The sequence below is a fragment of the Ruegeria sp. HKCCA4633 genome (genome assembly GCF_013034605.1).
In the GTDB taxonomy this organism is placed as follows: Bacteria; Pseudomonadota; Alphaproteobacteria; order Rhodobacterales; family Rhodobacteraceae; genus Ruegeria.
The window spans coordinates 461373-519043 of record NZ_WQGJ01000002.1 but is presented as its reverse complement, the minus strand read 5'-3'; the positions used below and the strand labels follow the sequence as shown (position 1 = coordinate 519043).

The 57671-nt window shown below is 55.7% G+C and carries 44 protein-coding genes and 1 tRNA gene (2 of these 45 cut by a window edge); 30 read left to right on the top strand and 15 right to left on the bottom strand.

The genetic code is table 11. From position 1 onward, the window contains the following. From GOV85_RS08900 to GOV85_RS08880, 5 genes are all read left to right on the top strand, one after another. Positions 1-23, top strand: partial view of a sarcosine oxidase subunit beta family protein gene (locus tag GOV85_RS08900; RefSeq protein WP_171177099.1) — the 3' portion only. The gene continues 1228 nt to the left of window position 1, outside the view; only the last 23 of its 1251 coding nucleotides appear in the window; the start codon falls outside the window, past its left edge; it ends in the stop codon at positions 21-23. A 12-nt stretch (positions 24-35) separates the two neighbouring features. Then, entirely contained in the window at positions 36-323 is a 288-nt protein-coding gene (locus GOV85_RS08895; RefSeq protein ID WP_171177097.1) for a sarcosine oxidase subunit delta, read from the top strand. Then, positions 320-3274: a sarcosine oxidase subunit alpha family protein gene (locus tag GOV85_RS08890; RefSeq protein ID WP_171177095.1), complete on the top strand. Its 2955-nt coding sequence runs from the start codon at positions 320-322 to the stop codon at positions 3272-3274. Before GOV85_RS08895 ends, GOV85_RS08890 begins: the two co-directional genes overlap by 4 nt. Beyond that, a complete protein-coding gene (locus tag GOV85_RS08885) occupies positions 3267-3830 on the top strand; it encodes a sarcosine oxidase subunit gamma (protein ID WP_171177093.1) in 564 nt (187 codons plus the stop codon). Before GOV85_RS08890 ends, GOV85_RS08885 begins: the two co-directional genes overlap by 8 nt. A gap of 696 nt (positions 3831-4526) precedes the next feature. Continuing rightward, positions 4527-6353 (top strand): BCCT family transporter, encoded by a 1827-nt coding sequence (locus GOV85_RS08880; protein WP_171177091.1) that lies wholly within the window; start codon positions 4527-4529, stop codon positions 6351-6353. A 144-nt stretch (positions 6354-6497) separates the two neighbouring features. Here GOV85_RS08880 and GOV85_RS08875 read toward each other — a convergent pair whose 3' ends face one another. The 4 genes from GOV85_RS08875 to GOV85_RS08860 all read right to left on the bottom strand — a co-directional run bounded on the left by GOV85_RS08875 (position 6498) and on the right by GOV85_RS08860 (position 10831). Beyond that, positions 6498-7289 (bottom strand): xanthine dehydrogenase family protein subunit M, encoded by a 792-nt coding sequence (locus GOV85_RS08875; RefSeq protein ID WP_171177089.1) that lies wholly within the window; start codon positions 7287-7289, stop codon positions 6498-6500. Positions 7290-7383: 94 nt separating this feature from the next. Then, positions 7384-9744, bottom strand: a complete 2361-nt coding sequence (locus GOV85_RS08870) for a xanthine dehydrogenase family protein molybdopterin-binding subunit (RefSeq protein ID WP_171177087.1) — start codon at positions 9742-9744, stop codon at positions 7384-7386. Positions 9745-9795: 51 nt separating this feature from the next. Next, entirely contained in the window at positions 9796-10278 is a 483-nt protein-coding gene (locus tag GOV85_RS08865; RefSeq protein WP_171177085.1) for a (2Fe-2S)-binding protein, read from the bottom strand. A gap of 28 nt (positions 10279-10306) precedes the next feature. After that, a complete protein-coding gene (locus GOV85_RS08860) occupies positions 10307-10831 on the bottom strand; it encodes a CoxG family protein (RefSeq protein WP_171177084.1) in 525 nt (174 codons plus the stop codon). A gap of 230 nt (positions 10832-11061) precedes the next feature. Between GOV85_RS08860 and GOV85_RS08855 the strand changes: the two genes are divergently transcribed. The 6 genes from GOV85_RS08855 (at position 11062) to GOV85_RS08830 (ending at position 20216) form a co-directional block, all read left to right on the top strand. Beyond that, positions 11062-11745, top strand: coding sequence for a response regulator transcription factor (locus GOV85_RS08855; RefSeq protein ID WP_171177081.1), 684 nt, complete (start codon positions 11062-11064; stop codon positions 11743-11745). 46 nt (positions 11746-11791) lie between these two features. Continuing rightward, positions 11792-12961 carry an FIST N-terminal domain-containing protein gene (locus tag GOV85_RS08850; protein WP_171177079.1) on the top strand — a complete coding sequence of 390 codons (1170 nt, stop codon included), beginning with the start codon at positions 11792-11794 and terminating at the stop codon, positions 12959-12961. 3 nt (positions 12962-12964) lie between these two features. Then, positions 12965-15178 carry a PAS-domain containing protein gene (locus GOV85_RS08845; RefSeq protein ID WP_171177077.1) on the top strand — a complete coding sequence of 738 codons (2214 nt, stop codon included), beginning with the start codon at positions 12965-12967 and terminating at the stop codon, positions 15176-15178. A 97-nt stretch (positions 15179-15275) separates the two neighbouring features. After that, positions 15276-17453 (top strand): Tex family protein, encoded by a 2178-nt coding sequence (locus GOV85_RS08840; protein WP_171177075.1) that lies wholly within the window; start codon positions 15276-15278, stop codon positions 17451-17453. A gap of 172 nt (positions 17454-17625) precedes the next feature. Next, complete coding sequence (locus GOV85_RS08835; protein ID WP_171177073.1) at positions 17626-19023, top strand: bifunctional enoyl-CoA hydratase/phosphate acetyltransferase; 1398 nt, start codon at positions 17626-17628, stop codon at positions 19021-19023. After that, the gene (locus GOV85_RS08830) at positions 19020-20216 is read left to right on the top strand and encodes an acetate/propionate family kinase (protein ID WP_171177070.1); all 1197 of its coding nucleotides are present in this window, start codon (positions 19020-19022) and stop codon (positions 20214-20216) included. The genes GOV85_RS08835 and GOV85_RS08830 overlap by 4 nt, the downstream gene beginning before the upstream one ends. Before the next feature lie 7 nt (positions 20217-20223). Here the strand turns inward: GOV85_RS08830 and GOV85_RS08825 are convergent, their stop codons facing one another. The 5 genes from GOV85_RS08825 to GOV85_RS08805 form a co-directional block, all read right to left on the bottom strand. After that, positions 20224-20991, bottom strand: coding sequence for a citryl-CoA lyase (locus GOV85_RS08825; protein ID WP_171177068.1), 768 nt, complete (start codon positions 20989-20991; stop codon positions 20224-20226). Beyond that, entirely contained in the window at positions 20988-22172 is a 1185-nt protein-coding gene (locus GOV85_RS08820) for a CaiB/BaiF CoA-transferase family protein (protein ID WP_171177066.1), read from the bottom strand. The genes GOV85_RS08825 and GOV85_RS08820 overlap by 4 nt, the downstream gene beginning before the upstream one ends. After that, positions 22165-23676 carry a tripartite tricarboxylate transporter permease gene (locus tag GOV85_RS08815; protein ID WP_171177064.1) on the bottom strand — a complete coding sequence of 504 codons (1512 nt, stop codon included), beginning with the start codon at positions 23674-23676 and terminating at the stop codon, positions 22165-22167. Before GOV85_RS08815 ends, GOV85_RS08820 begins: the two co-directional genes overlap by 8 nt. A gap of 1 nt (position 23677) precedes the next feature. Then, complete coding sequence (locus tag GOV85_RS08810; RefSeq protein WP_171177062.1) at positions 23678-24160, bottom strand: tripartite tricarboxylate transporter TctB family protein; 483 nt, start codon at positions 24158-24160, stop codon at positions 23678-23680. A 64-nt stretch (positions 24161-24224) separates the two neighbouring features. Further along, complete coding sequence (locus tag GOV85_RS08805) at positions 24225-25208, bottom strand: tripartite tricarboxylate transporter substrate binding protein (protein ID WP_171177060.1); 984 nt, start codon at positions 25206-25208, stop codon at positions 24225-24227. 108 nt (positions 25209-25316) lie between these two features. Here GOV85_RS08805 and GOV85_RS08800 point away from each other — a divergent pair, with 108 nt between their 5' ends. Genes GOV85_RS08800 through GOV85_RS08790 form a run of 3 tightly spaced genes read left to right on the top strand, consistent with a single transcriptional unit; the run spans position 25317 to position 28328 of the window. Next, a complete protein-coding gene (locus GOV85_RS08800) occupies positions 25317-25985 on the top strand; it encodes a response regulator transcription factor (protein ID WP_171177058.1) in 669 nt (222 codons plus the stop codon). Beyond that, positions 25975-27342 (top strand): sensor histidine kinase, encoded by a 1368-nt coding sequence (locus GOV85_RS08795; RefSeq protein WP_171177057.1) that lies wholly within the window; start codon positions 25975-25977, stop codon positions 27340-27342. The genes GOV85_RS08800 and GOV85_RS08795 overlap by 11 nt, the downstream gene beginning before the upstream one ends. After that, positions 27321-28328 carry an ABC transporter substrate-binding protein gene (locus tag GOV85_RS08790; RefSeq protein WP_171177053.1) on the top strand — a complete coding sequence of 336 codons (1008 nt, stop codon included), beginning with the start codon at positions 27321-27323 and terminating at the stop codon, positions 28326-28328. The genes GOV85_RS08795 and GOV85_RS08790 overlap by 22 nt, the downstream gene beginning before the upstream one ends. 11 nt (positions 28329-28339) lie before the next feature. Here the strand turns inward: GOV85_RS08790 and GOV85_RS08785 are convergent, their stop codons facing one another. From GOV85_RS08785 to GOV85_RS08775, 3 genes are all read right to left on the bottom strand, one after another. Beyond that, on the bottom strand, positions 28340-29614 hold the full coding sequence (locus tag GOV85_RS08785) for an HlyD family type I secretion periplasmic adaptor subunit (RefSeq protein WP_254442977.1): 1275 nt from the start codon (positions 29612-29614) through the stop codon (positions 28340-28342). 41 nt (positions 29615-29655) lie between these two features. Further along, positions 29656-31395, bottom strand: coding sequence for a type I secretion system permease/ATPase (locus GOV85_RS08780; protein WP_171177050.1), 1740 nt, complete (start codon positions 31393-31395; stop codon positions 29656-29658). A 233-nt stretch (positions 31396-31628) separates the two neighbouring features. Then, a complete protein-coding gene (locus GOV85_RS08775) occupies positions 31629-32663 on the bottom strand; it encodes an AbrB family transcriptional regulator (RefSeq protein WP_171177047.1) in 1035 nt (344 codons plus the stop codon). A 108-nt stretch (positions 32664-32771) separates the two neighbouring features. Here GOV85_RS08775 and GOV85_RS08770 point away from each other — a divergent pair, with 108 nt between their 5' ends. From GOV85_RS08770 to tcuB, 3 genes are read left to right on the top strand one after another with little or no spacing between them, the layout of a single operon-like run. Next, positions 32772-33452, top strand: a complete 681-nt coding sequence (locus GOV85_RS08770; RefSeq protein ID WP_171177045.1) for a GntR family transcriptional regulator — start codon at positions 32772-32774, stop codon at positions 33450-33452. A gap of 11 nt (positions 33453-33463) precedes the next feature. Beyond that, on the top strand, positions 33464-34858 hold the full coding sequence (tcuA, locus tag GOV85_RS08765; RefSeq protein WP_171177043.1) for an FAD-dependent tricarballylate dehydrogenase TcuA: 1395 nt from the start codon (positions 33464-33466) through the stop codon (positions 34856-34858). Beyond that, positions 34848-35921 (top strand): tricarballylate utilization 4Fe-4S protein TcuB, encoded by a 1074-nt coding sequence (gene tcuB, locus GOV85_RS08760; RefSeq protein ID WP_171177041.1) that lies wholly within the window; start codon positions 34848-34850, stop codon positions 35919-35921. Before tcuA ends, tcuB begins: the two co-directional genes overlap by 11 nt. 200 nt (positions 35922-36121) lie before the next feature. Here tcuB and GOV85_RS08755 read toward each other — a convergent pair. After that, a tRNA-Leu gene (locus GOV85_RS08755) sits at positions 36122-36206 on the bottom strand. A gap of 714 nt (positions 36207-36920) precedes the next feature. On the opposite strand from GOV85_RS08755, the gene GOV85_RS08750 reads away from it, so the two are divergent. From GOV85_RS08750 to GOV85_RS08690, 13 genes are all read left to right on the top strand, one after another. Beyond that, complete coding sequence (locus GOV85_RS08750; protein WP_171177033.1) at positions 36921-37343, top strand: hypothetical protein; 423 nt, start codon at positions 36921-36923, stop codon at positions 37341-37343. A gap of 2 nt (positions 37344-37345) precedes the next feature. Continuing rightward, positions 37346-39358 (top strand): dynamin family protein, encoded by a 2013-nt coding sequence (locus GOV85_RS08745; RefSeq protein WP_171177031.1) that lies wholly within the window; start codon positions 37346-37348, stop codon positions 39356-39358. A gap of 8 nt (positions 39359-39366) precedes the next feature. Beyond that, positions 39367-41115, top strand: coding sequence for a dynamin family protein (locus GOV85_RS08740; RefSeq protein WP_171177029.1), 1749 nt, complete (start codon positions 39367-39369; stop codon positions 41113-41115). A gap of 52 nt (positions 41116-41167) precedes the next feature. Then, the gene (locus GOV85_RS08735; protein WP_171177021.1) at positions 41168-41572 is read left to right on the top strand and encodes a hypothetical protein; all 405 of its coding nucleotides are present in this window, start codon (positions 41168-41170) and stop codon (positions 41570-41572) included. 23 nt (positions 41573-41595) lie between these two features. Next, positions 41596-42468 carry a hypothetical protein gene (locus tag GOV85_RS08730; RefSeq protein WP_171177019.1) on the top strand — a complete coding sequence of 291 codons (873 nt, stop codon included), beginning with the start codon at positions 41596-41598 and terminating at the stop codon, positions 42466-42468. Positions 42469-42534: 66 nt separating this feature from the next. Next, positions 42535-44577 (top strand): dynamin family protein, encoded by a 2043-nt coding sequence (locus GOV85_RS08725; RefSeq protein WP_171177017.1) that lies wholly within the window; start codon positions 42535-42537, stop codon positions 44575-44577. Further along, a complete protein-coding gene (locus GOV85_RS08720; protein WP_171177015.1) occupies positions 44574-45860 on the top strand; it encodes a dynamin family protein in 1287 nt (428 codons plus the stop codon). Before GOV85_RS08725 ends, GOV85_RS08720 begins: the two co-directional genes overlap by 4 nt. A 341-nt stretch (positions 45861-46201) precedes the next feature. Then, on the top strand, positions 46202-48388 hold the full coding sequence (locus GOV85_RS08715) for a serine/threonine-protein kinase (RefSeq protein ID WP_171177013.1): 2187 nt from the start codon (positions 46202-46204) through the stop codon (positions 48386-48388). A gap of 201 nt (positions 48389-48589) precedes the next feature. Continuing rightward, positions 48590-49669: an FHA domain-containing protein gene (locus GOV85_RS08710; RefSeq protein ID WP_171177011.1), complete on the top strand. Its 1080-nt coding sequence runs from the start codon at positions 48590-48592 to the stop codon at positions 49667-49669. Between the two features lie 3 nt (positions 49670-49672). Continuing rightward, positions 49673-50455, top strand: coding sequence for a PP2C family serine/threonine-protein phosphatase (locus tag GOV85_RS08705; RefSeq protein WP_171177009.1), 783 nt, complete (start codon positions 49673-49675; stop codon positions 50453-50455). Positions 50456-50476: 21 nt separating this feature from the next. Then, positions 50477-51739, top strand: a complete 1263-nt coding sequence (locus GOV85_RS08700; RefSeq protein ID WP_171177007.1) for a transporter substrate-binding domain-containing protein — start codon at positions 50477-50479, stop codon at positions 51737-51739. A 43-nt stretch (positions 51740-51782) separates the two neighbouring features. Next, positions 51783-52889 (top strand): transporter substrate-binding domain-containing protein, encoded by a 1107-nt coding sequence (locus GOV85_RS08695; protein ID WP_171177005.1) that lies wholly within the window; start codon positions 51783-51785, stop codon positions 52887-52889. 236 nt (positions 52890-53125) lie between these two features. Continuing rightward, complete coding sequence (locus GOV85_RS08690; protein WP_348540078.1) at positions 53126-54115, top strand: glycosyltransferase family 2 protein; 990 nt, start codon at positions 53126-53128, stop codon at positions 54113-54115. Positions 54116-54604: 489 nt separating this feature from the next. On the opposite strand, the gene GOV85_RS08685 is transcribed toward GOV85_RS08690, so the two are convergent. Together GOV85_RS08685 and GOV85_RS08680 are read right to left on the bottom strand one after the other, a co-directional pair. Further along, positions 54605-56818, bottom strand: coding sequence for an NADP-dependent isocitrate dehydrogenase (locus GOV85_RS08685; protein WP_171177000.1), 2214 nt, complete (start codon positions 56816-56818; stop codon positions 54605-54607). A gap of 319 nt (positions 56819-57137) precedes the next feature. After that, positions 57138-57671, bottom strand: partial view of an ABC transporter ATP-binding protein gene (locus GOV85_RS08680; RefSeq protein ID WP_171176998.1) — the 3' portion only. The gene runs 525 nt beyond the window's last position; only the last 534 of its 1059 coding nucleotides appear in the window; its start codon lies beyond the right edge, outside the window; its stop codon occupies positions 57138-57140.

Genomic DNA, 57671 nt, shown 5'->3' with positions numbered 1-57671 from the left:
GCGCGCAACCGAATCTGCACTGAGGAAGCCAGGACATGATCATTAATCACCCACTGCTTGGCCCGCGTGATGCATCCGAGTTCACCTATCTGGGCGATGCCGCGTTGATCGAACGGCCAGATTGGCAGTCAGAAACGGCGCAAGACGAATTTCACGACTATGTCTACTTGCGAGACAACCCTGCGGGGACGCATCGCGAGCTTTGGTTTCATGAGCAGGGGGACCGGTCCTGGCTGGTGGTTACCCGCAATACAATGACGCATGAAATTCTAGCAACGGAACTGGCGCGGGATGTTGCCCGCAAGATGGGGCGCGGGAAATGACTCAGAAAAATCGCTTGCAAGGGGGCTTGGTCGACCGCTCGAAAAAGCTGTGTTTTACCTTCGATGGGAAGTCATACGAAGGGTATCAGGGCGACACGCTTGCCTCGGCCCTTTTGGCCAATGATGTGCGGTTGGTTGGCCGATCTTTCAAATATCACCGACCGCGGGGTGTTCTGGCGTCGGGTTCTGAAGAACCCAACGCGCTGGTCGAATTGCGCACGGGCGACCGACAGGAACCCAATACGCGGGCAACGACCGTTGAGTTGTTTGACGGGCTTGAGGCGCGCTCGCAAAACCGTTGGCCCTCTTTGGCGTTTGACGTACTCTCTATCAATGACCGGTTGTCTCCTTTTCTGACGGCGGGGTTCTACTACAAAACGTTCATGTGGCCCAAAGCGTTCTGGGAAAAGCTCTACGAACCGATGATCCGCCGGGCCGCTGGTCTGGGCAGCCTGTCGCAAAAGGATGACCCGGATATTTACGATAAAGGGTATCTGCATTGTGACGTGCTGGTGATCGGGGCGGGACCTTCGGGCTTGATCGCCGCTTTGACGGCGGCTCGTGCTGGAGCAAGGGTCATTCTGGCTGATGAAGACAGTCAGATGGGCGGTCGCTTGCTAGCCGATAGCGACAGGTTCGAGGATGTTTCGAATTCCGATTGGGTCGCGCAGGTTCTGGGCGAGCTGGCGTCGATGGACAATGTCCGCCTGCTGACGCGTACCACCGTGTTTGGTGTGTATGACCATGGCATCTTTGGCGCGCTCGAGCGCGTGTCGGATCACCTTGCTACGCCCGAGGTGGGCAAGCCGCGTCAGATCCTGTGGCGGATCTACTCAAAAAGGTCGGTGCTGTGCGCCGGTGCGACCGAGCGGCCCATCGCGTTTGCGAATAACGATCGTCCGGGCATTATGCTGGCAGGCGCGATGCGTGAATACGCAAACCGCTGGGCAGTGACGCCGGGTCAGCGCGTTGCAATCTTCACAAATAACGACGAAGGCCACTTTGTTGCGCAAGACCTGATCCGCGCCGGTGTTAAGGTTGTCGCCGTGATTGATCCCCGTCGCGATGTCACGCGCATTGCAGAATGCGAGTTGCTGGCGGGTGCACAGGTCACGGATACGCAGGGCCGACTGGGCCTGAAAATGATCACCGTGCAGCTGTCTGATGGTAAAACCCGGCCGATTGAAGTAAGTGGATTGGGCGTCTCGGGCGGGTGGAACCCAAATGTACAGCTGACATGCCACCAGCGCGGTCGTCCCCAATGGTCCGAGGAACTTGCGGCTTTCGTGCCTTCTGCTGATCTGCCACAGGGCATGAACGTGGCAGGGGCAGCAGCCGGTGATCTTACCACAGCTGGCGCGTTAGTTTCGGGCTGCAACGCAGCGCTTACGGCGCTGGAGGGGCTGGGGCTTAAAGCCAGCGCAATCGATCTGCCAAAGAGCAATGACGAGGCGGTTCGGATCACGCCGCTATGGCATGTGCCTGGCAAAGGCCGCGCCTGGCTGGATTTCCAGAACGACGTGACTGTTAAGGACGTTAGACTTGCCGAACAGGAAGGGTTTCGCAGCGTTGAACACCTGAAACGGTACACCACGCTTGGAATGGCGACCGATCAGGGCAAGACGGCTAATGTGGGTGCTTTGGCCGTGATGGCCGAGATCACCGGCAAGAGTATTCCAGAAACCGGTACTACCATATTCCGCCCGCCGTATTCTCCGGTGTCGCTGGGAGCTTGGGCCGGGCGCTCGGTCGGCAAGGAATTCAGGCCCGCCCGTCTGACGCCCAGCCACCAATGGGCTGAAGAACAGGGCGCGGTGTTTGTCGAAGTTGGCCCCTGGCTGCGCGCACAATGGTTCCCGCAGTCCGGTGAAACCCATTGGCGTCAATCGGTAGACCGCGAGGTTCTGGCCGTGCGCAGCGGCGTCGGTGTTTGTGACGTGACCACGCTGGGTAAAATCGACGTACAGGGCACCGATGCAGCGGCGTTTCTGAACAAGGTCTATTGCAACGGGTTTGCCAAGCTGCCCGTGGGCAAGACCCGATATGGGCTGATGTTACGCGAAGATGGTCTTGTTATGGATGACGGTACCGCCGCGCGTTTGGCCGAGGACCATTTTGTGGTGACTACGACGACGGCCAATGCCGTTGGTGTTTATCGCCATATGGAATTTGTGCATCAATGCCTGTTCCCGGACATGGACGTGCAGCTGATCTCGACCACAGACGCCTGGGCTCAGTTTGCCGTGGCGGGCCCGAAATCTCGAGAGCTGTTGCAGCAAGTTGTTGATGACACATTTGACATCAGCAATGAGGCATTCCCATTTATGGGTTGTGCAGAAATCACCATTGCAGGCGGTGTCCCCGCCCGACTGTTCCGCATCTCGTTTTCCGGCGAGTTGGCGTTTGAGCTGGCGGTTCCCACCCGGTACGGCGACGCATTGATCCGGCATCTGATGGAACTTGGCAAACCCTTGGGTGTAACCCCATACGGGATGGAAGCCTTGGGCGTATTGCGGATCGAAAAAGGCCATGTCACGGGGAATGAACTGAACGGAACCATCAGCGCCCATAATCTGGGTATGGGGCGCATGGTTTCGACCAAAAAAGACAGTATCGGCGCGCCGCTCAGCGCGCGCGCGGCTTTGGTTGATCCCGAGGGTCTGGCGCTGGTTGGCATTCAACCCGTTGAGAACTCTGACACTGTGTTGGCAGGGGCGCATGTCTTTGCCGAGGGTGCACCGCATTTGCGGCAGAACGATCAGGGCTATGTCACTTCAGCAGGATACTCTCCACACTTGTCCAGCAGTATCGGTCTTGCCTTTGTGGAACGCGGATCGCAACGTCTGGGTGAAGTTGTTCAGGTTGTGAGCCCGGTAGACAATTCGAACATCAAAGCAACCCTTGTCAGTGCCCATTTCGTTGACCCTGAAGGAGACAGGCTCCGTGCGTGATTTTGTTGCCAAGACTGCCTTAGGCGGCATTGAGCCCCGCAAAGATGTGATTGGATCGCTTACCCTTCAGGAACGAGATGATATCGCCCTGGCTTCAATCTCTGCCCGTTTGGGTCAGGAAGAAGCGCTAAAAGCCAGGCTAGAGACCGTGTGTTCCGTTGTCGCTCCAAAGCCGGGGCGCAGCGAACAAGGCGAAAACAGAAGCTTGCATTGGTTGGGTGCTGATCAATACCTGTGTGAAGAAGCGCTTTCCGGCCCGTTGGTCTTGGCCCGTCGGCTCGTGGATGAATTGGCAGGTGTCGCCTCGGTCACTGATCAGACGGATGCCTTTGTGCGGATGGACGTATCGGGTCAAGGCGTAGTCGATCTGTTACAACGCCTGACCGTCCTGGATGTTGAACAGATGCTCGCCGGGGCTTTCAGTCGTACCGCCATTCACCACGTGGGATGCTTGCTGCGTTGCAATGAGGCTGGGATGGCCTTTTCGGTGTACGCGCCGCGCAGCTATGCGATCTCAGTTCACCACGCGTTGGTTGAAGTATCCAAGGCTTTGTAGGCGGCGTGCTGGGATGCTTGCTCGCAAGGGCGTGAAACGGATTTGGGTCGCGCCTAAACGCGCCTGCGCCCGATCAGACTGAACCAGGCGTTTCCATGCCAGCGCTGTACTCGCCTCATTGCGCGCGGCCTGTAATACCAATTCATAACTGTGCATGCGGGGTTAAACAGGAATTTCACCCTGAAAACCTATGTCGCGAAAACAAGAAGGCCCGGTGTCCAAGTGTTCTCATGCTCTTCAAGGAATACCAGGCGCCACTGAGAGCCCAACAACAACTGTCTAAAACCTCAGTGACGCGTTGCAGCGCTTGATGGTGTCGCTAACACTAAAATGAGCGAATGTGTTAGTCGTATACTGAGGTGTAAGTGTCGCCTTTTTGACTGAGCTACCCTCACCTAGCATATATTTATTCCAAGTTGAAAAACGCAAAAATATTTGTGCTTGCGCGCTTTGGTCAAGCGGCTTCAACGTATGCCGGAAAATCCAGAGGCGTATGCAAGTGGTTAAAAAACCGGGAGAAGATAAACGGTAAGCCATGCAGCCAAGCGTGGTCAATTGACCGTAGCTCAAATCTGAACTGTGCAAGGTTCTCAGTTGATCTGGCCTGTGGAGCAGAGCGTTTCGCTTAGTGACCCGGGAAATCAACCTGCTCAGTTACATAATCCAAAACGGCATACGCAAGGAGGAGCACCCAACATGTCGATACCTGAACCTTTTACGGACGTTGAAATAGAAACGGCGGATGCCGGTTTCTATGAAAACTACAGCGTCCCGATTGCCCTTATCAGTAAGGCGATCATGGTTGGCTTGGTTTTGTGGGCTCTGGTTTTCCCCGCAAATGCGAATAGCACGCTGGGCAGCCTGAACGGACAGTTGCTCGAAGTTTTCAACAGTTTCTATGTCGTAATTGTAGGCCTGTTTTTCTTCTTCCTTGCCATCGTGGCCATCATTCCGGCAACGGGTCGCCGGGTCATGGGTACTCCTGGAGAAAAACCTGAATTCTCGAATTTCTCATGGTTTTCCATGATGTTTGGAGCCGGTCTGGGTGTAGGCCTGATGGTGTTCGCCACAGCAGAACCGCTGGGCCTTTGGGGATCAAACCCCGTGGTCGTGTCTGGAGCGGTTGAAGGCAACACGCCTGAAGCCCTGCAATCGGCTTACCGCTTCACCTACTTGCACTATGGCTTCCATGCGTGGGCGATCTACGTCGTGACTGGTCTGTCGCTGGCCTACTACGCATACACGCGCGACATGCCGCTCACGATCCGCTCGGCGTTGACACCGCTGTTTGGTCGTTTCGTCAACGGCTTTTTCGGCCATGTGGTCGATGTTTTGGGCGTTGTTGCAACGATCCTAGGTGTGTCCGTTACTATCGGTTACGGGGTCAGCCAGTTTATTGACGGCGTCTACGCCATCACCGGTATGGGCTGGGTCATGGATCTGGGCGGAGAAGTTCCGACTCCCAGCAAAGTTGGCCTGATCACCGGTCTGATCGTCATCATGACGTTGTCGATCATCTCGGCTGTATCGGGTGTTGGCCGGGGTGTGAAATACCTGTCGAACCTGAACCTCGTCCTGTCGATAATCCTGCTGGGCACATTTATCGTATTCGGTTCGTTTGTCTTTGCCATGACCACATATGGCTCAGCGATGATCGACTACATCCTTCACTTCCTGTCGCTTAGCTTTAATGCCTACGGCCCCCTGTCGGCCGAAGCATTTGCTGCGGCTCTACCCGCCGAGGCGCAAGCTCACGCAGCAGACCTGATGGGTGGTGCAACCAACGCCTGGGGTAGCTTTGACGGCTTCAAGGGCGGGCTGGAAGGCGCAGCAGCCGAGTTGGACGAAGCGACCTTGGCCGCAGCTTATGCAGCCGGTGAGCAAGGCCGTCAGTTCGGTTGGCAGGCTGGTTGGACTACCTTCTACTGGGCCTGGTGGATCGCGTTCTCGCCCTTTGTGGGCCTGTTCCTGGCGCGTATCTCCAAAGGTCGCACTGTCCGTGAGTTCATCCTGGGCTGCGTGTTCGCACCGGCACTGGTCTGCTTTGCATGGATGACCGTATTGGGCGGTACTGCGATTGATTTGGAACTGGCAGGCGCCGCTGAAGGTGCGATCATCGGGGCATCGAACACCAACAAGCTGTTCGTGACGCTGTCCTACATGATCGACGGTGGTTTGCTGTCTATGCTGAACGTCATGTGCGTGATCCTGATCATGACCTTTCTGGTCACGTCTGCTGACTCGGGTATTTTGGTGATGAACACCATTATGTCCGGTGGCAGCCAGGAAACGGGTGTCAAGCACCGCATTATCTGGGGCGTGATCCTGACGGCAGTGATCGGTGCGCTGATCCTGGCAGCGGGTGAAAACAACCCGATGGATGCATTGCGCAATGCCATGATCATTGGCGCGCTGCCGTTCACAATGGTGATGGGTCTGATGTGCGTTTCGCTGGGCAAGGCATTGTTCCGCGACAGCCAGCGCGACAAACACGGCACTGTAAGCACACAGGCTGCTGAGTAAGCCCACGATTTGTAGATCGTTTGGTCAGGCCGCTCTGTCACGGGCGGCCTGACTTTTTACGTAAGTTCCCGCGCCAGCTTTGAGTTTCCGCAAAAAAAGCCCCGGGGCGAACCGGGGCTTAGCGGACTCTCGTTTCAACAATGCTTACATGCAGGCTTCAATTGCGCGCTTTGTCATGACCGATACAAGGTGCGCGCGGTATTCTTTGCTGCCATGCAAATCGGCGATCATGTTCGCCGGATTGATCCGAAGGCCCATCAAAGCATCTGGGCGGAATTCCTTGTCCAGGGCTTCTTCGGCCTCGGACCAACGGAAGACACCATCTTCGCTTGCACCCGTCACAGCAACGCGCACGCCATCCGCAAAACGAGCCAGGTAGACGCCGACCAACGCAAACCGTGACGCGGGCTGCAGGAACTTTTGATAGCTCGCTGCCTGCGGTACGGGGAAACGGATCGAGGTGATGATTTCACCTTCGTCAAGCGCAGTTGTAAACATGCCCTCAAAGAACGCATCCGCAGCGATCTGACGCGCATTTGTCACGATGGTTGCCCCGGACCCCAGAACCCCCGCTGGATAGCAAGCTGCCGGATCATTGTTGGCCACAGAGCCACCAATGGTGCCCCGATTGCGCACTGCAGGATCACCGATCTGACCGGCAAGCGCCGCCAGGGCTGGATACGTAGCGGCAGCGTCACGCTCCACAGTGGCATGCGTTGTCGCGCCACCGATCGAGACGGACCCGTCATCCTCAGCGCAAACGCCCTGCATCTCGGCTATCCCACTCATCGACACCAGCTTGGATGGCGCGGCAAGTCTCTGCTTCAGTGTCGGGATCAGTGTCTGCCCGCCTCCCAAAGCCTGCGCATCCTCAGCCCCCAACGCGGCAACCGCATCGGCGATGGTCGAGGGTTTTTCAAAATCGAAACTGTACATTTCGTCTTCCTTTCCGAAAGGCGCGGATCCGCCCTTCATCTGGCTATAAATATCTCGGGGAGCGCGAGGGGCTGGCCCCTCGCACCCCAACACCTCAGCTGTTCATCGCCGACCAGACGCGAGCCGGGCTCATCGGCATGTCGATGTGATCCACCGCCTTCCCGCCCGAGTTCAACGCATCCAGCACCGCATTGACCACTGCAGGTGGCGAGCCAATTGCACCAGCTTCACCACAACCCTTCACTCCAAGCGGATTGTGCGTACAGGGCGTCTGGCTGGAATGGTCAACACCATAAAACGGCACATCATCCGCGCGCGGCATGGCGTAGTCCATGTACGAGGCGCTGAGCAGTTGGCCGTTCTCATCATAGGCACAGTTCTCAAGCAGAGCCTGGCCGATGCCCTGGCCAATACCGCCATGCACCTGACCGTCGACGATCATCGGGTTGATGATGTTGCCAAAGTCGTCCGCCGCCGTGAACTTTTCGATGCTCACCTGGCCGGTATCCGGATCGACCTCAACCTCACAGGCGTAGGCACCAGCCGGGAAGGTAAAATTGGCCGGGTCATAGAACGCAGTCTCTTCCAGCCCTGGCTCCACTTCTAGCGGGAAGTTGTGTGGAACATAGGCCGTCAGGGTTACATCGCCCCAGGCCACCGATTTGTCGGTTCCTGCTACACTAAACTGACCGTCTTTCAACTCGATATCGGCCTCGGACGCTTCCAACAGGTGCGCGGCGATCTTTTTGGCTTTTTCGATCACCTTCTCAGTTGCCTTGACCATAGCCGAGCCGCAGACAGCCAACGAACGAGAGCCGTATGTGCCCATTCCAAACGGAATCTTCGAAGTATCGCCATGTACGATTTCGACCAACGACTCATCAATGCCGATCATGTCGGCCACAACCTGTGGGAAGGCGGTCTCGTGCCCTTGTCCGTGGCTGTGTGCGCCGACCATGACGCTGATTGAACCGGTGGCGTTCACGCGAACAGTGGCTGCATCATAAAGACCCGCGCGGGCCCCAAGCATCCCAACAATGTTGGATGGCGCAATGCCACACGCTTCGATGTAGCAGTTGATGCCCAAGCCCCGCAGCTTGCCTTTGGCTTCGCTTTGCGTACGACGCGCGGCAAAGCCTGCCAGATCAGCAGCGGCCTCAAGCTTGTCCATCGTTCCGTTGTAATCCCCGGTGTCATAGGTCAGCGCTACTGGTGTGTCATAGGGGAACTGAGTGACAAAGTTCTGACGGCGCAGCGCTATCGGGTCGACGCCCAACTCGCGCGCTGCCTTATCCACTACGCGCTCCAACTGGAACGTCGCTTCGGGACGACCCGCACCGCGATAGGCATCCACCGGAACCGTGTTGGTGAACATCGCTTTCACATTCACCTGAATGACCGGCGTCTTGTAGTTGCCTGCCATCAGAGTCCCATGCAGCCAGGTTGGAACCGAGCTTGAGAAGGTCGACAGATACGCACCCAGATTGGCAAAGGTGTTGGTACGCAGACCGATGAAATTGTTATCTGCATCCAGCGCCAGTTCGATCTTGCTGACATGGTCACGGCCATGGGCATCTGACATGAACGCCTCGGACCGGCTTGAAGTCCACTTGACCGGACGGCCACAAGCTTTGGCAGCGAAGGTACAGAATGCCTCTTCCGCATAGTGGAAGATTTTGGTGCCGAAGCCACCGCCAACGTCTGGGGCCACAACGCGCACCTTGTGTTCGGGTAAGCCCAGAACAAAAGCGCACATCAACAGGCGGATCACGTGCGGGTTTTGCGACGTGGTATAAAGCGTATACTCGTCCGTTCCACGCTTGTATTCGCCAACGGCGACACGCGGTTCCATTGGGTTCGCGACCAGACGGTTGTTGACCAGATCAAGCGTCGTCACATGCGCGGCATTGGCAAAGACTTCATCGACCTTGGCGTCGTCAGTTTCACCCAACTGCCAATCGTAACAGATGTTGTTCTTTAGATCGTCATGAACCAGCGTTGCGCCATCCTGCGCTGCAGCCTTCATGTCGATTACAGCGGGCAGCTCTTCGATGTCCAGATCGATGGCTTCGGCAGCGTCACGCGCCTGCTCAAGGCTGTCGGCCACAACTGCGGCAATCGGATCGCCCACATGGCGCACTTTGCCCTGCGCCAGAATAGGATGCGGAGGTTCCTGCATCGGAGCGCCATGCTTGTCGGTCACTTCCCATCCGCAAGGCATCCCGCCGACGCCTTCAAAATCCTTGCCGGTGAACACCTTGACCACGCCGGGCATGGCTTCGGCGGTAGAGGTGTCTATTGATTTGATCCGACCATGCGCAATGTCAGATCTCAGAAAATGCACATAAGCTTGGCCATGTACGTTTATGTCGTCGGTGTAATTACCTGCTCCGGTCAGAAAGCGCACGTCCTCGCGCCGCTTGGAACTGGCTCCGATGCCACTGTCTTTGGGCATTGCTTGTTCTCCTCCCTGGAAAAGAATTTTCGGCGAAAATTCTTGTGCGCCTCACTCGGCGGCGATGCTGGAAACGTCTTGGCCAGATGCGGCCATGATCGCTTTGACGATGTTGTGATACCCGGTGCATCGGCACAGGTTGCCTTCCAGATATTTCCGGATTTCAGCCTCGGTTGGGCGCGGGTTCTCTTTCAGCAGTGCTGCCGCACTCATCACCATGCCTGGCGTGCAAAAGCCGCACTGAAGGCCATGGTGGTCCTGAAACGCCTGTTGGATCACGTTCAGCGATCCATCCGCATTGGCCTGGCCTTCGATTGTACCAACGTCGGCCCCGTCAGCCTCAGCCGCCAGCATGTTGCACGACTTCACCGCCTCACCGTTCACATGCACGACGCAGGCGCCACACTGCGCAGTGTCACAACCGACATGGGTGCCCGTCAAAGACAGATGCTCACGCAGAAAACCGGACAGCAATGTCCGGCCCTCAACGTCTCCGCTTACGGCCTTGCCGTTCACGGTCATTGAAATCTTCATGAATTTCTCCTCCCTGAATTCCCTTGGTTCAATCGCCCAATACGCGTTTGAACCAGCCTTTCTTTTCTTCCTTTTCCTCACCGTCATCCGAAGTTTCCGCCTCGGGCGCTGGTTGCGGTTCGACCGCGTTCTGAAAATTCTCAAAGAACTGATCAGCCAGTTTTCTGGCAACGCCGTCGATGATCCGTCCTCCCAACTGGGCCAGCTTGCCGCCAACACGAGCGTCGACGCTGTATGTCAGCAAAGTACCTTCGGGGGCGTCTGCCAGACTCACATCTGCAGACCCTTTGGCGAACCCTGCTGCTCCGCCCTTACCTTCACCCGAGAGCTTCACGCTTTCAAGCGCCACGAGATCGGAAAGAGTGACGGCCCCTTTGAAGGTCGCTTTGACAGGCCCCACTTTTTGCACAACCGTTGCTTCGAACCCGTATTCAACCGAGCCTGTCATCTCCTGACACCCCGGAACGCAGTCTTTCAGAACCTCCGCCGACAAGAGCGCATCCCAGACCTTGGATCGTGGCGCAGCTATGACGCGGCTGTCACTCAGTTCCATTCAATGTCTCCAACCATTTTTTGTTACGCTACGCGGTGTTGGCTGCCCTGCCTATAAGACCTTGGGTGTAGTCGCCGCCCTGCGCGCAGCCAATATAGACCACTGTGACGCTGCATTTCCCTGTAAGCAAACCATTTGTCGTCTACGACCATCGGCCAGTAGGGACGGTTTTCATTGAGTGTTAGGATTGGTTAGGCTGGGACCAAATGGATTACAAAAGGCGATACCAAATGCTTGCCGATTCCGCCCGACGGACAGATTTCAAGAATGTGCTGATTGTTGATGACCATCCTTTGTTTTGCGACGCTCTGTCGATGACCTTACAGACGGTGGCGAAGATTGGCGACATCCACACTGTGGACAGGCTGGAAGGTGCCATGGATCTACTGGCGCAAGGATTAAAACCGGATGCGGTCATGCTGGATCTGAACCTGCCGGATGTGGACGGGTTGGACGGGCTTGTGCGTCTTAAAGCTGCTGCCAATGTGCCGGTCATTGTGGTGTCTTCCCTGACGGACAGCCGTGTTGTCAATCAAGTTATTCAAGCCGGAGCGTCTGGTTATGTGCCCAAGCACAGTCAGCGGGATGTGTTTCGAACAGCAATAGAAGCGGTGCAAGCAGGTGACATCTTTGTGCCCGAAGGCTGCGTGTTGATCGAGGCGGAAGAAGACGACGAACACAGCGATGCAGTAAACCGGCTGGCGACGCTGACAAATCAGCAATCGCGAATACTGCAACTGATCTGCGAAGGCAAATTGAATAAGCAAATCGCCTATGACCTTTCAATTGCCGAGACCACGGTAAAGGCGCATGTTACTGCAATCATGCGGAAATTGGGTGTGCAAAGCCGCACGCAGGCGGTTTTGATCGCCAAGAAAGCGTCGTTTGCCAGCGTCTTGCAAGAGCAGGGCTAAGCGGCATAGTCTCATTCAACCGTCGCGCTTTGAGGGAGGACGCACGATGGACCAAGCAGTCGGGTGTGCGACAGCTCAGGCCCGTGCGCCAGGCATCGTTAAAACGGCATTTGTACATTATGACAGCACCCAGGCGGTCAAATCACTTGAACGCGATTTGGGTGATGGGCCTTTTGCGCTTGTCATTCTTTTCGTAAGCTCCAAGTCAAATGCGTCTGCCGTCATTTCCGAAGCTCAGCGTATTTTTGCGCCAACACCTGTTGTCGGCTGCACCACCGCCGGAGAGTTGGCGAATGATGGCTATTGTGAAGGCAAAATCGTCGCGATTGCCATGCCGCAAAGCCACTTTGAAGCCCGCACTGTCCTTATTTCCGATCTGAACAACATTGATGCGCAGAGCATTATTAACGAGATGATTAATAATCGTCATGCCATGATGGAGTCATCGCCTGACTGGGCGCATGAATTCACATTCCTGATGATCGACGGGTTGTCGACCAAAGAAGATGCACTGACCTCTGAACTTGCAGTTGGCTTGGGGCCGGTGCCTTTGTTTGGCGGCTCGGCCGGGGATGGAACGCGATTTGGGCAAACTTTTGTGTTGCATGAAGGTCGTGCGCTCAGCAATGCGGCCATTCTGGCTCAGGTTCGTACCCGCTGTCCGATCAAAGTGTTCAAAACCGATCACCTAGTGCCGGCCCAACGGCGCATGGTTGTCACCAAGGCTGATCCGGCAAAGCGGATTGTACAGGAGATCAACGCAGAACCAGCCGCGCGCGAATATGCGCGCATTCTTGGAAAAGACCCCGAGCAACTGACAACATTCACCTTTGCCGCCCATCCAGTGGTCGTGCAAATTGGCGGGCAGCATCACGTCCGCGCGATCCAACAGGTGGCTGGCAATGGGGATCTGGTTTTTTTCTCGGCCATTGATGAAGGTTTGGTTCTGACGCTGGCTGAACCTCGTGACATGGTCGAACATCTGCAAACAGAAATTAGTGCGCTGAACGAAAAGCACCAACCGGATACCATTTTGGGCTGTGACTGCATCCTGCGCCGGTTAGAGGCGCAGGAAAAGCAGAAGACGCGCGACATCTCGGATATTCTGGCGCGCAATCATGTGTATGGGTTTTCGACCTATGGCGAACAATACAATTCAATCCATGTGAACCAGACGCTCACCGGTGTTGCGATTTATCAGCCGGAGGATGAGTAACTCATGATCGAGCACCTGACGGACCCCTCCGACACGATAGAGCGTCAAAACGAGAAGCTACGCAAAATTGTCGAAGCTCTTATGCGGCGGGTCGAAGAGTCGACAGATGCTTCAGGAGCTGCATATGCGCAGTTCCAGCGTGCAGCTGTTTTGGAGCAAGAGGTTCGAGCCAGAACAGACGATTTGGAACGCGCACTTGAGCTGCTGAACGAGTCAAACGCAAGGCTGGCGCAGGCCAATCAGGAAACCGAGGCGGCGCGGGCCGACCTCGCCAACGCAATCGAAACGGTTCAGGAAGGCTTTGCTCTGTTCAATCGGGATGATCAACTTGTGCTGTGCAACAGCCGTTTCGGTTCACATATGCCCGACATTCAAGACCGGATGAACCCCGGGCTCGGGTTTTCGGATTATGTCGAATTACTTAGCCAGTCCAAGTTCCTGTCACTACCCGAAGGGATGACCCCGCATGATTGGGGCCAAACTCGCCTGGACCGGCACAGCGAAGATCGCGTGGTCTTTAATGTCCGGCTTGTTGGAAATCGTTGGATGCAGGTGTCCGAGCACCGCACACCAGATGGCGGCACTGTGATCCTACAGACGGATGTAACCGACATTATGCGTATCGAGCGGCAGGAGAGAGACCGCATTCTCGATGACAAAGCCCGCTTGATCCGCGCAACTTTGGAACATATCGAACAGGGTGTCTGCATATTTGACAACAAACACCGCCTGATTGGCTGGAACAATCGTGCCAGCGAATTGTTGGCTGTGCCAATCACCCAATTTCAGATGGGTACACGTTTCGACACTCTGTCCAACCGCCTCAGCGCAAACATTTCTTTCCAAAAGGGGATCACCGAACAGGACTTGTTAAATTGGGTGCGTCGCAGGACCTCGCGACGACCGCTGCAATTTCAAATGCATCGCGGGCGCTCAAAGATTCTGTCTGTTTTTGCTCAGGAAATGCCGGATCGGGGTTTTGTGATCTCTTTTACGGATGTGACGGCGGAACGCAAATCAGCCGAGGCCTTATATGAAGCAAAAGAACTGCTGGAACAGCGCGTGGCGTCACGCACGGTGGAACTTGCCGACGCGCTGAATGAGGCCGAGCGTGCCAACGCGTCGAAGTCGCGTTTTGTGGCCGCCGCCAGTCACGATCTTCTTCAGCCATTGTCAGCCGCAAAGCTGTATGTGGCGTCGCTGGGCAGCGGGTTACAAGGCGAAGATGCCCAGGCTGTTGCTGCAAAAGCGGAAAGTGCGTTGAACAGTGTTGAACACATTCTCGAGGCTTTACTGGACATATCAAAACTGGATTCAGGGCGCGCTCGTGTACACTTGTCCCCAGTTCCTCTTGGACAGCTGTTTTCTCAGATTGAGGACGCATTTCGCCCGGTTGCACAGGCTAAGGGATTGGATTTGCGCTTTGTGGGCACGAGCTCGGTTGTCACCAGTGATGCAAGTTATCTGCGGCGCATTCTACAAAACCTGTTGTCGAATGCGATCCGATACACCGAGGCAGGCAAGGTGCTGGTGGGCGTCAGGCGGCGCAAGAAAACCGTGTCGCTAGAGGTTTGGGATACTGGCATCGGCATCGCACCACATCACAGAGATACTGTTTTTCAGGAGTTTCAGCGTTTGCACTCAGACGCTAGCGCCGCAGAAGGTATGGGGTTGGGGCTTGCGATTGTTGAACGGGCCTGCGGGTTGTTGAGACACCCGATCCATTTGCGGTCCGAGGTTGGCAAAGGTTCGGGGTTCTCGGTTGAAATTCCTCTGGCAAAGACAAGACTGCCGGTGGTGCGCGATCCCTCGGCGCGTCAAAAATCAAACTCTGTATTGCCGTGCAACACTGTCACTTTGCTGATCGAAAACGATGAGAACCTGCGCAATGCGTTGCGCATGACCATCGAGTCTTGGGGTGTTGAGGTTCTGGAAGCGGAAGGCGGAGAAGACGCAACCCGTCTACTACGAGAAATAGGTATACTGCCAGATGTCATTGTTGCCGATTACCAGCTAAATAACGATGAAACCGGGATTGATGCAATAAACGCACTGTTCCACGCGTTTGGCCCTTTGCCTGGGTGTATTATTTCGGCCAATCGGTCCGCTGACCTTGCTGACTACTGTGCGCGTGCTGATCTTCCGTTGCTCTATAAACCTATTGACGCCCAAGTGTTGCGGGCAACTTTGGAAACATCTGTCGCTGGGCGTGATTAACCGCCCCGATTTTTTGCGACCGCTTCAGGGCTGGGGTCTTTTACTTGTTGAAACGGCTGGGTAAGACACCCTTCCACAGTTGTTTCAGGAGGCTCCTTTGGACCGTATCGCCCGCACCATTGCCACCGAGATTAATGCAGGCTCCAATCAGGTCGGAGCCGCGATCAAATTGCTGGATGATGGGGCAACCGTGCCATTTGTCGCCCGCTACCGGAAAGAAGCAACAGGCGGTTTGGACGATGGCCAGTTGCGTTTGTTGTCCGAGCGGCTGACCTATCTACGAGAGCTTGAAGCGCGACGTGAAACCATCCTGAACTCGATCCGGGACCAGGGGAAGCTAACCGAAGACCTGAGCAAATCAATTGCCCGAGCCGAGACCAAGGCGCAACTGGAAGATATTTACCTGCCGTACAAGCCCAAACGGCGCACCAAGGCGATGATTGCGCGGGAAAATGGGCTTGAGTCGTTGGCCGATGCCATTTTGGCCGACCGTGATGCGGAACCGGAAACACTGGCCAAGGCTTATCTTTCCGAGGCGGTACCGACCCAGCGCGACGCGCTAAACGGGGCGCGGGATATTTTGACCGAACGGTTGACGGAAAACGCTGAACTTTTGGGCGAACTGCGGACCTTCATGCAGCGCGAGGCAATACTGACTGCAAAGGTCATCGATGGAAAGGAAAAGGAAGGCGCGAAATTTAGTGATTACTTTGACCATTCCGAGCTTTGGGCCGATGTGCCGTCGCATCGTGCGCTGGCGATGCTGCGCGCCTCGAAAGAAGGCATTGTTACGTTGGATATCGCGCCCGAACCCGAATTTGGCGCGGCGCGGGCCGAGACGATTGTCGCCGCACATCTACAAACGCGCGGGAAGGGGCGAGGAGATGCATGGCTGCGCAAGGTTGCGGGCTGGACGTGGCGTGTAAAACTGTCGTTATCGATGATGGTTGATCTCATGGCGGATCTGCGCAGCCGAGCGCAGGACGAAGCCATTCAGGTCTTTTCGCGCAATTTGAAGGATTTGCTCTTTGCAGCGCCAGCAGGGGCCAAGGCCACTTTGGGTCTTGACCCGGGCATCCGCACCGGTGTGAAGGCGGCCGTTGTTGATGCAACCGGCAAGGTGGTGGCGACCGACACGCTTTATCCATTTCAGCCTAAGAAGGACGTGCGCGGGGCGCAGGCGACCATCCTCGATCTGATCTCGGCCCACCAGATCGAACTGATCGCCATCGGTAACGGGACCGCCAGCCGCGAAACTGAACGGTTGGTTGCAGACACACTTTCCCTGCTGCCGAAGACGGTGAAAGCGCCGACAAAGGTGGTGGTGTCCGAGGCGGGGGCTTCGGTCTACTCCGCCTCTGAACTGGCTGCGCGCGAGTTTCCTGATCTGGATGTTTCGCTGCGCGGGGCAGTGTCCATTGCCCGGCGGTTGCAGGACCCGTTGGCGGAGCTGGTTAAAATCGAGCCCAAATCCATTGGCGTCGGTCAGTATCAGCATGACGTGGATCAACACCGGCTTTCCCAGTCTCTGGATTCCGCGATTGAAGATGTGGTGAATGCAGTTGGCGTCGATCTGAATACCGCTTCTGCCCCGTTGCTGTCGCGTGTGTCGGGTCTGGGTCCGGCACAGGCAGAGGCCATCGTTACCCATCGTGATCTGAATGGGCCGTTTCAATCGCGTAAAGATCTGTTGTCCGTTGCTCGGCTGGGCCCGCGTGCATTTGAACAATGCGCCGGCTTCCTGCGCATCCGGGATGGCGCAGAGCCGCTGGACGCCTCTTCGGTTCACCCCGAAGCATATGACATCGCCCGACGTGTTGTGGCCGCTTGCGGACGCGATATTCGACGCATCATGGGCCATGACGGAGCTTTGAAAGGAATGAGGGCCGAACAGTTCGTGACAGAAGATTTCGGTCTGCCGACGGTTCGGGACATCTTTGCCGAGTTGGAAAAGCCTGGACGCGATCCTCGCCCAAGTTTCGTCACGGCCTCCTTTGCGGATGGCATCGAAGAGATCACTGACCTGAAGCCCGGGATGGTTCTGGAAGGCACCGTGACAAACGTGGCCGCCTTCGGGGCATTTGTGGATGTTGGTGTTCATCAAGATGGGCTGGTCCATGTCAGCCAGTTCGCAGATCGATTCGTCAAAGACCCGCATGAGGTTGTCAAAACCGGGCAGGTTGTGAAAGTCCGCGTTGTCGAGGTGGATGTGCCCCGAAAACGGATCGGCCTGACGATGCGAAAACAGGGCGGCGGTGGAATGAGGCGCTCTTAGTCTTCGATGTGCCTAGTTTCAGGACGCACAGACATCAAGTCGTTGCATTCTGAAGGTAGAGTGGCGTCCAAACCGGGCGGCGTTGTTGCATCGTTTTCATTGAACGCCAAACTGAGTATCAGCAAGAGAGTTCACAGCGCCGCGACACGGACCGAAACGGAATCGAAAGTTCATGCAGTATCACAACAAGCCTTATGACAAGCTTCAGGTCGGCGATACTGCCGAGCTGGTTCGTACCTGCTCTGTCGACGACTTCTATGTATTCGCGAACAATTCCGGCAATCACAATCCGCTCCATCTGGCAAGTGAAGATGGCGACGGTGATCATACCAACGAAGCGGTTGCGCCTGCCATGTTTGTGGGGGCTCTGATCTCTGCCGTCCTGGGAAACGTTCTGCCGGGCGCAGGGACGCTCTACAAGTCGCAGAACTTTAACTTTATTGAACGGGCACATGCGGGTGATGAGCTTGTGTCCAGGGTCACGGTTGCAGAAAAGCGACCGAACCGAGAAGTTGTTTTCGATACAGCTGTGACACGCCCATCCGACAGCGCAGTGATCGTTACTGGGCAAGCTGTTGTCGTTGCACCGGACAAAGAGCTGGCGTTTGCCGAACTGGAATTGCCCGGGCTTGTGGTCAAACGGCATCGGCACTTTGACGCCATGTTGGATAAGGTGCGCCCTCTGCCGCCCATGCCGACGGCGGTCGTGGCCCCTGAGGACCCGAATTCTTTGGGTGGTGCCCTGCTGGCCGCGCACGAGACGATCATTGCCCCTATTTTGATCGGTGATCCCAAGAAAATCGCCAGCGCGGCCGCCGAAATAGGCGCTACGCTCGATAAGTTTGAGATCATACCGCAGAGCGACCATTTCAGCGCAGCCAATACGGCGGTTGATCTTGTTGCTGCAGGTCGGGCCAAGGCGTTGATGAAAGGGCATCTGCACACGGATGAACTGTTGAAGGCCGCGCTGCGACGCGAGAATGGCCTGCGCGCGGGACGCCGGTTTACCCATGTGTTTGTTATGGACGTGCCAGGGCAACCCAGACCGCTATTGGTGACAGACGCGGCGATAAATATCGAACCGGACCTGGAAACCAAGATAGACATTGTCCAAAACGCGATCGATCTGGCCTTGTCTCTGGGGATCGAACAACCCAGGGCGGGCATCCTTTCCGCTATCGAGACTGTCAATCCGGCTATTCGATCTTCGGTGGATGCGGCCTTGCTGTCGAAAATGGCGGAACGCGGTCAGATCACAGGAGGGTTGGTTGATGGCCCCCTTGCCATGGACAATGCCGTCAGCCTCGCTGCTGCGCGATCTAAAGGAATAGTCTCGGACGTTGCGGGCAAAACAGATATTCTGGTGGTGCCCAATCTGGATGCCGGAAACATGATGGCCAAGCAACTGACCTATATCGCGAATGCAGAAGGGGCAGGGGTGGTGATGGGGGCCAAAGCGCCCATCATTCTGACCAGCCGAGCTGATGACGACAAGGCGCGGCTGGCGTCCTGCGCTGTAGCCGCGCTGCACGATGCATTTACTATGTCGCAAACCGGAGCACACGCATGACACATGTCGTGACATTGAACGCTGGATCGTCTTCGATGAAATTTGGTCTGTTCGAGTTGACCAATGACGATCCGATAATGGTTTGCACCGGGGCGGTTGAGCGGATTGGCGAGGGGGAGCCTTTGGTCAAAGCCAAGTCATCTGATGGCAGTGTTTTGGCCAGTGGCACGGCGGGCGAAATCCATGACCATGCCGCGGCCCTGGATTGGGTGTTGAATCTGCTGGCGCGTTCATTTCCAAACAGCGAGGTGACCGCATTTGGACATCGTGTTGTCCACGGTGGTCCGAATATCGATGCACCGCTGCCGCTGACCGAAGCCTCCATTGAAGCGCTGGACAAGCTTTCGCCCTTCGCGCCATTGCACCAACCGCACAATCTGGCCGGGGCAAAGGCGGCGATGAAACGGTTTCCGAACGCTGCCCAGATCGCCTGTTTCGACACGGCCTTTCACCGTAACCACCCGTGGGAGAACGACGTTTTTGCCCTGCCACGCGAGTATTATGAGAAGGGCGTTCGTCGATACGGTTTTCATGGCCTGAGCTATGAATACATCTCGGACCACATGGCCAAGACGGCCCCGTTGTTGCACGAAGGTCGCGTGGTTGTTGCCCATCTGGGCAACGGTGCATCAATGTGTGCAATGATCGGAGGGCGATCTGTTGGCTCGACCATGGGTTTTTCGGCTTTGGATGGGCTGCCAATGGGGTCGCGTTGCGGACAGCTTGATCCCGGTGTGGTGCTGTACTTGATGGATCAGGAGGGGTTAAGCGCCGACGAAATCTCGGACCTTCTGTTCCGCAAGTCAGGCTTGCTGGGCCTTTCGGGGTTATCGAACGACATGCGTACCTTGGAAAAGGCGGACACGCCCGAAAGCCGTCAGGCGATCAGTTACTTCACATTCCGTATTCGGCGGGAGCTCGGGGCGATGGCGGCTATTCTGGGCGGTATAGACGCCTTGGTATTCACCGGCGGGATCGGAGAAAACTCGCGACTGGTGCGCGACCGGGTGTGTTCCGGAATGGGATGGTTGGGGATCGAGCTGAACCCGGATGCGAATGCGGACAATGATCGGATCATCTCAACGGATCTGTCCCGCGTTGTGGTCATGGCGATCCCGACGAATGAAGAACTGATGATTGCCCGCGCCGCAGCGGACCTGTTGGCCGGTCGCCCACATCTGAAAACCGCGTAGCGGCGGTTCATTTCGGCTTATAGGTCCAGCGATAGGTGGGTGGTGTCGGTCCCTTGTTCCTGCCCCCTTGTTGCATCTGTTCCCATGCATGGGCCAATATACCGACGGATCGGGATAGGCAGAACAGACCGCGCGCAAGCGGGGGCGCAAAACCAAGTTCGGCGTAGATAACCGCGGTTGCGCCATCTATGTTCATTGGAACGGGCTTGCCTTTGCGCCGTGCCAATTCTGCCTCGATCGCTTGGCCAATCCGCATAAACCGTCCATCACACGCTTGATCCTTTACGGCTTGAGAAGCCATTGTCATCAGACGCGGAGCGCGCGGATCCGTTGGGGTGTGAAACCGGTGGCCAAAACCAGGCAGTATCGTTCCTTCGCTTTCAATCCAGTCGTCCAATGCCTGTTCCAAGCGACCGGGATGTTCCGCAACGAAATGGTAGAGAGTTACGGCTTGCTCACCAGCCCCGCCGTGAATGTCGCCCAACATATTTACGGCGCTTGCAATCGCGTTGTTGAGAGGTAAGCCACAAGTCACGGCCATGCGTGCAGTTGCAATCGATGGTGCCTGAGGGCCGTGGTCCACCGCCGCGACCAAAGCTGCTTCGAACAATCGGGCCTGCGCGTCCGAGGGGCGATCCCCGCGCACCATGAACCAGATCATCTCCGAGAAACTGACATTTCCGATCAGGTCCTGGATCGGCTCACCGCGCATATCGATCCGGCCGGGCTCCATGTCGATGATGGATGTCGTCCACCAATCGGAAACATCGCTCATATGACCCCCTCCTTGTTCAACGCATCAATTTCTGCGTCGGACAATCCGATTTCAGACCAGATCGCATTGTTGTCAGCTCCAAGTTCAGGTGGTGCGTTTTGTGGCAAGCGCCGCGCGCCGTCCATGACAACGGGACTGCCCGCAAGCTTCATATCTTCGCGTTGAACCCGCACAGACCCGATCAGGCCACGCCCAGAAAGTTGTTCGTCTGCAAGAGCTTCGGCCACTGTCAGAACCTGCCCGGTTGGTACGCCGATGGCATTAAGTTCTCGAACCCAGTCGGTTGCGGCTCTGGTCCGCAGAGTTTGTTCCAGCGCGTCGCGCAAGGCGTGACGGTTTTGTTTGCGGTCTTCGCGGGTTGCGTAGTCGGGGTTGTTTAGCAGATCGTCCCGCCCCAGATGTCTTGTAAGGGCCTGCCACTGTTCATCTCGGTTTGCAGCGATGTTTATTGGGCTGTCGAGCGTCGCAAACGTCCCCGATGGGGCAGACGTTGTGTTTTCATTTCCATGCGCTGCGGGTGTGACGCCGCCGACTAAAAAATTCGACACGACCCAACCCATTGTGGAAACAACGGCTTCGGACATCGCAACATCCAGAAAGGTTCCACGCGGTTTCGCGTTCAACGCCGCAGACACGGCAAAGGCGGCCGTCATCCCGCCGACCGTATCTGCCAAAGGGTAGCCAACGCGGTAGGGTGCAGTGTCCGGTGCCCCGGTGATGGACATCACGCCACTGATGCCCTGAACGATCTGATCATAGGCCGGATCGTCCCGTCGCGGGCCGTCCTGACCGAACCCGGTGATGGCGCAGTAGATCAGGTTTGGATTGACCTTACGCAAGACGTCGTAGCCCAGACCAAGCCGATCCATCACACCGGGCCGGAAGTTTTCGACCAGCACATCAGCAGTTTTTACAAGCCGTTTAAGCAACGCCTTGCCTTTTGACGATTTCATGTCGAGCGTTACCGATTTCTTATCGGCGTTTTGCGCCAGAAAACTGATCCCCATGCCGGCTTTGTTTCTGTCGGGGTCAGCGCCCAGAACGCGGGCAAGGTCGCCGCCACCGGGGCGTTCGACCTTGATCACTTCAGCACCCATCAGCGCCAGTTGATAGCAGCAATACGGACCCGCAAGGACATTTGTCAGATCTAGAACCCGTATTCCTTCCAGCGGTTCAGTCACCTTCGGCGACCCCCGCGGCCCGTGCCCGTGCGCGACGTGCACGGTAGCTTGGCAGAAGCACCAGCAGCACTGCGATAACCAGCAGACCCAGCGTCATCGGACGCTCCCAGATAAATGCAATGCCGTCATAGAGCTGCATCGAACGGGCAAAGTTGTCTTCCATCATCCCACCGAGAATGAAACCGATCAGCAATGGAGCCAGCGGGTAATCGGCGAATTTCAACGCTGTGGCGCAGACACCGAAGCCAACAAGTATCAAAAGCTCAGTCGCATTGTTCTGGCCAATATAGGCCCCCATCAGAGTGAAGAACAAAATGAAGGGGATCAGATAGTTGCGTGGAACCGAGAGAACTTTGGCGATGTAAGGGATCAGCGGCAGGTTCAGCACCAGCAGAACGAGGTTGCCGATGAACATCGACATGATCACGGCCCAGAAAATCTGCGGCTCGTCCAGCATCAGACGCGGGCCGGGCGTGACGTTCAAGGCGATCAAAGCGCCAAGCAGGATCGCCGTCGTACCAGAGCCGGGAATGCCCAGCGTCAGTAGGGGCACGAATGAACCGGTACACGCGGCGTTGTTCGCTGTTTCGGGTGCGGCCAGCCCTTTGATTGACCCTTTGCCGAATTCTTCCTGCTCCTCTTTCGGCGCGATGTTGCGCTCGACCGCATAACCCAGAAAGCTGGCAATGGTTGCGCCTGCGCCGGGCAGAACGCCGATGAAGAACCCTTGAACCGATTGACGACCGACCACTGGCGCTATGGCCTTGGCCTCGGCCTTGGTGATCCGCAGGTCCTTGATTTCACCATCGTCGCCTTTCAGGTCCTTTGGTTTGAGGACTAGAAAAAGTGCTTCGGGCAAAGCGAACATGGCCATAGCAAGCGTGATGAAGCCAAAGCCTGATTGCAGATCCATAATGCCCATGGTGAAACGCGGTAGGTTGAACAACGCACCTTCGCCGACAGTGGCCATGATCAGGCCCAAAACCGTCATGATGACAGCTTTCGCCACCTGACCTGTACCTGCAAAGGCTGCAATAGCCGACAAGCCAACCACCATAAGCGCGAAATACTCGGCGGAGTGGAACAGCAAGGCCACGGAGGACAGGGCAGGGGCGAAGACCATCAAAAGGACCGCGCCCAAAGTGCCGCCCGCGAAACTTGCGATGGCCGCGATGGTCAGGGCTTTGCCCGCTTTGCCCTGTCGGGCCATTGGATAGCCGTCAAAGCTGGAGGCCACCGTGCCTGCGACCCCCGGCGCATTGAGCAGGATCGAAGAAGTTGAGCCGCCGAAGATGGCGCCATAGTAGACACCGGCCAACAGGATCAGCGCCGCTGAAGGGTCACCCATGGAAATCGCAACCGGGATCATGATCGCGATAATCGACATCGGGCCTAGGCCCGGAAGCATGCCGATGAATGTACCGATCAGACATCCTGCGATGACCATCAGCAGGTTTTGAAGTGAAAATGCCGTTTGCAGGCCGATCAGAAGTCCTTCAAGCATGTCAGCCTCCGAAAATGCCCGGCAGGGGGCGCATGTAGATGCCAAGAACTTCCTGCACCAGATACCAGACGGCACCTGTCGCGATGAAAGCGACGGGAAGCATGATATGCCATTTACGTTCACCCAGAATGAACGATCCCAGGATCAGGAAAGCCGAGGTCGAGATCAGAAACCCAACAGGGCGCAGGCAGAGGGCGTAGATCACCATCAGAGCGAGGAGCATCAGCGCCTGATCAAGATGGTAGTCACCCAACCGCCGATAATCGATATCGGCTTTTTTTGGTTCAGCCTTCTCGAAACCCAAGAGAATGATCGTGGTGGTGATGATACCCAGAATCGACAGCACTTTTGGGAAGGTGCTGGGCCAGATTGGGTTTCTCTGCATGAAAGGGGGAAGGCCGCCATCCATCGTGAACCAAGCGGCGTAGCCATATGTTAAACACACACCCAGAAGAATGAGCGCGATCCAGCGATCCAGCGCCATGAGGCCCCCTCCTTTCTTGTCGTTGGGGATGGCAGAGCGGCGGCCCGCTCTGCCGGTAGTGGTTTCAGAGGAAGCCCAGCTTTTTCATCAGATCGCCGATCTGCTGTTCCTGCTGCTCCAGGAATGACTGGAAGTCGTCGCCAGAGTTGTGGATGTTCACCCAACCGTTACGCGCACGAACCTCTTCCCATTCCGGGGTGTCGTACATCTTGGCAATCGCGGCCTGATAGGCGGCCAGCTTGTCTTCGGGCAGTCCAGGGGCTGCAAAGAAGCCACGCCAATTTACGAAGGTGGTGTCGATGCCTTGTTCCTTCATGGTCATCGCATCAGGCGCCGCATCGACGCGTTCTTCCGACGTCACGCCGATGATTTTGACTTCTCCCGCGTTCGCCAGATCAACGGCTTCTGAAAAACCGGTGGACAGCGCCGCGATCTCGCCCGACAGCAGTGCCGCCATGGCTTTACCGCCTGCATCGTAAGGGATGTATTTCACCCCAAGTGCGTCCTTACCCGCAGCTTCCATCACCATCGCGGCCACCAGATGGTCCATACCGCCGGGAACCGAACCGCCACCAATCGCAGTTCCGCCCGGATCGGCGTCAAAGGCGGCAAGCAGGTCATCCATGGAGTTGATGGGGCTGTCTTTGCCCACAACGATCGCGGCATAGTCACCGATGGTGCCCGAGACCAGAGTCAGGTCGCGGAAGTTATGCGGAAATACGCCGGTCAGTGAACGGATTACGATCGGAGTTGAGTTCACCATCAGCGTGCCGTGATTACTGTCGGCGTTTTCGATCAGATAGCCAATGGCTTTACCGCCGCCGCCACCGGACATGTTCTCGTAAGATGCCGTCCCGACCAGGCCAGCATTGGTCAGTGCTTCGCCAGTGCCACGGGCAGTGCCGTCCCAGCCGCCGCCGGCGCCACCGGGGATCAGAAAGTGGATGCTGTCCACAACCTGATGGCCATCTGCTAAAGCCGGTCCTGTCAGGCCAATTGCGGCCACAGCTGCGATCAGGGCGCGGCGGCCCAGTGTGAATGTCGTCATGATGTCCTCCCATTTGACAACCGGCCGCGTCGCGGCTCAGATTGGCGGAACAAAAACACATCAACCTGACATCAACCTGTCATGCGTCAAAAATAGTGCAAAAGCCCCATGAAGTTCCTGCTTGTTGAAGACAGTCCCGACCTTGCACGTGCGATTTGTTCCCGCATGAGGTTAGACGGGCATGTAATTGATCACGCGGCAAATTTGGATGATGCGACGGGGTTTGTGGAAACTCAGGATTATGACCTGATCCTGCTGGACATCATGCTGCCTGACGGGGATGGACGCGACTTCTTAAAACAGCATCGCGCAGGCAATCGGGACACGCCCGTCATTGTGCTGACGGCCCGCAGTCAGGTGTCGGATCGAATCGGTTCGCTGGATCTGGGGGCAGACGATTATGTCACCAAACCCTTCGATCATGCCGAGCTTGAGGCGCGTTGCCGTGCCGTTCTGCGTCGCAAATCCGGGAACGCGAAGACAAGGATCGAAGTGGGCGGTATCGTATTCGATCCACTGGCTGGCCACCTGACTGTCGGGGAACAGACCGTTTCCCTGCGAAACCGCGAACTGCGCTTGCTGGAGTTGTTCATCAACGCGCCCGGACAGGTGTTTTCCAAGCAAAAACTTACGGATCGGTTGTTTTCTTATGACGACACTGTCTCGGACAACGCGATTGAGGTCTATGTGGGTCGCTTGCGCAAGCATTTGGAGCCGTCTGAATTGAAGATCACAACACTTCGTGGTCTGGGATACAGGCTGGATCATGCCTCTTGACCCGAATGTATCAGGGTCGCTGCGGAACCGATTGGTTTTGACACTCATCGGGGGTGCTGCACTTCTTGCGTTTCTGCTTTTTGTCGCGGTCCGAAACTATGCCGCGCAGGTTGCACAACAGGGGCAGGATAATATTCTGAGCGCCTCCGTGACCTCCATACTTGATGCAGTAGCCCTGCGCGAAGGTGAGCTTGAGGTTGATATTCCATACGCCGCCTTCGCAATGCTGAGTACCCCGTCCGACGACCGGGTCTTTTATGCGATTTATCAAGACGGAGAATTTCTGTCTGGATACGAAGACCTTTTACCGTCCTCAGAGCAGTATGACGGCCGGTGGCGCTTTGAATCAAGCCAGGTTCGAGGCGAGACCATCCGTCAGGTCAGTGCCAACCGAACGTTGGTGGGGTTGGACAAGCAAACCGTCATCGAAATTGTGTTGGGGCAAACACAGGATGCGCTGGCGGAAACCCTGGATCAAATCTCACGCAATGCGGCAATCTTGGGGATAGGGTTCTTTGGCCTTGCCGCCGCTTTGTCCTTTTGGGCGACATCGTCGACCATTGGGCAGTTGAACCGGCTGACAACCTCTGTCACCCGACGAGGTCCGCAGGATCTGAGCCCATTCAGGAAACCCGTGCCCCGTGAAATGGCACCATTGGTGGCTTCGCTGAACTCATTGATGGGGCGCCTCGATCAGTCCCTGAGCCAATCCGAAGACTTTATTGCCGAGGCGGCGCACCGCGTACGAACCCCATTGGCAACAGTCAGGTCTTATGCCGATGCGACATTGCAAAGGGTAGAAAAGGAAGAAAACCGTGAAGCATTGCGTTCGATGGTGCGCGCCATTGACGAAAGCTCGCGGGCGGCAGGACAGTTGTTGGATCACGCGATGATTACGTTCCGCGCGGATCACCTTGAACGGGAAGAGATCGATCTGGTCACATTGATCCGGGATTTGGTTCAGCGTTTGACACCCATTGCTGAAATGAAAGACCTTTCGCTGTCTCTGGGCGGTGACCCTACGGTTCATTATTCGGGGGACCCGATCCTCATTCAGAATGCGGTGCGAAACATGATCGACAATGCTTTGAAATATGCACCGCCTGACAGTTCTGTTCGCATTGAAGTGACGTCGGCACCCACGGCTCAGATCCGTGTCAAAGACCGCGGGCCCGGTTTTCCGCCCAACGAAATTGACACGCTGACGCGCCGGTTCGAACGCGGCAAAAACGCAAGCGGAACCATCGGCTCCGGCTTGGGTCTGACCATCGTGCAGGATGTTGCAACAGCCCACGGCGGCGAGCTGGAATTGGCAAATCGGCAAGGGGGCGGCGCGTGCGTTACATTATCGCTCTGATTCTGGTTATCTTTCCTGTGGTTGGGTTGGCGCAAGTCTGGGAAGACAGGCAGGTTTTCAATGCAGAGGCCGGCCATACATCCCTGCGGGTGATTTCTAGCACCGACACTTTTCTTTTCGAGCCGCTAATCGCCGCGTTTCTCAAGGAAAACCCAGGTATCTCGATTGATTACATGGTGACGGGCACGGCAGATATCGACCGTGTCGTCCGCGCGGCCCCTGACGATTTTGATATCGTCATTTCCAGTGCAATGGACCTGCAACTGAAACTGGCAAATGACGGATATGGGCAGGCGATTGACAACATCCAACTACCGGCTTGGGCGCAATGGCATCAAAGTCTGTTTGCCTTTACGTTCGAACCGGCAACGATTGTGATAAATAGCGCGGCTTTTGCGGGTGGTCCCATTCCGGAAACCCGCCAACAGCTTATCGAAATACTTCGTGCGCATCCCGACGATTTTCTGGGAAGGGTAGGGACCTATGATATCCGGCAATCCGGCCTGGGTTATTTGTTTGCAACTCAGGATGCGCGCGCGTCCGAGACCTATTGGCGCCTGATGGAGGTCATGGGCGGGTTGGATGTTCGCTTGTATTGTTGTTCAGCCGATATGATTGACGATCTTGTCAGCGGAGAGATTGCTGTAGCGTACAACGTACTCGGCAGTTACGCTTCAGCACGGGCGGGCAGCAAGGATGTTCTGGAAATCATCCGACCGTCAGATTTCCAAACCACCATGATGCGAACTGCGTTGATTCTAAAAGGCACGCCTGAGGTCGAGGCGGCTTCGTCTTTTGTTCGTCACCTCGTGGAAAGCCAGTCAGACAGAGGCCGTGGCGCTTTTTCACTGCCGCCTCTGGCACCGTATGATACAGAGACCGAGCGTGAAACGATTGGCTTGGACCCCGCTCTGCTTACTTTTTTGGACAGATTGAAGCGCCGCAGATTTTTGGCGGAATGGGAAAGCGCAGTGATCCAGAATTAGCGGCGCCTGCCTTATTCGCGGAAGGCGCGATTGAAATAGTCAGCCATTGGTTTGACCAGATAAGACAGCGGTGTACGCTCGTCGGTTTTAATCAGCGCTTCTACCGGCATGCCGGGCAAAAGCTCTTGCCCGTTCAACCGGTCAATCTGCCCGTCGTTCAGCTCAACTTCGGCGCGATAGAACGTAAACCCTGATTGTTCGTCGGTGAACGTATCAGCAGAGACGTTGTATACTTGCCCGTCCAGTTCAGGTGTTTCTCGCTGGTTAAATGCGGGGAACCGCAAAGCCACTGGCTGACCAACATGCAACTGATCAACATGGATTGCGTCCACTCGGGCTGCCACCAGCAAAGGTGTGTCCTGAGGCACAATATACATCATCGGTTCCCCCGGCTGCACGACCGACTGCAACGCAAAAACCTGACTTCCGTACACTCTTCCGGTAACTGGGGTGCGAATGTCCAGACGGGTCAGGCGCTCGGACAAGGACAGCCTGCGTTCAGACAGCTCGGCAACCTGTGCCTGGACGTCCCGCAAGGTGGTGATCGCCTCTTCCCGCCGGGTTGCGGTCAGTTCGACAATCTGTATTTCGGTCGAGGCGATCTGCCCTCGAAGTCGTGCGACAGCGGCCTCCAGGCGGCCAATCTCACCGTTCAGGCTGGCTTCTTCCCGTTGGAGCGCAAGTACACGGCTGGTTTGTGTCAGTCCGCGGTTCAACAGGCTTTGCTGATCTTCCAGTTCATCTTCGATCAATTCGACCTGGCGCCGCAAAGAGACCAGTTGGGCCTGCGTGCCTTCGATCTCGCTTTCGATTTGAACAACTTGTTTGCGCAGTTGTTCATCCTGACGGGACAGCGTTTCCAGTCTGGCCTCGAAAAGGTTCTGCTGCCCGGCAATCAGGTCGGCCCCAATGCCGTATTCTTTCTGAACCTCGGTGAGCTGGGTTGTCAGTTCCGCAGGTGTCAGGCCATCCCGCTCTGCCTCTAACCTGGCGCGCCGGACTAAAAGTTCGAACAGTTGCGCCTCGACAATAGTTTGTTCGGACGAAAGGAAGGTATCGTCCAGACGCAGCAGCATGTCGCCTGAAGACACCACATCCCCGTCGCGTACGAAAATTTCTCCGACCACGCCGCCGTCAGGGTGTTCGACGACCTGCCGATTGCTTTGCACTTCGATCACCCCCGAGGACACAATAGCACCGGCCAGGCGCGTCTTGACCGCCCAATAGCCCAATCCGCCCACCAATAGGAACAGCGCAAGAAATCCGACCAGCGCAGGAATTTTCATGCTCCAGACCTGTTCTGGTTTTTTCGTTGGTTTCTTCGCCATCATTCACCTACAGGGCTGAGCTTACGCTTGATCGCGCCTGCGTTCTGCACCATCGCGTTCAGGACTTCGTCTCGGCTGCCGAACTTTACTACCTGGCCCTTTTCAACAACGGCCAGATCATCGCATTCTGAAATGGCCTGCGGTCTGTGCGTCATGATGATTGTTGACTTGCCTGCGGCTTTCAGTCCGCGGACCGCCGTGTTCAATGCATCGGTTCCATCTGCATCCAGTGCCGAGTTCGGCTCATCCAAAATCAGAAGGACGGGATTTCCATATAGCGCTCGTGCCAGAGCGATCCGCTGTTTCTGTCCCCCGGACAATTGGCTGTCATTGCCTTCCAGAAAGGTGCCGTAACCTTTTTCCAGAGACAGAATCAACTCATGCGCGTTGGCTTTCTTGGCTGCTGCTACAACCGCCTCGGAATCCGGGTTCTCGGACATTCTGGCAATGTTTTCAGCAACCGTTCCGTTAAACAGGGTCACCTGCTGCGGCAAGTAACCGATATGGCTGCCCAGATCGTTTGGGTCGTATTGATCCAGTGTTGCACCGCCCAACCTGATTTCACCGGCGGCAGGTCGCCAAAGCCCCAGCAATGCCTTTGCCAGTGTTGTCTTTCCTGATCCGCTTTTCCCGATGACACCCAAGGCTTTGCCGGGTTCCAGCTTCAGGTTTACGTTTCGTAATGTCGGAGTTGAAGCCCCCGGAGGTATCACCGTCAGGGATTTTGCTTCGAGTTGCGCCTTCGGCACGGGAAGACGAATGCGCTTTTCTTCTGGCGGAGTATGATCCAAAAACCTGTTCAATGAGACCCAAGCCGTTCGGGCGCGTTCCACAACATTCCACTGGCCTACAGCTTGTTCGACAGGCGCCAGGGCGCGGCCAAGCAGGATCGATCCCGCAATCATCGCGCCGGGAGTCATTTCGTTTTGCAGCACCAACCATGCGCCCAAGGCCAGCATGGCTGATTGAAGAAACAGCCGTAACGATTTGGTAAGTGACGTAAAACTTCCAGTCCAGTCGCTTGCTGCGACAGACTGCGTCAAGGCATCGGATCGCTGCTTCAGCCACCGCTTTGTGACGTCTGCCTGCATCCCTTGCGAACGTACTACTTCTGCCGCTTGTCTGGCGTGCTCGGAAAAGGCATTGGCCCGCGCAGTTGCGGACTGGGCCTCGGCAACTTTCCTGCTGGTCATCGCCTGATTGAGCAGGGCGATTGCCACAAGCACCACACCGCTGCCCACGGCCAGCCATCCAAGCAGTGGGTGAAACAGGAAAATCGCGCCTAAAAAGACCGGCGTCCACGGAAGGTCCATGACTGCCAGAAGAACCGGGGACGAGCATAGGTTTCGAATGGATTCCAGATCGCGCAAAGCGGTTGCAGGGGCAGAGCGCACCTGAGGAACAAGGGACCGACGCATAGTGGCTTCGAACACACGCTCGTCCAGTTGGGATTGGAACCGTGCGCCAAACCGCGCAACGATACGGCCACGAGCAAAGTCGAGCATCGCCATAAGCGCGTAAAGCATGGCGACGAGCAAAAACAGAGCGGTCAAAGTCTCGACCGCGCGCGAGCCCAAAACCCGGTCATATACCTGCAACATGAACAGGGGACCCGTTAGCATCAGCAAATTAACGAAGATGCTGAACAGGAACGCCAGCGCTAAAAAAGCGATGCCTTGGTTCCGCACATTGCGCAGTTCGTGGCGCTGAGGCGCAGATAGGCGGTGTTCAGATTTCACTGTTTTTGATCCTAATCATTCCAGGAAGCATCGCCGCATTAAAAAAATAGTTCAGCCTTGCCAAGTTTGCACATGTTTTTTTGAGCAAGAAACCGCAAACAACACGTTAAGAACAGCGTCATTTAGCCATGGGTTCAAATTTACGCCAGGTAGACCAGCACTGCGATGGGATTTGAGTCCAGAACGAATTGACCCCTATCTCGCAAATCCCGGGTCAAAGCTGTTCCGCGCGATCAATCTCGGTTCTGTGTCCCTTTCAAAATGAGATTGGCGGCGATTGGTGCGCCGATGATGACCAAAACGATCCTTGTCAGATGGTGAGTGATCACAAAGCCCAGATCGGCGCCCGATACAATAGCCAGAACCGTCATCTCGGCCTGCCCGCCGGGGGCGAATGCCAGAAACGCTTCGACAGGGTGCCCAAGACCTAAAGTTGTGACTAAGGCGGTGAACACCGCTGCAAGGACGGCAAGCACAATGACATACGTGAAACCCGCGGCCACGACACGGCGAAGTTCGGTCCATGTTACCCCCACAAATTTCACACCGATCGCACAGCCAATAAAAAATTGCGCAGCTAAAATGGCCTCACGTGGCGGCCTGGTGTGGATGAAGTCTCCAAGGGACAGCGCTGCCGTCAGGATCATTGGCCCCAAGATCGATGCCCCGAACAGGCCGATGCGCTCGCCGCCCTTCCAACCGATAACAGCGGCGACCAACATAAGTGCCAATTCGTGTATCGGGAGGTCCCGCGCAGGCTGGCCTATGGGATTGGTTAAGTCCGCGTCGCAGAAAACTGTCAGGAATACTGGGGCTAGGGTGACGATGATCAAAACGCGCGTTCCATGTATCAGCGACAAAGTGCGCGGGTTGGCCCCTGCTTCAGTGCCGAAAATGATCATGTCTTGAAGCCCACCCGGCATTGCCGCGTAAAACGCGGTTTTTGGGTCAAAACCCCAGACTTTGCGGAAAAACGGCACACCGACCATCGCGATTAACAGGATAAAGAATGGAACCAACAGAATCGAAGAGGCCATTTTGGGCAGTTGCACAAACAAGTCAGGTGTAATCGATGCCCCGACCGCAACGCCTAGTATGGTACGCGCTGCAACCGAGACCTGCCCAAAACCTTCCATGGGGGCATGAGCCAGAGCAGCAATCAGACACGCGCTCATAGGGCCAAACAAGAAGGGCAGCGGCAAGTTCAATGCCCAAAATACACTGGTGCCCAGAACCGCCAGGCCGAACGTCAGTGCCCGTTTGGTCATCAAAGAGGGTGAATTCAAGAGGGTGGGCACAATGGAGGTTCCGGCGTCGTTGACTCAGTGTGTATCCAAATGTATACACATGGACGCAAGTAAGCAAGTGAGCCTGTGATGACGATTCAAGACGCCTCCTTCCAGCCTGGTCCACAAGGCAATTCTGCGTACCAGCGCCTGCTGGACGAGATTCGCGGGGGCACTCTTTTGCCCGGCAATCGCCTGCGCGAGATTGAATTGTCTGAACGGCTTGGTGTCAGCCGCACCCCGGTGCGCGAGGCGATCCGGCAATTGGAGGCTGACGGGCTGGTCACACATGTTCCGCGGCAGGGCGCGACAGTGCGCAGTCTGGACTACGCCGAAGTCATGGAGCTTTACGAAATGCGCGCAGTGCTGGAGGGCACTGCCGCCCGGCTGGCGGCCCGCGCGGCGTCGGACATCGAACTGGATGAATTAGGCATATTGAATGACCGGCTTGCCGAGGCGGGCACAGGTCCTGACGCGGCTCAGATCAACAGGGTTTTCCATGCCACGCTTCTGGATGCCGCCAAAAACCGGTTTCTGGCCAAATCCATGCTGTCACTGCAAAAGGCTTTGCTGATCCTTGGCCCTTCGCAATTGTTGGACAGCGACCGTGCCGACGCGGCAGTGGCGGAGCATCGGCGTATCATGGCCGCTCTGAAGGCCCGCGATGGCGCGGCGGCTGAAACGGAAATGCGCGCACACATTCAGGCCGCGCAACGGATGCGAATCCGTGCGTTACAGGAACGCGACCGCACAACCGATGAAATTCAATAGGCAGTCAGAATATGGCTACCCAAAAGAAAGCTTACGATATTGCTGTCATTGGCGGTGGAAACGCCGCCTTGTGTGCCGCGATGACTGCCGCCGAGGCGGGTGCCCGCGTATTGATCCTTGAGACCGCTCCAAAACCATATCGCGGAGGGAACTCGCGCCATACCCGGAACTTTCGGTGTATGCATGCGGGTCCGTTAGGCCCTTTGGTCGATGCGTACAGCGAGAATGAATACCTGTCCGACCTGATGAAGGTCACCGATGGGAAAACAGATGAGCATCTCGCCCGCTTGGCCATACGCACGTCCGAGGAATGTCTGCCATGGATGGAAAAGCGCGGGGTTCGCTTTCAACCGTCTCTGTCCGGGACACTTTCATTGGCGCGAACAAACGCATTCTTTATGGGCGGCGGAAAGTCTCTGGTGAATGCGTACTATAGGACAGCGGCGGCTCTGGGCGTCGACGTGCTGTATGAAGCCGCTGAGACGCATTTGGAGCTGAGCGGCGATCGGATCGAATGGGTGGATTACACCTGCGAAGGCCAGTCTCACCGCATCGCACCGAAAGCAGTCATAGTCGCCTCGGGCGGGTTTCAGGCTGACACGGATTGGCTAACCCGCGCATGGGGGGAACCCGCGAAAAACTTTCTGATCCGTGGCACTCCGTATAACCGGGGCGTAGTTCTGGCTGACCTTCTGGATCAAGGCGTCGAGAGCGTCGGCGATCCTACGCAGTGCCACGCCGTGGCCATTGACGGGCGTGCGCCGAAATTCGATGGGGGCATTGTCACGCGGCTGGACTGTGTGCCTTTTTCCATCGTCGTGAACAAGAAAGCCGAGCGGTTTTATGACGAGGGCGAAGACGTATGGCCCAAGCGCTATGCAATCTGGGGCCGATTGGTGGCGGCGCAGCCGGATCAGGTTGGTTACGTCATCATTGATGCAAAATCGCTGAACCTGTTCATGCCGTCGGTTTTCCCGCCTCTGAAGGCGGATACATTGGAAGAACTGGCCGGAATGATGGGTCTTCCGGCAGACAAGCTGTCAGAAACGGTCGCCGCGTTCAACGCGGCCTGTGGCGACACCAGTGGCTTTCATCCTACCGAATTGGATGGCGTGGCGACCTCGGGATTGAAACCACCTAAAACCAACTGGGCGCGCCCGATTACCGAACCGCCTTTTTATGGCTACTCGCTGCGCACCGGTGTGACCTTCACATATCTGGGGCTGAAGGTTGACGATACGGCCCAGTGTTCGACACCGGACGGCAAGATCAAAAACCTCTGGGCAGCAGGCGAGACCATGGCCGGATCGATTTTGGGGCAGGGGTACCTGGCTGGGTTTGGCATGACCATCGGAACCGTCTTTGGACGCATCGCAGGACGTGAGGCCGCTGCTTATGCAAATTGATCTGATGCAAGAAGCCCGCCGTCAGGCCGAGGTTTGCAACGCCTGCCGGTATTGCGAAGGCTACTGCTCGGTCTTTCCATCGCTTCATGCTCAACGCGCATTCTCGGACGGCGATATCACGCAACTTGCCAACCTGTGCCATAACTGTCGGGGCTGTTATTATGCCTGTCAGTATACGGCGCCACACGAGTTTGACCTGAACCTGCCCAAGGCTCTGGCAGAGGTACGCCGGGACAGCTGGGAAAGCTTCGCTTGGCCGCAACCTCTGGCCCAGCGGTTTCACACCCAAGGAGGGGCCATAGCTTTGGCACTGGTGATAGGGTTTGCTTTCATGTTCTTGGCTATTCGCGTGATCAGGTCTGACGGGGGGCAGGGGTTCTACGCCGTATTGTCACACAATGCGATGGTCGCAATCTTTGCGCCGGCGTTCCTACTGCCTCTTATAAGTGTCGTCGTCGGTCTGAACCGCTATTGGCGTACGGTTGGGGGTAAACCGATAAAGTGGGCAGACCTAAAAGTTGCTTTAAATCATACGGGCAAAATGCAGGATCTGGCTGCTGGACACGGTGAAGGCTGCAACTTTGAGGACGAAGACCGGTTTAGCCAAGCTCGTCGTCACGTGCATCACACGATCATGTACGGATTTCTGCTGTGCTTCGCCTCGACTTCAGTAGCGACGGTTATGCACTATGGTTTCGGAATGCACGCGCCATACGGGTTTTGGTCATTACCTAAACTATTTGGAGTCACTGGTGGCGTTCTGCTGACTATTGGTTGCGGTGCTATGGCGCTTCTCAAACAAAAGTCAGACCGCGATCTTGGTGATCCTTCGGCATGGGGAGGCGATATCGGCTTTATCCTGTTGCTGGGTTTTGTCGGTCTGAGTGGGCTTGTCCTGTACGCAATGGGGTCAACCCAGATGATGCCGGCACTTCTGGCGGTTCATCTCGGATCGGTGCTGACGTTTTTTCTGCTCATGCCTTTTGCCAAGATGGCACATGGGTTCTATCGCCTTGCGGCCCTAATTCGGGATGCACAGAGGAAACGGGTTGCAAGCGTGTAAGCAGTATCCTCTCGCGAATCTAAAACTCTTGGGTGTGGTGAGCCTTCCGTTCTAAAGTTTTATTCTGAACTCAGGCGAGGGTCGCGTTGCCTGTCTTATCATCTTCCGTGCAACATGCTGTTTTAATAGAAAGATTGCACTTTGGGTGTGAACCCACCCTTGAATGTATATGCGTGGTATAATCATGATTATGTTAAATTTGGTGCGGGTGGAGGGACTTGAACCCCCACGCCTTGCGGCGCCAGAACCTAAATCTGGTGCGTCTACCAATTTCGCCACACCCGCAACCATGCGCTTCAGCGCCGTACTGCTGCGCTCTTAACAAAGCTTGATGCCGAGTGCGAGAGGTAAAATTTACGAAACAGCAAGTTTGTTCACTTGAATGGAACTGATAGGGATTATCGGTTCTGGCCTGCGTGAAACGCGTCGTTGGTTCGGAAGACATATACCTTGATGAGGGTTGATCGCGTGCGGTTGACTCGACCAGACATCGGCATTTTTCAAAGCAAAGCTTCCACAAGTTTGCGGTGAATGGGGCACTCCGATCAATTCGCAATGCGAACGCGCTTACGTTGAGAAGACGCTCAGTCTTCCGCAAGTACGTTGTGGTTTTCGGATGTCGAAGTAGGATAAAACACACCCATGACTAGCGTATCTGGCACCGCAAAAATCGAGCGCTCGGCCACATGCTCATCCAATAAATTAGTATTTTCAATTAATTACTGAACGGCAGTTCACAGTCGACAAGCCAACCCTGCAAAATGGTCGGCAGAAGCGACTGCACCAACTGGTTGAAAGCAATATACTCGCAAAGGTTGAGGCATTCTTAGGTTGGCTCTGCCATGTTGCCGCCACATTTCAACCGCCAAAAAATCTTATTCGCGTCAAATTAAGACCGCCTTGAAGGTTCTTCTTGGTTGCAAGGAGTTAATGAGTCTTTTTCGCCAATTTGGCACCGGTACGAGTTTTCTGCTCAACTCCAGTACAAGGTTTTCTGCTGTGACCGATCTGAATTCCTCCGTTGCCGCCGAGCAAGACGCTGTCTTTTTCGCTCGCGAGAGCTTTCTTGGCGAACTCAAAACTCTGAACCGGGACTATCCAAATACGGGCTTTGGTATTTCGTTGCGCACCCATTCAGGTGAACATTATCTGCTGGCAAACGCCCGGATGCCTTTGCCGGCGGCGAAATCTCTGGGTTTCCCGACAGGGCGCCGCGTGGCGCGACTTGAGAACGGTGATCGCTTCAGCTCTATCGAAGTGCTGGCGGATTCCAAAGCCTACGAAACAATTACCCCACGTGCCGAAGCCGAGATTCTGGGCAACGCGCTGGATTTGATCGCACGTATTGACACATTGACAGGCCTACCTACGGGGCGCGTGTCGCACGAACCCCAGATTGCTGCTACGGGAACCGGAGGTTAAGCATGGCGCGCAACGATCACCTTTTGTCTGTCGGCAACGAGGCATTGGCTCCGATGACCTCTGCTATGTCGTCGCTGACGGCGCAGATCGATCAATTGACTGAGGTGGCAGATGCGCGCTCCTCGGCGCGGCTGGCCACCCTCAAGACGCGAATGGAAAATTTCACCGCCAGCATCACGATGGTGGGCCAGGTCAAGGCAGGCAAGTCGTCGATTGTTAATATTCTGGCCGGGCGCCCTGCCCTGTTACCCTCAGACGTCAACCCTTGGACGTCGGTTGTCACGACCTTGAACATCAACACGCGTCCGCCAGGCGACACCAAAGCCAAGTTCACATTCTTTGAGCAGGAAGAATGGGACAACCTGATGGTCGGCGGCGGTCGTTTGGGCGAATTGGCGAACCGAGCGGGTGCGGATGACGAGATGGACGACATCCGCCGCCAGATCGGTGACATGAAAGCCAAATCCGAAGAGCGTTTGGGCAAGCATTTCGACCTGATTCTTGGTCAGAGCCATCAGTATGATCATTTCGATGAGGAATTGATCCAACGCTATGTTTGCTTGGGCGACGAAGACGATCCGGATATCGATCCAAAAACCGGACGGTTTGCTGATGTCACGAAGTCAGCTGAGCTGTACATGGACATCCCGCAATATCCGATCGCGCTCAAGCTCTGCGACACACCCGGTGTGAACGACACATTCATGGTGCGCGAACAAATCACTCTGCGCAGTCTGCGAGGGTCTGAGGTTTGTGTCGTCGTTCTGGCCGCAAGTCAGGCGCTAACCACCATGGACATGGCTTTGATGCGCATTATTGCGCAGTTTGAGAACCGCCAGATTGTCCTGTTCGTCAACCGCATCGATGAACTTTCAGATCCAGTCAATCAAGTGCCTGAAATCCGCGACCGCATTCAGGATACGCTGAAGCAGAACAACATCGACACCAATACCAGCGTCGTGTTTGGCAGTGCTTTGTGGGCCGAAGCAGCCTTGACCGGAAACCCGGACATTCTGACCGAAGAGTCGCGTGAGGCACTGAACACGTTCTACCTGGCCGCTGGGTTCGGGGATCAGGCACCTTCACTGGATAAGATTTGGGCCTTGTCCGGCCTGCCCGATCTGCTTTTGGCCATCAATGAGCGCATTGCTGAAGGGGCCGGAGCGCGGTTGATGGATCGTGTGCGTCATCGCGCGCGCAACATCGCCAGCCAAATCCGTGCCACAGCAGTTGCAAAGAACTTGTCCGACGGTGAAGGCATTTCGAGGGATTTGGAAGGTGTATCGCCTGAAGATGCAATCAACACCGTGGCAACGGAATATGAAAAGAAAGCGGCCGAGCTGACAAATGCCCTGCGTGACAAGGTGTTGGAACGTCTAAGCGCAGCCGAAGCCAACTTTGTCAAACGGGCAACGGATTCTTTGATCGCCCATCTTGAGAAGAACGGCGAACAAGGTACATGGCAATACGACCCGGCTGGGTTACGCACACTGCAAAAGGCAGCTTATTTCAGCTTTGCTCGCGCAATGCGTAAGGATGCTGGAGCGTTGTATGGAACCGCTGCGGCAGATGTCGAGGCGTTGTACCAAAAGATATTGGGCAACCATCTGGGCGAGTTCAGCATTGAAGCACCCATTGTGCCCCGCGTCCCGCCGCCTCTTGGCATCGGTCGGACCATTGCTCTGGATCTGCAAAGCACCTGGTGGCGGCGATGGTGGCAAAGGCGCAAAGGCTTTGAAGCCTACGCTGCGGACTACACACGTCTGATTGCATCCGAGGCCAACTCGATCACTAAAGATATCGAGGAAAACCAGATTGCCGCGGTGCTGGAAAACGTCCGCGCAACCCTGACAGACTTTATGCGCGAGCAGAAGGAAACTCTGCTGAGCATTTCGTCGACGGCCGATAAAAACGCAGGTCAAACTGCAGCGGCCATGGCGGGTTTGCAGCCCCAGAAATCCAAAGATGAGATTCTGGGTGACATCCTAAAAGATCTAAGCAACGAAGCGGCATAAGTAGAAAAATGGCAAAAGATACACAATCACGCTTTGTTTCACCGAAGACATGGGAACGTATCGAGCAGTGGTCCCGCCGTAAGCCTGTTTTCGCCCTGATGGGCGAATTCAGTGCCGGTAAGTCTACGTTGATGAATTTTCTGCTACGAACGCAGACCTTGCCCACGCAGGTTACCGCAACCCAACTGCCGCCAGTCTGGTTCAGCTGGGGTGATCGCTCACCCTATATCAAGCGCCATGACGGCTCGGTCGAGGTTATCGAACTGGACGATCTGGAATCCGTGGGCGTCAACGACGCGCAATTCATTCGGGTATTTCTGAAAGCCGATATTCTTGAGGCCGTCGATCTGATTGACACGCCCGGTATCTCGGATCCTAAAATCTCGACGGATGTCTGGCAACGGGCCGTCGGTCAGGCCAATGGGGTATTGTGGTGTACACACGCGACCCAAGCCTGGCGCGAGACTGAGCGTGCGACATGGGTATCACTGCCTGAACGTTTGCAAAACAACTCGCTGCTTTTGATCACTCGCGCGGACGCGCTGAACCTCAAGGACCGTCAAAAGGTTTTGCGTCGCGTGAATCGTGAGGCAGGTCACCTGTTCAATCGTTCTATTCTGTTTTCCGCTCGGGATGCGATTGTTGCCCGCGACAAAACCGGTGATGCTGAGATGTGGTCTCGCAGCGGTGGCGGAAAGATGATCGACAGCTTCCTGGAGATCACTGAGCAGATTATGGACAAACGTGCCGATCAGCTGGCCCGGTATCAGATCGACAAAAGCCCCTCGGACGCATCCAAGGTGCAGCCGGTGCGCCCGGCTCGGAAATCCGACAGCGAGACTCAGGCCGAAGCCGCACCTTTAAGGTTGGTCAACCCTGTGGAAGAAGAAGCGCGGCCCGAGCACGATGGCGCCGCGGTCGTCACCAGCTTTCCCGTCCGCCCCGCCCGTGTAGAGCGGCGCTCGGATGAAGCTGAACGGGTGCGGATCAATGCGGAAGAGGCCGAGCGTCTGCGCGCTGAAATGGTCTCGGACCCAGAACCGACATCAGCGGAACCCGACACAAGTGATGATCTGCGCGCTTTCTTCAAGGACACGTCTAACGATCCGTTGGAGCTGACCAATGTCGCCGGACTTGACGGCAGCGTTGATGAATTTGACTTGTCAGATGGTACCGACCTTGATGACGAGCTTGAGGATTTGGCCGACAACAGCATCGAAGTTGAAGAGACCGGTGGTGCAGCCCTTGAGATTGAGGCCTCCGAGGATGTCCTTGCATCTCTTAACACGACTCTGCGGGACGCACCGTCTAACACGCAACCTGCGGAAGACGCGGTCGACGAGTCTGATAACTCCGAAGATCGTGGAATTGAGGTTTCGGTTTCTTCCATTGCGGCGTTGATGGCAGCGCAGCCCAACGGCAGTGCCGACGATTATGAACCAGAACCCGAGACCAGCGGGCTGATCGAAGCTGCTCTGACCGATCAGGTGGATGCCATCGAGCCTAACATCTCAGTACTCGGAGAACGGCCTGAGGATGCGGATGGCTCGCCCTTGAGTGCATCGGATATGTGGCGTGAAATTGCGGACAGCGAAGATCTGCCTGACGATGCGGATGGCCTGAAGAACGTGTTCAAGGCGTTTTTGGCAGAGTTTGACCAAATCGCCATAGAAAAAAGTGAAAAGCACTCAAAGGAGACATTGCAATCCATTCCGAAAGCAAAGGAAAACAGCGCTGCAGAATGGCACGTGTTGTAGTGTCACCAGAATCGATATGACCGGCAACCTTCAATTGAAAACAATAACTTAGATGTCCATCCAAAACGCCTTAAGCACAGCGATCGAAACAATACCCGACTGCATTGCAGCCGGGTATATCGATATGGAAACCGGGATGCTGCTGGGGAGCAGCGTTTCGGAACCGGAATGCACGGAATCTTTGGACAATTTGTCGATTGCGGTTGCTAATCTCTTTCAAGGACGCGGGGTTGCCGCGTTTGAGGCGTTGTTGCGTGACGCTGGTGGCGATGATGAGGCGCAGAACACAGGATTTGGGGAAATCGCCGTGTTTTCAAAAGATCGTCTGAACATTTTCTTGCGGACGAAAGAATATCCGGACCATGTGGTCTGCTACATTTGCCGCAATAGCGCAAATGTCGGTTTGGCATTGACAAAATCACATCTCAGCCTGGGGTCGGTTGCGGCCGCAGTTTGAACGGGACCAGAGGGGGTCACGGTATGATGGACACAGACATTCTGGACATGCTTGAGGATATCGGGCGGTCCTCGGTTGCGCGGTTGTCACCTGCTGTGACAATTGCAGCGGACTCGGCTGCGGCACGGCGCGCGGCAGTCTTGCGCAGCATTCGCGGCACTATTCTGCCCCGTCGGCTGGACTTCACGGCCGCCAATGGGATGTGTCTGGCGATCGAGGTGAATAGTTCGCGGGTCACGGATATCTTCCAGGTGCCGAGCGGACCAACGCCGGATTTCGAAACGGAAAGTCGCGGCGAACTGGTCGAAAAGCTGGCTCAGTTGGTGTCAGAGATTGCAACCGCCCCTACCCCGCTTGAGCTGAAGTCAGGTAAACCGGACTCGGATCTCGAGGCGGATGATGTGGGTTTGACTTATAGTGAAATCGAGAGCGCTTGCGCTGCCATTGACTTGTCCACAGAACCGATTGTGTCCGTTGTGCCGGATTTAGAACCGTCGACAGACGACGACCCTGCACTTGCAATGAATGTTGATCCTTCAACAGAGCTTGCGCAGCGCTTTTTTGACGGTGCGGGCCGCTTTGCATCTGGCCGCGTGTTGATCGACAGCGCGGACAAGACCGGCCTGGCCTACGAAGGGTCTTGCCAGCCGTCGCAAGGCATGCATCCCGGTCCGGACGTTTTGGCCCGTTTTGCAACCGATCTTGCGGGTTGGGATAACGATACCCAGGACGAGTTCGACGGTCCCCAACTTATCGTCATACGGCCGTCTGGCGGGAAAGGCGCTGGACTGGCAGTGCTGAGCGATAGTGGTCAAATAGCTGTTGCCGCCCACGACGCGCGTAAGCTGGGGGCAGTTGTTAATCTGTGGACTTCTTTACAGGGGACTAAGGAATGATTGTCCCTGTAGGATTCAAATTTTCGATTAATTCAATCCTTTTTTGTGTGACCAAGGTAGTGAGTAATGAGTGAAACAAATCGCCGCGAGCTTATACGCATCGCAGAAGATATGCATGAAACCAGCAATGATGAAACGCGCCATTTCATTTCGCGTATCATCGGAGATCTGGCAAGCCTGAAGCCGTCAATCGCTTTTGTGGGGCAGATCAAGGCTGGGAAATCCCGTTTGATCAACGGGTTTACCGGGCAGGCTGAATACCTGCCGTCGGACGTCAACCCATGGACCACGGTAATCACCGACATGCATTTCGGGCATCCCTCTGGTCGGACTGAGGGGGCCGAGTTCCATTTCTTTGACAATCACCAGTGGCAATCTCTGATCGCCGAAGGTGAAGAGCTGCGCAATATGTTCCCCGATGACGAGGACAGCTATAAGCGCGAGATGATCGAAGAGCAGGTCGAAGCTATGAAGACCCGGGCGCGCCTGCGTTTGGGCGACAGCTATGAGCAGCTGTTGGGGCAACATCACGATCTTGAAGAACTGAACTCGGACGATCTTGCGCGCTATGTGTGCGCAGGGGATGATCCTGGCGAAGATGGCAACGTAGATCCAGGCAGTGATCGTGGACTGTACAGCGATATTACCCGCAAGGCCGAAGTTTATTTCGACATCGGGCATTTCCCGTTTCCTCTAACCGTTACGGACACTCCTGGGGTCAATGACCCCCTGCTGATCCGCGAAGAGATTTCGCGCCAATACCTGAAGGAATCAGATTTCTTCGTGGTGGTTCTGTCCGCACATCAGGCATTGTCGCGCGCGGATCTAAAACTGTTCCGGCTGATGCAAGCGCTTGAGCTTGGTCAGATCGTTGTTTTCATCAACCGCGTTGATGAGTTGGGCGGCGGCCCCGAGGACGCGGCCAAAGTGCGTTTGGATGTTCTGGACGGGTTGGAAAAGGCCCTCGGCAATGCGGACATCGACGTTCTGATGGGCAGCGCTCAATGGGCGCATTATGCGCTGACCGGTGATGAAACCGGTGTGAACCATGACGATGTTTTGGCGTGGCTGCGCGCGCATCCGGAACAGATGAAGCAATACCTGAACGGCGTGGCCGAGATCAAACAAGGCCCTGGCCCCATCAGTCGCGAGGCTGTTTTGCGTTTTGCCGCAATGATTGCTTCAGGTCTGCCAGATCTACGCAGGCATGTTACCAAGGCTTTGACAAACGGGCCCATTGACGAACAGCTTCGGATGGCCTGGCAGCATCTTGACAGTTTCGCACGCGGTGAGCTTGAGCGGTCTCAGGTTCATCTGCGGGCGCTACAAGATGAAAATAGTTCCGATGCGCGCAGCGCAGGTGACAGTGACAAATCCTTTGGTGAGCTGCGCAAACTGATAGCAGATAAGACACAGGAAATCACTCGGGACATGGATGATGTCCTTTCCAATCTACGTGGCGTGATGGATGATACAGTTGCTGAATCCGTCTCGGGCGTAGTGCGTGGGCCCAACGGTCAATCACCCCTGCTGGCCAAAGGTGGTGCGACCGAGTTGAACTTTACCCCTTTGCGCGAACACATGCGGGAACTGGTACAAGGCGCTTCTCAAGTAGTGCGCCAGCGCATGCTGAGTGAGCTTTATGCGGTCGACATGCAATGCAACGCAGCTTTGCGCGCTTTGCCGGGCTGGCAAGAACCGGTCGACAATCGCATGAACACCAGCGCTGTTCGGTGGTTCCGACCTGACACCACTGCGCTCACCCGTGGAATTACGGTTGAATTGCGTGTAAACTGGTTGTCGCGTCTGATCTCGCGCAACAGCGTTGTAACACGAGCGGAACGGATGATTGTGCAAGAGTTCGAGTTGATTGGTGACGATTTGATCGACACCACGCGTGACAACTTGCTGGAACGGTTAAATACAGTTTTGGATCATTATGTGGCCCTGTTGGCGGGTCATTTCGAACACCGCTCGGGCGCGGGTGAATTGAATGCTCAGGCCGAAGCACAAGTTGCATTCGACCGAGCGCGCCGCATTGCTTCGGACCTTGAAAGTGTCTTTGGAACCGGCCATGCGGACGAACGACAAGCAGAGGCAGCGGAATGATAGAATTTCCCGGAACCGAACAGGAAGTGCGCCAACTGGAGCGTTTTCTGACCGCGACTGAAAAACTGTCGTCTGATGACAAGTTGGAGGACATGCGCGCGCGGGCTTTGGCCCACGCCGAGCGGTTGTCCAATGCGGTCAATATCGGGTTTGCCGGGGAGTTTGGTGCAGGTAAATCAAGCCTTGCTAACATGCTGGCCGGTGCAGATATTCTTCCCACCGGTCCTCAGCATCTGAAACTGCCACTTGTCATTGTGGCCTTCGCGGAAACGCCCGAGACGACCGTGGGTTGGTGGGACAAAGAACCCAAGACCTACTCTGGAATAGCACTGGAAAAAGCCGCGGCGGATGAGCCGGATTTTATTTCGGTGGGGATCAACACGCCTGCACTGAAGGAAATCTCACTGTTTGACCTTCCCGGCTCAGGTGCTTTGGACGATACCTATAAAAAGACCCTGGACTTGCTGAAGTTCGTCGACTGCGCAATCTGGTGTTCAAACGGGACAAACGCATGGCGTGAGACAGAGCGCTACTTGTGGTCCAAAGTGCCACCTGAATTGCGCGCCAACAGTCTGCTGGCTGTGACTCACGCTGATCTGCCGCACGTGCAAGGATCATTGGACCGCGTTTTGTCTCGGCTTAACAAAGAAAAGGACGGGATGTTCTGCGAAGTAGTTCCGATCGGCACTCCTTTGGCAGTGAAGGCCATGGCTCAGGAGCCGGAGCCTGATTTTACCTTGTGGGAGACGTGCGGTGGTCAGAACCTTGCCGAACAAGTTCTGAACGTAGCGTCCAGCCGACGTCGCAGCGATCTGGACGCGGCTCGAAAGGACTTGCAACAGGAATTTCTGCCATTCCTCGAAGCGCTCCAGGGACCGGACTCAGAACCGACACCTCCCGATGCAGCAGCGATGCAATCCACGCTGGGCTCTGCCCTACCGCCTTTGAACAACCCCATTCTCGAAGACTGGCTGGCGGCAATTGCAAGCATCTATGAGGATCTGCGCGAGTCCTCGGATATAGAGCCAGTTTCGTTCCTGCAAAGTTGCCAGGAAATCGTCGAAGACTTTGCAGAAAGACTGGAGCAAGGTGGCGAGATTGACCCGGATGCAGACTGGATTCCAGCAGAGTTTGAAAAGGCCACCGACCTGCTTTTGCTGTTGCAGTTCGAAAGTGGCGATGCGCCCCTGAAGGACGCAATCAGCATATTGGTGCAGCTGGGTGACAACCTTGCATGGGCTGGTAGCACGGTCGCCGCAGCTCAATCCAAAACCGGGACCTGATAATCTCTCGTTAAGATTGAGTGCAGTTTAGCGATTCGAAGGGCCAAGGAATCGGCCCTTTATTGTTTCGAATTCGTAGACCAACCTGCGTTTTTAGGGGTGTGCGTTTTCATTACCTCTACCCAATTTATCAATATGCAGTGTTAAGGGCGCGTGGGAAACTACATGTGCTATGATCAAGAGAACGATCCATAGTGAAGCCATCAGGCGGCCCCAATAAAGTCAAATTTGAAACGTCTAACCGTTCTTAAGTGTCCTGCGGTTGTTTTTGGTTGTGAGTTCGTGGGCTGTTGGCCCTGTTAAATTTAGCCGCAAAAAACGAGTAGAACGGGCGGATTAAAATGAGCCACAACCAGGCTGTCGGTGCAACGCACGACGAACCAAAAATCGAAGGATTGCAACCGGGCGCAAAACTACTGCGCGGTCAGTATGAGATCCTCCGCTTTCTGAGCAACGGAGGATTCGGCATCACCTATCTTGCGCGCGACAGCCTGGAGCGCGACGTGGTGATCAAGGAATGCTTCCCCGGTGCCTTGTGTCGTCGCAATGGCGATCTCGTTGAACCCAACGATCCGTCCTACAAGGAAGACCTGCGCGCCATCATTGATCTGTTTATTCAGGAAGCCCGCAATCATGCGCGGCTGGTGCACCCGAATATCGTCGATGTTCATCAGGTGTTTGAAGACAACGACACCGCCTATATCGCGATGGACTTGATCCGCGGTTGCGATCTTCTGGATTATGTTGAGAATCCTGAAAACGATGCAGGCCCTGACTTTATCGTGCAAGTCACGGAAAAGATGTTGTCGGCGGTTTCGTTCATCCACCAAAGCGGGATGTTGCATCGTGACATTTCGCCGGACAACATCCTGATCGACGAGAACGACGACCCTGTCCTGATCGACTTTGGTGCGGCGCGTGAGCAGGCGGCCAACAAATCTGCGGCTCTGCTGACCCTGCGTGTCATCAAAGACGGGTATTCCCCACACGAGTTTTATGTCCGGGGTGCGGAACAGGGGCCAAGCAGTGATCTCTATGTTCTGGCGGCAACGTTGTACCACGCCATTAGTGGCGAACGCCCGGTCGACGGCCAAAGCCGGTTGAATGCCTTCAACAACGGGCAGGATGATCCGTACACCCCGCTTGCGGGCCGCTTCGAAGGATATCCTGAAGGGTTCCTCGAGGCGATTGACAAGGCCATGGAAGTTCACACCACAGATCGTTTGCAGACTGCGCTGGATTGGTTGCGCATGTTCCGCGGTCCGGGCGTGATGTTTGATACATTTGCCTATCGCCCTGTCTCGGTGATTGTGGGCATGGACCGCAAGGACAAAGAAGAAGAAAAGGCACGGATCAAGGCCGAAAGCGAAAACGCCGAGGCCGTTGTGACCGCACTTTTGGCGGGCAACCCGGATATTGTTGTTGGAAACGATGACAAAAGGAACGAAGACCTGGCCAAGATCGTCGCGAAGGAAGAAGCTCCTGTCGCCGTCGATACTGTGGTTCAAAGCGGTTCTGGCGGCAGTGGTAAGCTGATTGCCGGCGCGGCTGTGGTTGCAGTCGCATTGGCGGCTGGCGGTTACTTTGCAATGTCTGGCAACAAAACCGAAGAACAGGTTGAAGCACCAGCTACGCAAACCGCGGCAGAGGTGGAAACGGCAGATGTCCCGGCAACAGCGGCAGAAGCACCAAGCTCTGTTTCGGAAGAACAGGAAACCGAAGTCGCCTCCGCGCCGTCGCCTGATCCAACACCAGTCGCAGAAGAGCCTGTCGAGCAGGTACAAACTGAGCCTGCAGAGACTGCTGTGGCAGAAACTGCGACTGCAACCCCAGAGCCCACAGCCCCTGAAGTGGCCAAGGCTGAGGCGCAGGACCCTGCGGTTACAGAATTTGAACCCGAGGTCGCCACGTCAAGTGCCGTTCCGGCAGAGCAACAGGTGTCCTTTGCGCATTGGGATGTGGAAATCCCCTTCCAGACATCTCGTCGCCGCGCCTCAACCGGTGCGACCATCGCTATAACTGGTCTCGATCCCAATCAGGACATGAGTGTGATCGGCGAATGGGTGCAACGCGGTGCCGTGATCTTTACTTTGAACGGAAAGCCGATACGCGAGGATGCTTCTCTTGCAGCACAGGTTCTGGACAAGCTGAGCGTTGATCCCGACGGTTATACCCGCGTCGCGGCCCGCTATCGTCCAATTGGTCAGACCCGGGCGCAAAACGGTCTGCTTGCCTTGCCTGTTGAGCGTTCTGTCGGACTTAAGAACGGATTTACCTTTACTGTCAGCAGTTCTGGCAGTGAGGGCTGGCAAACCAAGGTGGACGCGACCCCATTCAGTGACGCAGGCGGTCTGCAGCGTGGCGATGTGCTTCTGAGCGAAAGCCAGTCGGGGATTGCCTTGGGCGGGTCGGAAAGCCTGGATGCCATGCTTGCAGAACTCGTCTCTGAGGGCCGACCCGAAGCGAAATTGACCGTCCTGCGTAACGGTGCTGAAGCCGCTGCAACCATGCAGCTTGCACAGGAGTAATCTGACCGGTTCGTTTGTGATCTGCCAGCGTGTGTTTGCTGAGGGTGGCATCCAGTTTGTCACCCCGGCGGGAACCGGCCCGCCGCAGAATGTACCAGTTTCCTTGAGTATCCAATGAGTGTCTCTGCGCTTTTGCGCGCGGGATAAGTAGCAGCTTACGGCACAAGATATTCGTGCCGCCAAATCGAAGGTGTCGACACCATGTTCAAATACAAAAGCCCTCTGAGCCGGCTTCTAGAAGGTGCCGGCAAATCCAAAGAAGAAGACGTTGCAGAAAACTCAGACGCGGTTGAAACCCCTGCGGTCGAAGAAGAAAAGCAAGAGCCGATTGCAGACTTCAATGCTCTGCGTGCGGCGCTGGCTGGCGGCAACATGACATCCGAGTCTTACGAGGAAACGGATGAGCTGATCCCCGAAGAGAAGATGCCTGAATTCGACGAGGTCGCGACCGAAGAGACTGTCGAGGACTCCATTTTCGTCGAAGATACCGCAATCGAACACGACGCGCCGGAAGAGTTGCTGACGGCTGAGCCTTTGGAAGAAGAGGCAGCCCTCGAAGACGAACACATCATCACTTTGCATGTTGCCGAGGACCCAGCACCGACACCGGTGGAAGAGGTTTCGGAAAACGTCGCACCCGAAGCGGTTGAATCGCCAGTTGCCGAAGCTGCGCAAGATGATCCAGCCGAAGTCGCGGAGGCCCCGGCCGAAGTTTCAGAGGCTTTGGTTGAGGTTGCAGAGGCTCCGGTTCAGGAAGTGGAAAAGGTTGAACCAGCGATTGAACCGGTTGCCGAGCCCGCACCTGCCCCTGCACCAGCGGAAGATCGCCGCTCGCGTGTCAAAACAACTTTCCTGGGTTTCGAACGTGCAGACACCCATGTGCAAGAGTTGATCGAAACCGCAGAACCCGTCGCCAAAACTGAGGCAGCGCAAGAGACATTCCCAGTCGGCTGGCTGGTTGTCACCGCGGGGCCAGGTCGGGGTGCCAGCATCACTTTGACAGAAGGCCTGATGCAGATCGGTCGTAACGATGATCAGGCTATTCAGCTGGATTTCGGCGACACAGGCATCTCGCGTTCAAACCATGCGGTTATTGCCTATGATCCGGAAGATCGTAAGTGCTACTTGGGTCACGGCGGCAAGGCCAACCTTGTGCGCTTGAACGGCAAGCCCGTACTCAGCACCGTGGCATTGTCCAGCGGGGATCTGATCCGAATTAGTGAAACATCCATCCGGTTTACGGCCTTCTGCGACGAAGGTTTTGATTGGCGGGATTCCTGATAGATGCTGGCGACTCCGGCATATGATGTGGCGCTGATCCTGCACCAGGGTCAGCGAGAGACGCAGGAAGACGCCATTGCTGCGCGCATGTTCGACGCGTCGGATGCGGGCTATGTCGTGATTGCAGACGGTATGGGTGGTCACGATGCAGGCGAAGTCGCTTCTGAGCTGGTGATTTCGGCTTGGCGTGAAGCCCTGGACCCCGAACTTGAAGCGGAAACCCTGAATGAGGGATCCATAGTTGATGCCCTTCCTTTGGCAGCCATGCAAGCAAACGCTGCTATTGCTAACCATAACGAGGCGCAAGAACAGGGTTTCAACATGGGTTCGACCATGTTGGGTGTTCTTCTTTTGGGGCGTCGCGTGTTCTGGATCTCCATCGGGGACAGCCCTCTTTATCTGTTCCGCGAAGGCGCTTTGTCTCAGGTAAATGAAGACCACTCTATGGCGCCCGTGATCGACGCGAAACTCGCTGCGGGAGAGATCACTGAATCAGAGGCACAGGATATGGATCGCAACCAGCTGACCTCGGTCATAATGGGGGGCGCCATTCCCAAAGTGGATTGCCCCGAGCAACCCATTCTCGTGACACCGGACGATATCCTGATCCTTGGCAGTGACGGTTTGCAATATCTAAGCGATGCCGAAATTCAATCGGTTCTGAGCAAGCACAAACAATCGCTGGCGCAGGAAATCGCCGAGGCGTTGCAATTGGCCGTTCAGGCCAAGGGTGACCCGGATCAGGACAATCTGTCCATCGCAGTCGCGAAACTCACAAGAACATAAACAGGCAAAGCAACAGGACTCATGAAAAAACACCTCATCATATCCAGCCTTGCTCTTGCTGCCGCCACCGGCGCAGCGTCGGCGCAAGAGGCTTGTACCAGCTATGAAATCCAACGCGGGGACAGCCTGCGCGAGTTAGCCATTGAAGTTTATTCGACCGAAGATTTTCGGATCATTTTCGATGCGAACCGGGATGTCATTGGCTCGAACCCAAACATCATCCGGGTGGGCGACGTACTTGAGCTACCGTGTCTTGAGGATATAGGTCGTGCACCTGTCCTTGCCGATACCGAGGCAGAACGCCTAGCCGCGGAAATGGCTGCAGAACTGGTAAAGGCCGCCGAAGAGCGCGCCGAAAAAGCCGTGGCCCAAGCAGAAGCCCGCGTGGCAGCAGCTGAAGCGGAAGCAAAGAAAACCAGTGAAGAAGCAGTTGTTGCAGCACGGGCCGCGGCCAAAGAAGAGATTGAGGCCGCCCGTTCTGAGGCAGCCGCTTTGATCCGGAATGCCGACACCGGCGAGCGTCCGGAAATCCGAGACCGGCAGCTTTTGCTGATCACGGGCGGGAACTATGCACCGTTCACCGATGAAGCGCTGCCCAACCGGGGTCTTTACACCAGCCTGGTGGAAACAGCCATGCTGCGTGCCGCACCGGAACAATCCTACAAGATCCAGTTTGTGAACGACTGGTCATCACATTTGGACCTGTTGATGCCCACGCTGGCTTTCGACGGCACTTTCCCCTGGTCGCGCCCAAACTGCGAAGAGGCAGAAGCCTTGTCCGAAAGCGATCGCACACGGTGTGAAACCTACAATTTCTCGAACCCGTTTTATGAAGTTGTGGACACATTCTTTGCGCTTGACGGATCGGGCTATGAACAAGCGTTCAGCTATGCGGACTTTGCAGGTACAACGATTTGCCGCCCGGAAGGCTGGTCAACATCCCACATGGATTCTGTCAGCCTATATGAACCGATCATCAAGCTTTTGCGCCCTGTTTCGCCCGATGATTGCTTTCACGCAGTAATAGAAGGTCGCGCGGACATCGTTGCAATCGAAGCGCATCTGGCGGTCGAGGCGATCTCGCGGCTGGGATACGAACACCGGATAATCGAAAACCCGAACCTGGCGGCAATCAAGTCACTTAACGTCATGACCCACAAAGATAATCCTGACGGGGAAGCGATCCTTGAGACGCTGAATCAGGGTCTGGCAATCATGCAGCAATCCGGAGAATGGCGCGACATCGTGTCGACCGCTCTGCGGCATCAAATGGAAAACGGATAAGGCCCCAACTGGCCTGGCAAAACTAAGTCTGGAGGACGTGGACATGTTTGAATTCAACCTTAAGAAAGTGGCGATGTCGGCGAGTGCCGTCACGGCTCTGAGTGCGGGTGCAGCAGCGGCGCAAGAAGCCTGTACAAATTACACCGTTGCAGATGGTGACACGATGGCGACCATTGCAATTGCAGCCTATGGCACCTCGAACTATCAGCCGATCTTCAACGCGAACCGCAACATCATCAACAACCCGAACGCACTTGAGCCCGGTTTGGTTTTGGCATTGCCTTGTGAAGATGGCAGCCTGCCAAACGGCCAATCCGCGCAGGAAATCATCGCAGCAGAAGAACAGCGGGCGGCCAGCGTCAAGCGTTCGAACGTCTACGCTCCGCCGATCAAGATGGTTGCCGGTAACGGCTGGGAACCGTTTACAACTGAGAATCTTAGCGGTGGCGGCATCATGACTCGTCTGGCTACCACTAGCCTCCAACGCGCGGGTAACCAACGCGATTATTCGGTCAGTTTTGTTGATGACTGGAGCTCGCACCTTGATACCCTGTTGCCACTTGGTGCGTTTGACATCTCTATCGCTTGGACTGTCCCGGATTGCACAAACCGTACATACGAATGGTCAGCCGAAACAACCGCGCGTTGTACCCAGTTTGTTGCGTCGGTGCCAGTCTACGACGTTGTCGGCGGCTTCTTTACTCTGCCGGAAAGCCAGTATGCAAGCGCTACGGATTTCAGCGATCTTGAAGGTTCCACCATCTGCCGGATGGCAGGTTGGAGCATGGTTGTTCTGGAAGAAGTCGGTTTGAACCGTGAGAATACAACTGTCGTCCAGCCGAATTCCGCGCGTGAATGCCTGGATGCGGTTTTGACCGGCACGGCTGATGTGGCCGCGTTCGAGGTTGATCTATTCGCATCCACGATGAACGATATGGGCTTGACCTCGTCTGATATCATTGAAAACCCATATGTTTCGACACTGTCGTCGATGAGTTTCCTGGCGCATCGTACAAACCCGTTCGCGCGCGAGTATATTGCGATGATGAACAAAGGCCTAAACGAAATGCGTGAGTCCGGTGAATGGTACGCGATTATTTCGGACTCGCTGCGTGAACAAAATGCAAAACTGAACGCAGCTTCGAACTGATCCCTCGGTTCAGCTGAAACTATGGGCCGGTCTACGCACCGGCCCTTTTTTCTTGCCTGAGCGTACATGATTTTGTCGTAGGACAAATTTTGGCCGTTTATCTGCTGCATAATCGCCTCATCAGCATTTCAGTCTAAGGCTGAAGCGCAATCATCAATCCCTTGATGGGATAGCAAGAGCATGGGTCACGCATGATACAAGGTGCCTTGGATCTCAGGAAAAGATCGGTGACACCGGTGAACAGACCGGACTTGGAAATTGCCGTGATCTTGCCATGCTATAACGAGGCGATTGCCATCGGCGAAACCGTCAAGCAGTTTCGCGCAGCCCTACCGGATGCAGTTATCTATGTCTTTGACAACAATTCTACGGACGACTCTGTCAGGATTGCAGAAGAAGCCGGTGCACTGGTCTTTTCAGAACCGTATCAGGGCAAAGGCAACGTTGTGCGCAGAATGTTTGCTGATGTTGACGCCGATGTCTATGTCATGGCGGATGGCGATGCGACTTACGACAGCTCGGCTGCACCGGAACTGATCAACCTTTTGGTGTCAAAGAACCTGGACATGGTTAACGGCGCGCGGGTGAACGACGAAACGGACGCATACCGCCCGGGCCACAAATTTGGAAACGCCGTGTTCAGCGGGCTCGTGAAGTTTTTCTTCAAAAGCAAAATCAACGATTTGCTGTCCGGCTACCGGGTATTCAGCAGACGGTTTGTGAAAAGTTTTCCTGCAGTTTCGAATGGCTTCGAGATTGAAACCGAGCTTACCGTGCATGCGATGCAGATGCGGATGCCGGTTGGTGAAGTTGAAACACACTATTTCTCACGGTTGCCGGACTCGAATTCCAAACTGGCCACTTTTTCGGACGGGTGGCGCATACTCAAGATGATTGGCCTGCTGATCAAAGACGAAAAACCAATCTCGTTTTTCCTGTCTTTGGCCTTGTTGGCATTTTTACCCTCGCTGTTGGTCTTTATTTCGGTTTTCCGCGAGTTTCTGGATACCGGTCTTGTTGACCGGATACCGTCGCTGGTTGTTGCCGTGTCGGGATTTGTCGCATCGATGTTGTTCATTGTTTGCGCCCTTATCATGCAGTCTCTTGCCCTTGCACGGCGAGAGGCGCGGCGTATGTCCTACTTGCAATATGAAGGTGTGGCCGCATCAGGTGCGAACAGGATGCAGTCTTCCCTTGTACAGCCGCAGGCACGCCGTTTCGGCTGAATTACAGCGCACTCCAAAACATTCCCTTGCTCAACCGACCGCGCACAGCCGCAGCTGACGCGAATCTGACAGGATTGGTTTGGTCAGGGTTAATCTCGAGATTTTGGGCTTTGAAAAGCAAAATGACCAGCACCCCAAATGCTGGTCATCTTCTGAGTGAGTGATAGAGCCCAAGGGGCCTCACCAGTGAAATTCTTTGTTATCACAGGTGTAACTTAGGCTCATTCCAGTTTCTATTGGGGGAATCCCGTAGGTGGATGAGGTATTCTTGTAACCATCTGAAATAATGTACTTAAAATCTCATACAGGAGTACTGTAATGCAGTTTCGTATTCGGTCCAGCACCGTAGATGAAGTCGTTGATCCTCTGCTTAAATCGGCACGTTTATCGATGACCTGTCGTCACAATAATTAAGGGGCCGCACTCTCTGCTGGCCCCTTTTCTTAGCTTACAGAGTAGATGCACGTGCATCTGCTCTGTCGGTACCGATTACCCGATGATCGCGTTCAGTGTCGCACTTGGACGCATTACAGCGGCCGTTTTGGCGGGATCGGTGTGGTAGTATCCGCCCAGATCCGCAGCAACACCCTGAGCCGCAGCCAGTTCCGACAAGATTTTTTCTTCCTTATCGGCTAGGTCTTTGGCCAGGGGCACAAACTCCGCCGCCAGATCAGCATCATCGGATTGCGCTGCCAGAGCTTCTGCCCAGTAGCGCGCGAACCAATAGTGGCTGTCACGGTTGTCCGGCTGGCCTACTTTGCGGCTGGGCGAGCGGTTGTTGTCCAGAATGCCCTGCGTTGCAGCTTCGGCAGCAGCACCCAGAACACCTGCCTTGGCGTTGCCTTTGCTGTCAGCAAGGAAGTTCAGAGATTCACCAAGCGCACAGAACTCACCCATCGAGTCCCAGCGCAGGTGGTTTTCCTCAACCAACTGCTGCACATGCTTCGGAGCGGACCCTCCTGCCCCGGTTTCAAACAATCCGCCGCCATTCATCAGTTTCACAATCGACAGCATCTTGGCCGAAGTACCCAGTTCGAGGATCGGGAACAGATCGGTCAGATAGTCCCGCAGCACGTTGCCGGTGATGGCAATCGAGTCGTTGCCAGCCGTGATGGTTTCCAGCGATTGACGGGTGGCTTCGCGCGGGGCCATGATCAGGAACTTGTCGGCAACGCCAGCGGCCTCGAGCGCCGGTTTGACGTATTTGATCAGTTCGGCATCATGGGCGCGGTTTGCATCCAGCCAGAAAATCGCCTCGGACCCGGTCAGGCGCTGACGGTCCATCGCCAGTTGGATCCAGTTCTCGATCGGTGCTTTCTTGACGGTGCAAGACCGCCAGATATCACCGGCCTCGACCTCGTGGCTATGCAACGTTTCACCATTCGCAAGAACGATGCGGATCGTACCATCGGCAGGGGCTTGGAACGTGGTCGGGTGCGAGCCATATTCTTCGGCCTTCTGTGCCATCAGGCCGACGTTAGCGACTGCACCTGCGGTCGCTGGGTTTAACGCGCCGTTGGCTTTGAAGAACTTGATGGTTTCGTCATAGACCGGCGCGTAGCAGCGGTCAGGGATCACACAATTGGTGTCACCCTTGGCGCCTGTCTCATCCCAACCCTTGCCGCCTGCACGGATCACGGCAGGCATAGAGGCGTCGATGATCACGTCTGAGGGCACGTGCAGGTTGGTGATACCACGATCCGAGTCGACCATGTACATCGACGGACGATCACCTTTGATCGCATCGATGGCGGCCATGACATCGGCGTTGTCTTTCACACGATCCAACAGGTCGCCCAGGCCCGAATTCGGGTTCACACCCAGTGCGTCCAATTCGGCACCAAATTGCTCAAACACCGGGGCCAGCCACGCTTTGACGGCATAGCCGAAGATGATCGGGTCGCTGACCTTCATCATCGTCGCCTTCATGTGCAGCGAGAACATGGTGCCGTCTTTCTTGGTGTCCTCGATAGCGTCGGCAAGGAAAGAAGACAAAGCCTTGACCGACATGAAGGTCGCGTCGGCCACAGTGCCTTCTTCCAGCGGCCAGGCGTCTTTCAGAACGGTGATGCTGCCGTCTTTGCCGACAAACTCGATATTTGCGTTGCCGGCCTGAGCAGCGGAAATGGTCGCGGACTTTTCGTTGGCATAAAAGTCGTTGCCGGTCATGGACGACACTTTGGTTTTGCTGTCCGAAGCCCATTCACCCATCGAATGGGGGTTCTTCTGGGCATAGTTCTTAACCGCACGCGCCGCTCGACGGTCGCTGTTGCCCTCTCGCAGAACCGGGTTCACGGCCGAGCCCTTGATCGCGTCATACCGCGCGCGGATTGCTTTTTCTTCTTCTGTGGCCGGTTCTTCAGGATAGGCAGGAATGTCATAGCCTTGCGACTGAAGCTCTTCGATGGCGGCAACCAGCTGCGGAACCGAGGCCGAGATATTCGGCAGCTTGATGACATTGGCATCCGGTGTTTTCACCAGGTCACCCAACGCGGCGAGATCATCGGTAATGCGCTGCGCATCTGTCAGCTTCTCAGGGAAAGTTGCCAGAATGCGCCCAGCCAGTGAAATGTCCTTGGTGCCAACGCTGACGCCCGCAGCAGATGCGAACTTGCGGATGATGGGCAGGAACGAGGCGCTGGCCAGCTCGGGCGCTTCGTCTACAATGGTATACAATATGTCGAAGTTCGATTTATCTGCCATATTCTTTTACCTTTTTTAAGCCTTTCGGGGCGTGCGATCTAAGAGTTAAGGGCCGCAAAAGCGCGGCGCGGGAGGGGCGCGATCACGATACCGCCCCTGGGTGACTCTGTTTTGACAGGGCTTCCCTTAAATCAGGTTTGGCTTGGAATCAATCGCCTACAGGCGCGCGTTTTGCCACGGGTCAGATTTGAGTGTCGTGAGTTTCGTACGGCAAAACGTTCCAAACGTTCGCCATTAGTTGCTCTGCTTTGAAGCACGCAACACTATTCAGCGGTACTTTGCGCATGCGCAACCAAACTCTCGGTCCAGGTCCAGCGGATTACCGAAACCTCTGCCCTGTTTCGGGGTCGAACACCATAGCGCGGTCAGGTTGGATCGAGATACCAATCCGTTCGCCTGTTTTGCTGCGTTGATCATCCCGTTCCTCGACAATCAGCTTGTCGCCATTTGGGGTGAGGAGATACGAGTAGGAAACGCCCCCAAGCGCTTCGGTCAGGTCCACGGTGCAAGTGTCTGCCGCGCGATCAATCTGAATATGTTCCGGGCGCATCCCCAAAGTAACTTTTACCTGTCCGGCCGGAATCGTTGCCGAAATCGGCAGCGGTTGCGCCAGTGCGGGATGTGTGACGTGCCCATCGGCATAGTCGCAGTCTAAAAAGTTCATCGCGGGTGAGCCAATGAAACCGGCCACAAATCGGTTGTCGGGATCGCGGTACAGATCCATCGGGGCACCCACCTGCTCGATTCGACCATCGCGCAGAACAACGATCTTGTCGGCCATGGTCATTGCTTCGACCTGATCGTGGGTCACATAGATCATGGTCGCGCCGATTTCCTGATGCAGACGCGCGAT

Bases quoted from the DNA above. Each gene is read 5' to 3' on its own strand.
- GOV85_RS08895 (WP_171177097.1), top strand. From the start codon at position 36: ATGATCATTAATCACCCACTGCTTGGCCCGCGTGATGCATCCGAGTTC.
- GOV85_RS08890 (WP_171177095.1), top strand. From the start codon at position 320: ATGACTCAGAAAAATCGCTTGCAAGGGGGCTTGGTCGACCGCTCGAAA.
- GOV85_RS08880 (WP_171177091.1), top strand. From the start codon at position 4,527: ATGTCGATACCTGAACCTTTTACGGACGTTGAAATAGAAACGGCGGAT.
- GOV85_RS08875 (WP_171177089.1), bottom strand. From the start codon at position 7,289: ATGTACAGTTTCGATTTTGAAAAACCCTCGACCATCGCCGATGCGGTT.
- GOV85_RS08870 (WP_171177087.1), bottom strand. From the start codon at position 9,744: ATGCCCAAAGACAGTGGCATCGGAGCCAGTTCCAAGCGGCGCGAGGAC.
- GOV85_RS08865 (WP_171177085.1), bottom strand. From the start codon at position 10,278: ATGAAGATTTCAATGACCGTGAACGGCAAGGCCGTAAGCGGAGACGTT.
- GOV85_RS08860 (WP_171177084.1), bottom strand. From the start codon at position 10,831: ATGGAACTGAGTGACAGCCGCGTCATAGCTGCGCCACGATCCAAGGTC.
- GOV85_RS08855 (WP_171177081.1), top strand. From the start codon at position 11,062: ATGCTTGCCGATTCCGCCCGACGGACAGATTTCAAGAATGTGCTGATT.
- GOV85_RS08850 (WP_171177079.1), top strand. From the start codon at position 11,792: ATGGACCAAGCAGTCGGGTGTGCGACAGCTCAGGCCCGTGCGCCAGGC.
- GOV85_RS08845 (WP_171177077.1), top strand. From the start codon at position 12,965: ATGATCGAGCACCTGACGGACCCCTCCGACACGATAGAGCGTCAAAAC.
- GOV85_RS08835 (WP_171177073.1), top strand. From the start codon at position 17,626: ATGCAGTATCACAACAAGCCTTATGACAAGCTTCAGGTCGGCGATACT.
- GOV85_RS08830 (WP_171177070.1), top strand. From the start codon at position 19,020: ATGACACATGTCGTGACATTGAACGCTGGATCGTCTTCGATGAAATTT.
- GOV85_RS08825 (WP_171177068.1), bottom strand. From the start codon at position 20,991: ATGAGCGATGTTTCCGATTGGTGGACGACATCCATCATCGACATGGAG.
- GOV85_RS08815 (WP_171177064.1), bottom strand. From the start codon at position 23,676: ATGCTTGAAGGACTTCTGATCGGCCTGCAAACGGCATTTTCACTTCAA.
- GOV85_RS08810 (WP_171177062.1), bottom strand. From the start codon at position 24,160: ATGGCGCTGGATCGCTGGATCGCGCTCATTCTTCTGGGTGTGTGTTTA.
- GOV85_RS08805 (WP_171177060.1), bottom strand. From the start codon at position 25,208: ATGACGACATTCACACTGGGCCGCCGCGCCCTGATCGCAGCTGTGGCC.
- GOV85_RS08800 (WP_171177058.1), top strand. From the start codon at position 25,317: ATGAAGTTCCTGCTTGTTGAAGACAGTCCCGACCTTGCACGTGCGATT.
- GOV85_RS08795 (WP_171177057.1), top strand. From the start codon at position 25,975: ATGCCTCTTGACCCGAATGTATCAGGGTCGCTGCGGAACCGATTGGTT.
- GOV85_RS08785 (WP_254442977.1), bottom strand. From the start codon at position 29,614: ATGAAAATTCCTGCGCTGGTCGGATTTCTTGCGCTGTTCCTATTGGTG.
- GOV85_RS08775 (WP_171177047.1), bottom strand. From the start codon at position 32,663: ATGACCAAACGGGCACTGACGTTCGGCCTGGCGGTTCTGGGCACCAGT.
- GOV85_RS08770 (WP_171177045.1), top strand. From the start codon at position 32,772: ATGACGATTCAAGACGCCTCCTTCCAGCCTGGTCCACAAGGCAATTCT.
- tcuA (WP_171177043.1), top strand. From the start codon at position 33,464: ATGGCTACCCAAAAGAAAGCTTACGATATTGCTGTCATTGGCGGTGGA.
- tcuB (WP_171177041.1), top strand. From the start codon at position 34,848: ATGCAAATTGATCTGATGCAAGAAGCCCGCCGTCAGGCCGAGGTTTGC.
- GOV85_RS08745 (WP_171177031.1), top strand. From the start codon at position 37,346: ATGGCGCGCAACGATCACCTTTTGTCTGTCGGCAACGAGGCATTGGCT.
- GOV85_RS08740 (WP_171177029.1), top strand. From the start codon at position 39,367: ATGGCAAAAGATACACAATCACGCTTTGTTTCACCGAAGACATGGGAA.
- GOV85_RS08735 (WP_171177021.1), top strand. From the start codon at position 41,168: ATGTCCATCCAAAACGCCTTAAGCACAGCGATCGAAACAATACCCGAC.
- GOV85_RS08730 (WP_171177019.1), top strand. From the start codon at position 41,596: ATGATGGACACAGACATTCTGGACATGCTTGAGGATATCGGGCGGTCC.
- GOV85_RS08725 (WP_171177017.1), top strand. From the start codon at position 42,535: ATGAGTGAAACAAATCGCCGCGAGCTTATACGCATCGCAGAAGATATG.
- GOV85_RS08720 (WP_171177015.1), top strand. From the start codon at position 44,574: ATGATAGAATTTCCCGGAACCGAACAGGAAGTGCGCCAACTGGAGCGT.
- GOV85_RS08715 (WP_171177013.1), top strand. From the start codon at position 46,202: ATGAGCCACAACCAGGCTGTCGGTGCAACGCACGACGAACCAAAAATC.
- GOV85_RS08710 (WP_171177011.1), top strand. From the start codon at position 48,590: ATGTTCAAATACAAAAGCCCTCTGAGCCGGCTTCTAGAAGGTGCCGGC.
- GOV85_RS08705 (WP_171177009.1), top strand. From the start codon at position 49,673: ATGCTGGCGACTCCGGCATATGATGTGGCGCTGATCCTGCACCAGGGT.
- GOV85_RS08700 (WP_171177007.1), top strand. From the start codon at position 50,477: ATGAAAAAACACCTCATCATATCCAGCCTTGCTCTTGCTGCCGCCACC.
- GOV85_RS08695 (WP_171177005.1), top strand. From the start codon at position 51,783: ATGTTTGAATTCAACCTTAAGAAAGTGGCGATGTCGGCGAGTGCCGTC.
- GOV85_RS08685 (WP_171177000.1), bottom strand. From the start codon at position 56,818: ATGGCAGATAAATCGAACTTCGACATATTGTATACCATTGTAGACGAA.